Genomic DNA, 53,287 nt, shown 5'->3' with positions numbered 1-53,287 from the left:
TCACACCCGTTCCCATGCCGAACACGGAAGTTAAGCTCTCTAGCGCCGATGGTAGTTGGGACTTTGTCCCTGTGAGAGTAGGACGTTGCCGGGCAATAAGAAAACACTAGCGATATCGCTAGTGTTTTTGTTTTTTAAATAGAAAAAGTTTTATATATTTATAATTTCATAGAATAGATTTGTATAATTTCCACTTAAAAAGTTAATAACTATTAATGGAGGTGGAGAGGTATGGATTATTCAAAAGAAATTTGTTGTGTTTGTGAGGAGACAAAACCGATAACAGAAGGAATTCATATTTTTTCAGAATTTCTTTGTCGAGAATGTGAATCAGAAATCGTTAGTACTGAAACAAATACTCGAAGATACCGTTACTTTGTCCAAAAATTAAAAAGAGTAACAGCTTTCAAATCTTCTGTATAAACGAGATAAAGTTCATTGTAAATTCTGTTTTAGTCAGCAGAGCTTTATGATGAACTTTTTCCTTTTATTTTCACATATAGGTGAATATTCGTAGGTGGCTTAAACCTTAAATAGATTGATGTTTCATTAATTGATATAATAAGTATGCATAAAACCTTAAGAAAAAGTATTTAAAAAGGAAGATTTTTATGAATCTTGATCAAAGAAAAACACCTCTATATGATGCTCTTTTAAAGCATTCATCGGGTCAGCCAATTTCCTATCACGTTCCAGGACATAAAAGTGGAAGCGTGTTTCCTCTTCTTAACGATAATGTGTTTTCTTCCATATTGAAAATTGATATGACAGAATTAAATGGATTAGACGATTTACATGATCCTGAAGAAGTGATTGAAGATGCACAGAAGTTAGCTGCAGATGTATATGGAGTTGATTTCACTTATTTTTTAGTTAATGGGTCAACTGTGGGAAATTTAGCGTCTATTTTATCCGTTTGTGGCGAAGATGATAAGGTCCTTGTCCAAAGAGATTCACATAAATCGATTTTAAACGGTTTAAAGCTTTCTAAATCTAAACCTATTTACCTTTCTCCAACTGTTGATGAGAATGCAAATATAAGTACAGGATTATCGATTCAAACGATAGAGAAAGCGTTAAGAGACTACCCAGATGCTAAAGCATTAATCGTAACTAATCCAACTTATTATGGTGCCACCATTGATATTTGTAAAGTTGTACAATTAGCGCATTCCTATCAGATACCTGTTATTGTAGATGAAGCACATGGAGCACATTTTATAGTAGGAGATCTTTTTCCAACATCAGCTGTACAAGCAGGGGCAGATATTGTTATTCACTCTGCACATAAAACATTGCCTGCTATGACAATGGCTTCCTATCTACATGTACAAGGATCTCTTATTAATAGAGAAAAGCTGTCTTCGTATTTAAGTATTTTGCAGTCGAGTAGTCCATCTTATGTACTTATGGCTTCTTTAGATATAGCTAGATATTACTTAGCTCACTTTAGTCCTTTGCACGTAAAAAAGGTAATGAAAAGAATAGAAAGGCTTTGTGATGGGATTAATCGTATACCTGGTTTGCGGGTTGTACCACTTAAACAGAAAGACCCTTTAAAAGTAATGATTCGAGCTTCTTTTTGTACGGGATATGAATTGCAACACTTATTTGAACAAGAAGGAGTCTACTCAGAACTAGCTGATTCATTTCAAGTGCTGTTTGTTTTACCTTTAAGTGAAGAAATTGAAATAGAAGAAACCATAAAACGAATGACAAGAGCTGTACAATCTCCTTTGTATAAAGACAATGCAGTTAATCAAAGTGTAAAGTCGTCATTTACCTTTCCTGCTGTTTCGTCTGTATTAAGTTATAAGCAGATGACACAGCTTAAAAAATCAACAGTAGCTATTGAAGAGTCAAAAGGCCTTTTTGTTTCTAAGCCTGTTATTCCTTATCCACCTGGTATTCCTATTCTATTAGAAGGAGAACAGATTACCAGCGAACATATTCATTACATCTTACAATTGCAACGTTTAGGTGCTAAGATCCAAGGTGGTCACGCTATTTCCGATGGATATCTAGACGTATTTCTAACATAAAGGAGAATGAAAAACAATGTCAGGAATGTTTATTACGTTTGAAGGTCCTGAGGGGGCTGGAAAAACAACGATTATTCATATGATACATGATCAATTAAAAAAAGAAGGATATGACGTTATTCTTACAAGAGAACCAGGAGGTATTACAATTGCAGAGCAAATTAGAGAAATTATCTTAAATCCAGCTAATACTGCCATGGATGCGAGAACAGAAGCATTGCTTTATGCAGCTGCAAGAAGGCAGCACCTCGTTGAAAAAGTTGTTCCTGCTTTAGAACATGGAAAAATTGTTCTATGTGATCGGTTTGTTGATAGTTCTCTTGCTTATCAAGGTTTTGCAAGAAAGTTAGGGATTGAGGAAGTATATCAAATCAATCAGTTTGCAATAGAGGATATCATGCCACAAGCTACACTGTTTTTTGATATTAAGCCTGAATTGGGATTAGAAAGAATTAATAAAAATAAAGAGCGAGAGGTTAATCGTTTAGATTTAGAGAAGCTTGAATTTCATCATAATGTACGCAAGGGGTATTTAAAAGTGATTGAAAAATTCCCAAATCGTATTTATTCGATTGACGCTAGTAAAACAATTGAAGAAGTATATCAAGTAGCCTATGAAAAGCTAATCTCTATTTTAAATAAATAATTCCATCTTTATGGGTTATGGAATATTGTTATAATAGAGATAACAATAGTAAAAATTTATAAAGAAATCGAGGTGCAGACAAATGAAGTTAATTGTAGCTGTCATTCAAGATTCTGACGGTGCAAAATTATTGAATGCGTTAGTGGAAAAAGGCTTTCGATCTACAAAGCTAGCGAGTACAGGTGGATTTTTAAAGTCAGGGAATACAACGATTATGATTGGAACAGAAGATGAGAAAGTAGATACGGTTTTAGGGATTATTAAAAGTGAATGTGAAAACCGTCGTCAATTAATTTCTCCAGTTTCACCAATGGGGGGTAACGCAGATTCATATATTCCGTATCCAGTAGAAGTCGAAGTAGGAGGAGCTACTGTATTTGTTCTGCCTGTTGATCAGTTTCATCAGTTTTAATAAATAAAATGCGATGCATAAGTGAGTGATAAATGTATGACGAAAACGTGGGACGATCTTGAATTAATTCAACCAAATGCTTTAAAAATAATAAAAAACAGCCTTGTAAAACGTCGAGTAGCCCACGCCTATCTATTTGAAGGAAGTAAAGGTACGGGAAAGAGAGAAACCAGTCTTTTATTTGCAAAAGCATTATTTTGTCAGCAACCGAATGAGTACAAGCCTTGTAATAACTGCATTAACTGTCGAAGAATTGACTCTTCTAATCATCCAGATGTTCATTTTATTGAACCATCAGGGTTATCAATTAAAAAAGAGCAAGTACAATATTTGCAGGCAGAGTTTACGAAAACAGGAGTCGAGTCTAATCAAAAGTTATATATAGTGAATCACATTGATAAAATGACAACAAGTGCTGCGAATAGTCTATTAAAGTTTTTAGAGGAACCTGGCGATAACACATATGCGATTCTTCTAACGGAACAAATTCATAAATTATTAGATACGATTATCTCAAGGTGCCAAGTTATTTCTTTTCAAGCCTTAACACCAGAGAATTTAGAGCAAAAATTAATAGAACATCATGTTCCAGAATCAATGGCATCTATTCTTTCTTTCTTAACAAATAGTATAGATGAGGCCTTACATCTAAGTGAAGACGAATGGTTTGGACTTGCAAGAAAGTTAGTGATACAATTATATGAAGTATTAACAACTAGACCTCAACAAGCCCTTCTTTTTGTTCACGAACAGTGGATGTCTCATTTTGTAGAAAAAGAACAAGTGCAAGTTGGATTGAACTTATTAATGCTTCTTTATCGAGATGTATTGACGTTACAAATAGGACAGGAATCGAAGGTTGTGTATCGTCATAAGCTTGAAGAATTAAAAATGCAGGCTCTTCAAATGACTCAAAAAAAAGCTATTCATCAGCTTGAAGTAGTTATGAAGGCTAAAAATAAACTAAATTCTAATATGAATATACAGTTATTGATGGAACAGCTGGTGTTGGATTTGCAGGAGGGATAAAAGCTTGTATGATGTAGTAGGAGTACGCTTTAAAAAAGCGGGGAAGATTTATTACTTTGATCCTGGAGAGCTAAATATTCCTGATGGCGAATTTGTGATTGTTGAAACAGTTCGCGGTGTGGAATTCGGCAAAGTGGTCATTAATAAAAAGCAAGTAAGTGAAAATGATGTCGTTCTTCCTTTGAAAAAGGTGATTCGTATTGCTGAACAAAAAGATCGACTCATTGTAGATGAGAATAAAAACGCAGCTCAAGAAGCGTACGATGTATGTATGCAAAAAATTCAAGAGCATAGCTTAGATATGAAATTAGTAGATGTAGAATATACATTTGATCGTAATAAGGTCATCTTTTACTTTACCGCTGACGGACGCATCGATTTTCGAGAGTTAGTGAAAGATTTAGCTGCCATTTTCCGTACACGAATTGAATTACGACAAATTGGTGTTCGAGATGAAGCAAAGCTTTTAGGTGGTATTGGACCTTGTGGACGAATGCTTTGCTGTTCTACATTCTTAGGAGATTTTGAGCCTGTATCCATCAAAATGGCGAAAGATCAAAATTTATCTTTAAATCCAACAAAGATATCTGGATTATGTGGTCGCTTAATGTGTTGTTTAAAATACGAAAATGATGAATATGAAACAGCGAAAGAACAGTTACCTGATTTGGGTGCGGTGATTAAAACACCTAATGGCTCTGGGCGTGTTGTAGGTCTTAATATATTAGAAAGAATTATCCAAGTAGAGCTGTTAGAGCACGAACAAATCGTTGAATTTACATTAGATGAAATTGTAAAAGAAGGGGCTGTTTCATTTCAAGCCACAGAGTAACGAGGTGGGCAAAGGTGGATAAAAAAGAAATTTTTGATTCGGTTACTAATATGGAGGAGCAAATAGGGCATTTATACAAGCAATTAGGTGAGTTGAAAGAGCATCTTGGTGAAATCATTGAAGAAAATCATCATTTAAAGCTTGAAAATGACCATTTGCGCCGCCGCCTTGACCAAACAAATATTGAAGAAGTGCAACGAAAGCATCGGAATCAAAAAATGAATAAACAAACAAGAGAACAAAAACAAGTAGATATCGGAGAAGGGTATGATAACTTGGCTCGGCTTTATCAAGAAGGCTTTCATATTTGTAATATACACTATGGAAGCATTCGAAAAGATGGAGACTGTTTATTTTGTTTGTCATTCTTAAATAAGAAGTAAAAAAGCCTTTCCGTTTGGAGAGGCTATTTTTTATATAAGGTACTACTTAAAGGAGAATCACATAATGGTGCAATTATACGAAGATGAGCGTTTAGATTATTTACTAGCGGAAGAAAATTTGCGAATTATACAAAGTCCCTCTGTGTTCGCTTTTTCATTAGATGCCGTTTTATTAGCGAAATTTGCTTATGTTCCCATTCAAAAAGGTCATATCATTGATTTATGTACGGGAAATGCAGTTATCCCTTTACTACTATCTAAACGAACACATGCTTTGATTACAGGTGTTGAAATTCAAGAGAGACTACATAGCATGGCTGAAAGAAGCATTTCTTATAATCAGCTTGAAGATCAAATTCAAGTCATTCATGGTGATTTGAAAGATATGCCACAAAAATTAGGACATGGAAAGTTTGATATCGTAACATGTAACCCTCCTTATTTCCTTACACCTAAAAAAGACGAACAAAATATAAATGAACATTTTGCTATTGCTAGGCATGAAATTCATTGTACATTAGAAGATGTCATTCGAGTAAGCAGTCAGCTTGTCCGTCAAGGAGGAAAGATAGCGCTTGTGCATAGGCCGGGACGATTATTAGATATTGTGACGCTTATGAGGAAGTATAAAGTAGAGCCTAAGCGATTGCAATTTGTCTATCCAAAAGCGGGAAAAGAAGCAAATACAATTTTGATTGAAGGTATCAAGGGAGGAAATGCAGACTTAAAAGTGTTACCTCCATTGTTTGTTTATCAAGATAACAACGAGTATACAAAGGAGTTAGAGAGCATCTTATATGGAAAAGAATAGTCACTACTTTTATGTAGTGGAATGTAAAGATGGAAGCTTTTATGCCGGTTATACGATCGATATAGAGAAAAGATTACATGCACATAACGAAGGAAAAGGCGCAAAATATACTCGAGCAAGAAAGCCTGTTTTATTATTAATTGCAAAAGAGTATTCAACAAAGCGAGAAGCCATGCAGATGGAATATCAATTTAAGCAGTTAACACGTGTGCAAAAAGAAAAGTTCATCTTAAAGGAGCGAGAAAACAAGTATGCAGCAGCAAAAAAGCTATAGCCCTGAACAAAAAGGTGGAACCCTGTATCTCATACCAACACCTATTGGGAATTTAGAAGACATGACATTTCGTGCAATTCGTATTTTAAAAGAAGTAGATTACATTGCAGCCGAAGACACGAGACAAACGAAAAAGCTATGTAATCATTTTGATATCCCAACACCTATTAAAAGTTATCATGAGCACAATAAAGAGAGTAAAGGAAAACAAATCATTGAAGATTTACAGAGAGGGCAATCAATTGGCCTAGTGAGTGATGCGGGTATGCCTTGCATCTCTGATCCTGGTTATGAGTTGGTAGCACTAGCGGTAAAAGAAAATCAAACCGTTGTCCCTTTACCAGGTGCAAATGCAGCATTAACAGCATTAACCGCGTCAGGTTTATCAACAGATCACTTTTATTTTTATGGGTTTTTACATCGTCAAAAGAAGCAGAAAACAGAAGAATTACAAGAACTTAAATACAGAAAAGAAACCATTATCTTTTATGAAGCACCTCATCGATTAAAAGAGACGTTAAAACTGATGAATGATGTATGGGGGAACCGCCAAATTGTATTGTCTAGAGAGCTAACAAAGCGCTATGAGGAATTTTTACGTGGTTCTATCTCAGAGGCATTTAATTGGGCATCTACGGAGGAAGTAAGAGGCGAGTTTTGTTTAATCGTTGAAGGTAGTAAGGAAGAAGAGGAAACAGAAAAATGGTGGGAAAACAAAACTTTAATTGAGCACGTTGATTACTATATCAATGAAAAGGCATGTTCACCTAAAGAAGCAATTAAACAAGTAGCAGTAGAAAGAGATGTTCCAAAAAGAGACGTGTATAATGCTTATCATATAGAATAAAAAAAGCTGTCATGATGACAGCTTTTTATTTATTACTTAGCAGTTGCTAAAGAATCTTGAAGTTCTTTAATAATTTGTTCTGCACCTTCGCGGCTTAAAATTAATTTTCCGCCTGCAAGTTGAATATTTTCATCAGAAACTTCACCTGTAATTTGACAAGTCATGTTAGGTTTGTATTTCTTTAAGATAATACGCTCCTCATCAACATAAATTTCTAATGCATCCTTTTCAGCAATTCCTAATGTACGACGTAATTCAATTGGAATTACTACACGTCCTAATTCATCAACTTTACGTACAATACCTGTAGATTTCATAATAAAGTTCTCCTCTCACATTCTAGTATTTATTCTATATTTTTTTCGTCATTATTCGACAAATTTCAATGTAATTTAATAATAACAGTGTTTCCAAAACTAGTCAATATTTTTATATGTAAAAAACTGTAGTTGGAAAAATTTAAAATGAGGTTTGTTGATATATCAAGGTTTTCTGACCAACAGTCAGTGTAAAATAGGTATATTTTTGAAAAAAATAGCAACTGAAACTATTATACTCATAATATTTACATAAAATAAAACATGAATTGTTTGGCAATTTTGTCGGAAACTATGTCGACAATTCGACAAAATTCTAGTTCTGTAAACTTCTTATTCGACAAAGTTTACAGAACTTTTTTTCCTTTCACTTAACGAACGATACCTGACATGATAAAGTCATAACTAAATGTATATTTTTATAAGTAAATAGGAGATGATGATGGTATCTCTTTCTTTCTTATTAATATGACGTGACTTAGATAGTTAAAGGAGATTTTCATAATTTATTTTATACAAGAAATTATTCATAAGGGTTTTGCCGTTTTCGGAGTTTATCATGTAAAATAATAAGAAGAATGAGCCTACATAGGTATCATCTTAATCAAGTAGTTACATATCTAATGTGTGAACGGATTTACAAGTGAAAATGTTTGCCGTTACATTATATAGAAGAAGTAAACATACTGTTGCTCGTTACTGTTCTGAAAAAGAGTGGTAGGAAGAGTACATATTGTTGTTTAAATGAAAAAGTGGAGGGAACTTTTATGGTAGAAAGCAAGAATACCTATTATATTACAACGCCTATTTATTACCCAAGTGGTAATCTGCATATTGGTCATGCATATACAACTGTTGCTGGTGATGCGATGGCTAGATACAAGCGTTTAAAAGGCTTTGATGTTTATTATTTAACAGGTACAGATGAGCATGGGCAAAAGATTCAGCGTAAAGCGGAAGAAAAAGGAATTACGCCTCAACAATATGTGGATGAAATTGTAGCAGGTATCAAAGATCTCTGGGGGAAGATGGATATCTCTTATACTGACTTTATTCGCACAACAGAAAACCGTCATAAAGAAGTAGTGGAGAAAATATTTGCTAAATTAGTAGCGCAAGGCGATATCTATTTAGATGAATATGAAGGATGGTATTCTGTTCCAGATGAAACGTTCTACACAGAACATCAATTAGTAGATCCAATTATGAAAGATGGAAAGGTTGTTGGAGGGAAAAGCCCTGATAGTGGCCATCCAGTTGAGTTAGTAAGAGAAGAATCATACTTTTTCAAAATGAGTAAGTATGTTGATCAATTATTAGCCTTTTATGAAGAGAATCCAGGGTTTATTCAACCAGAGTCTCGTAAGAATGAAATGATTAACAACTTTATTAAGCCAGGATTAGAAGATTTAGCGGTATCTCGTACAACGTTTGATTGGGGAGTAAAGGTACCTGGAGATCCAAAGCATGTTATTTATGTATGGATTGATGCATTATCAAATTACATTACAGCGTTAGGGTATGGTACAGAAAATGATGAAAACTATCAAAAATACTGGCCAGCTGACGTCCATTTAGTTGGAAAAGAGATTGTTCGTTTCCATACGATCTATTGGCCAATTATGTTAATGGCGTTAGACTTACCGCTACCAAAGAAAGTATTTGCACACGGCTGGTTATTGATGAAAGATGGAAAAATGTCTAAATCAAAAGGGAATGTAGTAGATCCTGTAACATTAATTGACCGTTACGGACTTGATGCTCTTCGTTACTACTTGCTACGTGAAGTTCCATTTGGCTCTGATGGTGTTTTTACACCAGAAGGCTTTGTAGAGCGAGTAAACTTTGATTTAGCGAATGATCTAGGGAATTTAGTAAATCGCACAGTAGCCATGATTAATAAGTATTTCGATGGTGTGATTCCAAGCTACCAAGGGGCAGTAACAGAGTTTGATGATATGCTTGTTCAAGTTCAAAAAGAAGTTACTTCTAACTATGAGCATTCAATGGAAAAGATGGAGTTTTCCGTTGCTTTATCATCGGTATGGAAGCTAGTTAGCCGTACAAATAAATACATTGATGAAACACAACCATGGTCATTAGCGAAAGATGAAAATCGTCAAAAAGAACTTGCATCGGTTATGGCGCATTTAGCAGAATCAATTCGTCATATCGCTGTTCTGCTTCAACCTTTCTTAACGCGTACACCTGAAATGATTTTTGCACAAATTGGGGTAAAAGAAGAAGCACTTACATCATGGGATAGCACTACTTCATTTGGTCTCATTCCAGAAGGAACAAAAGTAGCACAGGGAGAACCTTTGTTCCCGCGTTTGGATGTAAAAGAAGAGGTAGAATATATTAAAGAACAAATGCAAGGTTCAGCTCCAAAAGAAGAAGAAAAAGTAGAAGCACCTGAAGTGGATGAAATTTCAATTGATGACTTTATGAAGGTCGATTTGCGCGTTGCACAAGTGACACAAGTAGAGCCTGTAAAGAAAGCTGATAAGCTATTAAAGCTTCAATTAGATTTAGGATACGAAAAGAGACAAGTTGTTTCTGGTATTGCTAAATTCTATAAGCCAGAAGAGTTAGTAGGTCGAAAAGTAATTTGTGTTACAAACTTAAAGCCAGTAAAGCTTCGTGGAGAATTATCTCAAGGGATGATTTTAGCAGGAGAAGATGAAAATGGTTTATCACTAGCAGCAGTTGACCAAAACTTAGCAAATGGAACGAAAATAAAATAATATTCTATAATATTATTCCTGTTTTTAATGATGAATAAGAAAGAGTGTTTCACGTGTAACATACGTGAAACCTTTTTCTTTTTGTTATAACAAAATAGTTTTTTAGGAATTATAACAGGAGAAACGTGAAAGGAAGAGGAGGATACTCATTATGTTATTTGATACACATGTACACTTAAATGCAGATCAATATGAAGAAGATATGGAAGAAGTTATCCAGCGTGCGCAAGACGCAGGCATAGAACATATGGTTGTCGTTGGATTTGACCGTAAAACCATCAATCGTGCAATGGAAATTGTGGAAAAATATGAATTTATTTATGCGGCTGTAGGTTGGCATCCAGTCGATGCAATTGATATGACGGATGAGGATTTAGAGTGGATTGAAGAGCTCGCTGCACATCCTAAAGTAGTAGCAATCGGAGAAATGGGTTTGGACTATCATTGGGATAAATCTCCAAAGGATGTACAAAAAGATGTGTTCCGCAGACAAATTCGCCTAGCTAGAAAAGTGAATTTACCAATTATCATTCATAATCGTGATGCGACAGAAGATGTTGTGCAGATTTTAAGAGAGGAAAAGGTAGAAGAAGTAGGTGGTATTATGCATTGTTTTACAGGTAGCTTAGAAGTTGCAAAACAATGTATAGATATGAATATGTATATCTCATTCGGAGGACCAGTCACGTTTAAAAACGCCAAAAAACCAAAAGAAGTGGCGACACAATTACCTCTTGATCGACTTTTAATCGAAACTGATTGTCCGTATTTAACTCCACATCCGTATCGTGGAAAGCGCAATGAACCTAGCTATGTTACATATATAGCTGAACAAATTGCCGATCTAAAAGGGATTACATATGAGGAATTAGCGCAAAAAACAACAGCAAATGCTAAAAAACTATTCGGCATAAATCGATAAAATAATTTAACGGTAAATGATGGATACTTGTCTAAATGATAAGGTTTTAAAAAGAGTTCTACTTTTCTTTTTTCACTCATAGGATGAACTTGTCGACAAGTCTCTCTTCCTTTTTTTTGATAATTTAGACATAATAGACTATAGTCAAAGCTAAAAAGGGGAGGGTTGACAAGTTGACAACTACTCTATATAATCCTTGTTCGAGAGAAGGAGGCGTTTTTCATCGTGTTAAAAAACGTGAAAAAGCTGTTATCCAAATCTATGAGTGGAAAAAGACTAGTAATCTTTGTAACTAGTTTTGTAGCGTTTTCTACCGTGATTGGATTTGTTGCTTATAAGAGCACACAAGCCTCGGTCTCATTAACAGTGGATGGACAAAAAGTTGATATAAACACCCATGCTAAAACTGTTGGAGACCTACTAAGGCGTGAAGATATTGAGGTAAGTAAGCGAGACTACTTATCACATTCTTTATCTGCTCAAGTAACAGAGAACATGAACGTTGTGTGGAAACCTGCAAAATCTGTTCAACTCGTAGTTGATCAACAAAAGAAAAATATTTGGACTACAGCCAATACAGTACAAGAAGTTCTAAAAGATCAAAAATTGGAACTATCGAAGCATGACCAAATTCAACCAAGTTTAGATACAGCAATTAAACAAGATTTAGCTATTGAAATAGACAAAGCATTCCAAGTGACACTCAATGAAGGCGAGAACCAGCAGCAAGTTTGGTCCACTTCGACTACGGTCGCTGACTTTTTAGAGCAACAGGAAATTAAACTAAATAATCCAGACCGTGTAGACCCTAGTTTATCTAGCCAAGTTACACCAGGTAGTGTTGTAAATGTTATCAGAATAAAAAAGGTCACCGATGTAGTGGAAGAACCAGTTGATTATGCGACTGTGACAAAAAATGATCCAAACCTTGAAAAAGGGAAGGAAAAAGTGATTCAAAAAGGTCAACAAGGTCGTGTAACCAAGCATTATGAAGTTACGCTTGAAAATGGGAAAGAAACCTCGCGTAAGTTAGTAAAAACGGAAGAACAACAAGAAAGTAAAGATAAGATTTTAGCGATCGGTTCAAAAATTGTAAAGCCGGTCACTCAAACAGCAGCAAAAGTAGATCGACAAGTATCTCGTAGTAATGGTAGTGTAGCAAAAGAATTTACAGTAAATTCAACGGCATATACTGCATATTGCAACGGCTGTTCTGGTAAAACAAGAACAGGCTTTGACTTGCGTGCAAATCCTAATGCAAAAGTCATTGCCGTAGATCCTAACGTCATTCCTTTAGGTAGTAAGGTCTATGTAGAAGGCTATGGCTATGCAGTTGCAGCAGATACAGGTGGAGCTATTAAAGGAAATAAAATCGACGTGTTTTTCCCTGATAAATCAAAAGCTTATAAATGGGGACGTCGTACTGTTAAAATTAAAGTATTAAATTAACTTTAAAGTGCAGAGGATAATTTTATCCTCTGCCTTTTTCAGTTACAATAAGAAAATATGAGCTTTTATGTATATAGACGTAAATGCAACATGAAAAGTTTCATGTTTTGGAGGTAAAAATGAAAATAAAAGAAATTATTGTGGTAGAAGGTAAAGATGATACAGTTGTAATCCAACGAGCAGTTCATGCAGATACAATCGAAACAAATGGTTCAGCTGTAAGTGAAGAGACGATTGAAAAAGTTCGCCTCGCTCAGGAGAAAAGGGGCGTTATCATTTTTACGGATCCTGACTATCCAGGGCAACGAATTCGAAATATAATAACAGAGCGAGTGCCAGGCTGTAAGCATGCTTTTTTATCAAAGGAAGAGGCAAGACCTAAACATGGTAAAGGTATAGGTGTTGAACACGCTTCTTTAGAGGCTATACGTGAAGCTTTGAAGGCCGTACAGCAAGAGTGGATCGATGTGAAAGAAGAAGTCTCTAAGCAAGATCTCCTCGATGCTGGTTTAATAGGAGGACCACAGGCGAAAGAAAGACGTGAAAAGCTTGGAATGATGTTAAAAATAGGATATGCCAATGGAAAACAGCTACATAAGCGAATGACGATGTTTCAGATTCCAAGGGCAACGTTTATAGAAGTAATGGAGCGTATAAATGAGGAGGAAAAAAACAATTGGTAAAAGATATTGCAACACCTAATCGTACAAAGGAAATTTTACAAAAGCATGGATTTACATTTAAGAAAAGCTTAGGTCAGAACTTTCTTATTGATACAAACATCTTAAATCGTATTGTTGATCATGCAGAATTAACACCAGAAACAGGTGCCATTGAGATTGGACCTGGAATTGGGGCTCTAACAGAGCAGATTGCCAAGCGCGCAAAGAAAGTGGTCGCATTTGAGATTGATCAGCGATTATTGCCAATTTTAAAAGAGACAATGGAACCTTATCCACACGTTAACGTTATCCATCAAGATGTATTAAAAGCTGACGTACATGATGTCATCTCAAAAGAGTTTGAGGGGATAAGTGACCTTATGGTGGTAGCTAACTTACCTTACTATGTGACAACACCTATCTTGATGAAATTATTAGAAGAGAAAATCCCAGTGCGTGGTATGGTTGTGATGCTTCAAAAAGAGGTAGCGGATCGAATTGCGGCTAAGCCTGGTACGAAAGAATACGGATCTCTGTCTATTGCTATTCAATATTATACAGAAGCAGAAACAGTCATGATTGTTCCGAAAACAGTATTTAACCCTCAACCAAATGTAGATTCTGCTGTTATTCGTCTAATTAGAAGAAGTGAGCCGGCCGTTCACGTTGTAGATGAGGATTTCTTCTTCAAAGTAGTACGTGCAAGCTTTGGACAACGCAGAAAGACCATCTTAAATAATTTAACGAATAATCTACCAAAGGGTAAAGAAAACAAACAGCAAATTGAACAAGCATTATCAGCAGCAAGCGTTGATCCAAAGCGCAGAGGAGAAACATTGTCAATTAAGGAATTTGGCTTATTAAGCGATGAGCTTTTAAAATCAATGCGCTAGAACGAATCACCTTTTCCTAACTCAGTCATAGGCTATGAAGAAAGAAATTATGAGTAGTTCCTTAAGTGGTTGAGACGGAGTGAATAGGATGAATATAAAAATAGGTGATTTAGTAACCCGCCCTTCATATCAGCGGGATTTGCTCTTTCGAGTTATATCAATCAATCAAGATGAAGCTGGGGCTATTTATGCTACTCTCTTTGGAGAAGATGTTCGGTTAATTGCAGATGCCCCTTTTTCAGATTTAGAAGTAGTCAGTGAACAAGAAAAGAAGAAACGCCAACATGAAGAAGACCAACGATTAGAACGATCATTAGCCCTTATTAAGCAAGACTATAATTTGAGTAGACAAAAAAGTGAATACGAAATGACAAATGGGTATAGCCATACTCATGATTTATTTCAGCTTCCAGGAAAAGTTCTTCATATTGATGGAGATCCAAATTATTTAAACAAATGCTTGCTACTTTATGAAAAGATTGGTATTCCTGTGTACGGGATACATTGTCTTGAAAAGGAGATGCCTGAGAAAGTACCTCAGTTAGTAAAAGAGGTTCGGCCTGATATCTTAGTGTTAACAGGTCATGATGCATATTCAAAATCAAAAGGAAGAAAAACAGATTTAATTGCATACAGACATTCTCGTTATTTTGTTAAAACTGTGCGTGAAATTAGAGCGCAAATGCCAAACTTAGATCAACTTGTTATTTTTGCAGGTGCTTGTCAATCTCATTTTGAATCGTTGATTCAAGCCGGAGCTAATTTTGCAAGTTCTCCTTCAAGAGTCAATATTCATGCGCTAGATCCCGTCTACATTGTCTCCAAAATTAGCTTTACGCCTTTTACAGACTACATCAATGTATGGGATGTTTTACGAAATACCCTCACTGGTGCAAAAGGATTAGGAGGAGTTGAAACAAAAGGTCTTCTTCGAACAGGAATGCCTTATCAACAACACGATGATGAGGAAGAACAGAGCCTATAAACAGCTTATGTTTGTAGGTTCTGTTTTTTTAATCCCACGTAAATAAAGAATCATTGTACATATTTTCTTTAATTTGGTAAAGAATATAAAATAAATGTAGGTTTCTGTTGAAAACTTTAAGTTGACATGAATGGATTAAGGTTGTTATAATTTTATATTTTTGACTAATTTTCATAGGTGTGCTATACTACATAGAGTGAGGTGGACAAATATGGCGAAAACATTATCTGACATTAAAGAAACGCTTGATTTGCATCTAGGACAGCGTCTTACATTAAAAGCAAACGGTGGTCGTAGAAAAACGATTGAGCGATCAGGTGTATTAGCAGAAACGTATCCATCAGTTTTCATTGTTGAATTAGATCAAGCAGAAAATTCGTTAGAGCGTGTTTCATACAGTTATGCAGACGTTTTAACTGAAACCGTGCAATTACAGTTTTTTGATGAAAGTGCAGGCAGCATGATATAGAACTTGGTAGCAAGCAGTGGACCTTTGTTTACTGCTTTTTTTATGCGCTTTTACAGAAAGTAGTAAACATACTATGTTTGTTCTGTTACATACTATAACTGTCGTGATTTCATAAAAAGGAGTTGTGGCAGTTGGGAAGACGTAAAGGTGTCATGTCAAACCAGTTAAAAGAAGAGTTAGCAAAAGAGTTAGGGTTTTATGATGTAGTGAAAAAAAGTGGTTGGGGAGCAATCCGCTCTAAAGATGCGGGAAACATGGTCAAACGTGCCATTGAAATGGCTCAACAACAACTCTCAAAATAATGTCTTCTTTTTGAAATTGATAAAGCAAGCTGTTTTAATCAATCACTCAAACTGTTCATATAAAGGATAAGGAATAGTGCATATGGCTTTTTCATTCTTAAAAACAGCTTAATTGAAACAACGGCCGAAGTATCCTTACTTCGGCTGTTTTACGATTTGTCATAATCGTCGTTCATATGATTGTGTAAAGATGTCAAATAGAAAGGATGTATCTGGCCTATTTTATGATAAAATAACGTTAAACTTTATTAGGCGAAGTAGGTGGAGTAAGTTGAAGTTAATGGTAAAGGCACCCGCTAAAATAAATTTATCATTAGATGTTTTACATAAGCGTCTTGATGGATATCATGAAGTGAAAATGGTTATGACAACAATTGATTTAGCGGATCGAATTGAGCTTTCTGACCGCGAGGACGGAAAAATCGTCATTCATTCACAAAATCGTTTTGTCCCAGATGATCAACGTAATCTTGCATATCAAGCTGCTCAGTTATTGCAGAAGCGATATGGTGTCAAAAAAGGAGTCACGATTTCAATTGATAAGATGATTCCTGTTGCGGCAGGGTTAGCGGGTGGTAGTAGCGATGCAGCTGCTACGTTAAGAGGTCTTAATCAGCTTTGGAATCTGAATCTATCCATGGATACATTAGCGGAAATTGGAGCAGAAATTGGCTCAGATGTGTCATTCTGTGTCTATGGTGGAACGGCCTTAGCGACTGGCAGAGGAGAGGTTGTGAAGCATATTGAAGCACCACCTAATTGCTGGGTCATTTTAGCCAAACCAGAAATTGGAGTCTCAACGGCTGATGTGTATAAAAATTTACAGTTAGGCAGTGTGAAGCACCCAGATGTTGATGAGATGGTTCGGGCAATCGAAGAAAAAGATTATCATCACATGTGTCAGCTCGTAGGGAATGTCTTAGAAAGTGTAACACTAAAGATGCATCCGGAAGTGGCACTTATTAAAGAACAAATGGGACGCTTTGGCGCAGATGCAGTATTGATGAGTGGAAGTGGTCCTACAGTATTCGGATTAGTACAATACGATTCAAGAATGCATCGTATTTATAACGGTTTAAGAGGTTTTTGTGACAAGGTTTACGCAGTAAGATTGTTAGGGGAACGAATACCTCTTGATTAAATCCGTATATTAATGTTATATTCAATTTAAAATATTCGGATTTTAGGAGGGTATTATGAAATTCCGACGTAGTGGAAGATTAATTGATATGACAAACTACTTTATTCAAAACCCTCAACGTCTGATTCCTTTAACGCATTTTGCAGATAAGTATGATTCAGCAAAATCGTCTATTAGTGAAGATATGGCTATTATTAAGCAGACGTTTGAACAACAAGGGATTGGTACGCTTGTGACACTTCCAGGCGCAGCAGGTGGCGTCAAGTTTATCCCGAGGGTACCAACAGAAGAAGCAAAGAAGTTTGTAGCAGAATTATGTGAAATGGTGGCAAAGCCAGAGCGCCTTTTACCTGGTGGTTATTTATATTTAACAGATATTTTAGGGAATCCTCGTGTTGTAAATAAAATTGGGCGTTTGTTTGCATCGTTTTTTGCTGAACGCAAAATTGATGTGGTGATGACGGTTGCGACAAAAGGGATTCCGTTGGCGTATGCTGTTGCTCAATTTTTGAATGTACCTGTTGTCATTGTAAGACGTGATAGTAAAGTAACAGAAGGTTCAACAGTTAGTATCAACTACGTTTCGGGTTCTTCTAAACGCATTCAAACCATGTTATTGGCAAAACGAAGTCTTGCGGTTGGATCTAACGTCCTGATTATCGATGACTTCATGAAAGCTGGTGGCACGGTTAACGGTATGATTAGCTTATTAGAAGAGTTTGAAGCACATGTAGCGGGTATAGGGGTATTAGTAGAGTCAGAAGATATTGAGGAGCGCTTAGTAGACGAGTATATTTCACTGGTACAATTAAAAGATGTCGATGTGAAAGAAAAGCAAATCCGCGTCCAAGAAGGAAATTATTTAAATTACCTTTAAAAAAGGTTGTTTATCGTTATTAAACGTTTTATGTGTGAGAATGCAAACATAAAGCAGACATAGAGTAGTTAAAGGAGAGGGAGAAGCATGCTAAAAGTTCAAACAAACGAAGCGCCACAAGCAATTGGGCCATATTCGCAGGGGATTGTTGTTAATAATATGTTTTATAGTTCAGGTCAGATTCCGCTAACTCCAGCTGGAGATATGATAAACGGAGGAATTGTTGAACAAACAGAGCAAGTGTTTCAAAATTTAGATGCAGTATTAAAGGCAGCTGGAGCATCCTTTGAAACGGTTGTAAAGGCAACAGTCTTTATTAAAGACATGAATGACTTTGGCCAAATTAACGAAGTTTATGCCAAGTATTTTAATAATCATAAGCCAGCGAGATCATGTGTTGAAGTAGCGCGACTTCCGAAAGACGCGTTAATTGAAATTGAAGTGGTAGCTCTTGTTAAAAACCGTTAAAATTTAACGGTTTTTTTGCATTCTTCTAGGTCACAGAATAAAAATTCCATTTGTTCACTTATTTTACGATTTTTCACTAAAAAATTTTTTAGAATTGCAGGAAAAGTTAAAAATTTGTGGAATTACTAATTAAAGCTTCATTTAGAAAAAAGGTGGTGAACAGAATGGAAGTAACTGACGTGAGATTACGCCGCGTAAACACAGAAGGACGTATGAGAGCAATCGCTTCAATTACACTTGATAACGAGTTTGTTGTTCATGATATTCGTGTAATTGATGGGAATAATGGTTTGTTTGTGGCAATGCCAAGCAAGCGTACGCCAGATGGTGAGTTCCGTGATATTGCACATCCGATTAACTCTGGTACTCGCGGAAAAATTCAAGATGCTGTTTTAGCAGAATATCATCGCTTAGGTGAATTAGAAGTTGAATTTGAAGAAGCGGGTGCTTCATAAAATATGATTGATTAAAGAGTCTATTGATAAATAGGCTCTTTTTTGTATAAATCTCCCTTTTGTTCCTCAATCTAATCTTCAAGTTGTTCTATTTATTTCAAATCTATGTTAATTCACTGACAAATCTATGTACTTTTTCATCATTTCTTGAAATAGACGAGCTTTTAGGATAATATTTTTAATGGATAAAAAGGTAAAATTGGAGGCCTGTTATGTCAAAAAGATATGCAGTCATATTGGCAGCTGGGCAGGGTACACGTATGAAGTCATCTTTATATAAAGTGCTACATCCTGTTTGTGGGAAGCCGATGGTACAACATGTTATCGATCAGCTTTCTTCTTTAGAGTTGGCTAAACTCATTACTGTTGTTGGTCATGGTGCTGAAAAAGTGAAGGCACACATTGGGGATAAAAGTTCTTTTGTATTGCAAGAAAAGCAACTAGGAACGGCTCATGCTGTCATGCAAGCAGAAGAGTTATTAGCAAATGAAGAAGGTACAACAATTGTCATTTGTGGAGATACACCACTGATTACTTCAGAGACAATTGAAGCTTTACTAAATCAACATGAGCAAACAGGTGCAAAAGCAACGATTCTAACTGCATATGCAGAAGATCCAACAGGTTACGGTCGCATCATCCGTAACGAAGAAGGGTTAGTTGAAAAGATTGTTGAGCATAAAGATGCATCTGAACAAGAAAGAGCTGTAAAAGAAATCAATACGGGTACGTACTGTTTTGATAATCAATATTTGTTTGAAACACTTTCTAAAGTATCAAATGACAATGTACAAGGTGAATACTACTTACCGGATGTTGTTGAGATTCTAAAGAATCAAGGTGAAATTGTTTCAGCGTATCAAACAAGTGATTTCTCAGAAACGCTTGGTGTTAATGATCGATATGCATTGTCTCAAGCAGAAGAAACAATGAAAAAACGCATTAACAAACAGCATATGTTAAATGGGGTCACAATTATTGATCCTTCTAACACGTATATCTCTCCAGATACAGTAATTGGTCGTGATACCATCATTCATCCAGGTACACTACTTATGGGTGAAGTCGTGATTGGTGAAAATTGTGAAGTTGGTCCAAATACTGAAATTAAAGATTGCAAAGTTGGAAATGAAACATCCATTCGTCACTCTGTTGCTCATGACAGCGAAATCGGTGCAAAAGTGACAATTGGCCCATTTGCACACATTCGCCCTCAATCCGCAATTGGTGATGAGGTACGTGTAGGGAACTTTGTAGAAATTAAAAAGTCTACATTTGGAAAAGGTAGCAAAGCGTCTCATCTGAGCTACATTGGTGATGCTGAAGTAGGAGCAGATGTGAATCTAGGTTGCGGTTCTATTACGGTCAACTATGATGGCAAAAACAAGTACTTAACAAAAATTGAAGATGGCGTTTTTGTTGGGTGTAATTCAAACTTAGTTGCACCGGTTACCATTGGTGAAGGAGCATATGTAGCTGCAGGTTCAACAGTTACAGAAGATGTTCCATCAAAAGCATTATCGATTGCACGAGCTCGACAAGTTAACAAAGAAAACTATGTTGAGAACCTAAATATCAATAAAAAATCCTAACGGAGGTTTCACAATATAATGTCAAAAGTATATGCTGATGAAAATCTAAAGGTTTTTACATTAAATTCTAACCCTGCTCTAGCAGAAGAGATTGCAAAGGTAATTGGGGTTGAGCTTGGAAAATGTTCAGTGGCTCGCTTCAGTGATGGTGAAGTTCAAATCAATATCGAAGAAAGTATCCGTGGGTGCGATGTATTCATTATCCAATCAACAAGTGCACCGGTAAATGAGCATATCATGGAATTATTAATTATGATTGATGCATTAAAGAGAGCATCAGCAAAAACAATTAATATTGTTATGCCTTATTATGGTTATGCTCGTCAAGACCGTAAAGCACGAGCTCGTGAGCCAATTACATCAAAGCTAGTAGCAAACCTATTGGAAACAGCAGGTGCTACTCGTATTATCACGCTTGATTTACATGCACCACAAATTCAAGGTTTCTTTGATATCCCAATCGATCACCTAGTGGGTGTACCAATTTTAGGTGAATACTTTAAGAGTAAAAGCTTAGAAGACGTTGTCATTGTTTCTCCAGACCATGGTGGTGTGACTCGTGCGCGTAAGCTAGCAGAGCGCCTAAAAGCACCAATTGCTATTATTGACAAGCGTCGTCCACGCCCTAATGTGGCAGAAGTAATGAACATTGTTGGTCAAGTAGATGGCAAAACAGCTATTCTAATTGACGATATGATTGATACAGCAGGTACGATTACATTAGCAGCGAATGCTCTAATTGAAAGTGGAGCAAAAGAGGTATACGCTTGTTGTACACACCCTGTTCTATCAGGTCCAGCGATTGAGCGTATCCAAAACTCTAACATCAAAGAATTAGTTGTAACAAACTCAATTGAGTTACCAGAAGAGAAGAAAATTGATAAAGTAACTGAGTTATCAGTTGCACCTCTAATGGGTGAAGCCATTATCCGTGTACATGAAGAACAATCTGTAAGTACATTATTTGATTAATAGATAGGTTCTCAGACAACTTTTCTTGTTAAGGAAAAGAAAGTCTTATTTAAAACCTCGTCGTTCCATTCTTGATAGTTAATGAATGGAATAGGCGAGGTTTTTTACATAACTCAATCACTTTTGGATTTCATGTTTAACTCTGTTTCATTTAGGGAAGATTTATAGTATGACGCAGAGAAAAAACATGGAAGGTGATATAAATGAGTACACTTTTACAAGCAAATGAGCGAAATGAGTTTAAAAATTCAGCGAGACGAAAAATTCGTGAGGAAGGAAACTTTCCAGCGGTTGTATACGGAAATAAAGTGGATTCTAAATCGATCTATCTAAATAGCGCAGAATTCATTAAAACAATTCGTGAGAGTGGACGCAATGGCGTTTTAACATTGCAAGTGAACAGTGAAAAGTATTCAGTTATGTTACATGATATTCAAACAGATCCATTAAAAAATGAGATTGTGCACGCAGACTTCCAAGTTATAGATATGTCAAAAGACATTGAAGCAACAGTTAATGTCGTGTTGGTTGGAGAAGCGGCAGGAACAAAAGAAGGTGGCGTTCTGCAACAGTCGTTACATGAAGTAACGGTTAAAGGGTTGCCGAAAGACATTCCATCGGAAATTCAAATTGATGTTACAAACTTAGGCGTGAACGATACCATTACATTAGAGGAAGCGACGGTAGCTAAAAATATTGAAATCACTCATAACTTAACCGACACAGTTGCTTCTATTTTACCACCACGTCAAGAAGAAGATATTAATAGCGGTGAGCAACAAGATAGCGCAGATGAAGATGACGTTTCGGAAAAAAATAAAGAAGAATGATAAAAAGACGTAACCAAAAGGTTACGTCTTTTCGAATGATTTGATTATAATAGGAAGTATAGATTGTTTTTATGAAAGGAGAACATCCCTTGAAAGTAATTGTAGGATTAGGGAATCCTGGTCGAGAATATGACCGCACAAGACATAATATTGGATTTATGATTATTGATGAATTAGCAGAGCATCTTATGATTTCGTTAGATAAGACAAAGTTTAATGGTATCTACGGTGTCGGTACAGTGAAAGGTGAAAAAGTCATATTATTAAAACCTTTAACATATATGAATTTATCAGGTGAAAGTTTGAAACCGCTCATGAGCTACTATGACGTTTCTCCTGAAGACATCCTTGTGATCTATGATGATTTAGACTTACCTTCAGGAAAAGTTCGCTTACGCACCAAAGGAAGCGCTGGTGGACATAACGGTATTAAGTCCATTGTTCAACATTTAAAAACACAAGAGTTTAACCGTATCCGTGTTGGAATTGATCGACCAACCAATGGAATGAAAATAAGCGATTACGTACTAGGTAAGTTTACAAATGAAGAAATGGTAGATATGAAAGAAGCCATTGATAAGTCTATCAAAGCAAGTGAAGATTGGATTCATACACCATTTTTAGAAGTGATGAACCGCTATAATTGAATGAATAACATACCTCGTAAGTGTCGATACTAGCAGTAAAAACACTTGCTAGGAGGATTTTTATGTCTATCCGTTATGTTTGCAGACATTGTGGGACGAGTGTTGGTATAATTGATGTAGTCACTATCAATAGTAAGGAGCTCGGACTAGACCATTTAACCGCAACCGAACGTAAACAATTCATTCATTATAACAGCAATGGGGAGATGTCGATTCAAACCATTTGCGAAGATTGTCAGGAAGCGTTAGAACGTAACCCTGATTATCACCAATATGAGACTTTTATACAGTAAAGAGCTTTGGTACTTAGAGCCAAAGCATTTTTCTGTTTATAGTTGTGCAACATGTGCATGAGAGGAGGGAATCCTTTGCTAGGGATTAAAAAACATTTTCGCGAAAACGTAGAGATTAAAACCATTATTCAAAGTGTCGAAGAAGGATTAAAAGAACAACTTGTAGCAGGGATATCCGGATCCGCGCGTTCCGTTTTAATGGCAGCGCTACATGAAAAACAAGGTCGACCATTATTAGTCGTGACCCACAATTTATATCAAGCTCAAAAGATTTATGATGATTTAACCAACTTACTACCAAACAGTGGTGTATTTTTATATCCTGTAAACGATTTGATTGCGACAGAGGTAGGGATTGCGAGCCCGGAACTAAAGGCTCAGAGAATTGAAGCGTTGAATTATTGGAGCCATGAAGGCAAAGGGATTGTGATTACACCTATTTCCGGTTTGCGTAAGCTATTACCTCCAAAGCAACGCTGGAAACAAAGTCAACTGTCATTTAAGGTAGGAGAAGATATTGATGTTGAATCTTATTTGCATCAATTAGTGTCACTCGGTTATGAGCGTGCTTCAATGGTTGATTCACCAGGGGAGTTCAGTGTTAGGGGTGGCATTATTGATATCTATCCATTGACCGAGGAATACCCTGTTCGTATCGAACTATTTGACACAGAAGTGGACTCCATTCGTACGTTTACGATTGAAGATCAACGTTCACATAAGCAATTAAAGGAAATCAAAATAAGCCCTGCAGGCGAAATGATTTTTACAGACAAGGAAATAGAGCAAGGGATTGTTACGCTTGAAAAGCATCTTGCTTCTACGTTGAAGAGTGTCAAAGATGAAGCAGTAAAAGAATTGTTAGTAGAGAAAATTCAAGGTGAAATTGAACAGTTAAAACAAGGGCACCTATTAGATAACATGTTCAAATATTTATCTCTGTTTTATGAAATGCCTACTAGTTTAATAGACTATCTACCTGAAAACGGCGTTATTTTATTTGATGAAATGACACGTATTCAAGAGACATCAGAACAACTAGATCAAGAAGAGGCTGAATGGATTACAGATTTATTAGCAAATGGTGAAATTGTAAGAGATGTAGTGCCTTCTCATAAAGTTTCGTCATTAATTGCAAAAGCTGGTCATCCTATTATTTATTTGTCTTTATTCTTAAAGCATGTTTCCTATACAAACCCACAAAATATTGTCAACATCTCTTATAAACAAATGCAGCAATTTTATGGTCAGATGAATTTGTTGAAAAATGAGATTGACCGTTGGGTGAAGAGTCAATATGCCATTGTTGTACTAGGTGCAAACGAAGAGCGAGTAAGTAAATTAGAGAAAGTACTAGCTGATTACGATATTGAATCTTCAATGCTGTCATCCGATAGTGAGCTCATTCCTGGTAAAGTGCAAATCATTGAAGGAGACCTTCATGTTGGGTTTGAATTGCCGATGCAAAAAATAGCGGTATTAACAGAGGAAGAGCTTTTTAGAAAGAGGATTAAGAAGACAAAGCGTCGTCAGAAATTATCCAATGCAGAGCGAATTAAAAGCTATTCTGAGCTAAATGTTGGTGATTATGTTGTTCATATCAACCATGGTATCGGTCGTTATCTAGGAATTGAGACATTAGAGATTAATGGAAATCATAAAGATTATATTCATATCAAGTATGAGGGAACTGACAAACTGTATGTCCCTGTTGAACAAATTGATCAAGTTCAAAAGTATGTAGGCTCGGAAGGAAAAGAACCAAAAGTTTATAAATTAGGTGGAAGTGATTGGAAGAAGGTTAAGAGGAAAGTAGAATCTTCTGTTCAGGATATCGCAGATGACTTAATAAAATTATATGCAGAGCGTGAAGCGAGTAAAGGATACGCATTTTCTCCAGATGGAGATATGCAGCGTCAGTTTGAAACATCATTTCCTTATCAAGAAACAGAGGATCAACTTCGCTCCATCCATGAAATTAAAAAAGATATGGAAAAAGAGCGTCCAATGGATCGACTGTTGTGTGGAGATGTTGGTTATGGAAAGACAGAAGTAGCCATTCGAGCTGCATTCAAAGCCATTGCGGATGGAAAACAGGTTGCTTTTCTTGTTCCAACGACAATCTTAGCTCAGCAACACTTTGAAACGATTCGTGAGCGCTTTCAAGATTATCCAATCAACATTGGGCTACTAAGTCGTTTCCGAACGAGAAAACAGCAACAGGAAACAATCAAGGGGCTGAAAAACGGTACCGTCGACATTGTAATCGGTACACATCGTCTTCTTTCAAAAGATATTGTTTATAAAGAGCTCGGTCTGTTAATTATTGATGAAGAGCAACGATTTGGTGTTACTCATAAAGAGAAAATTAAGCAGTTTAAAGCAAACATTGATGTATTGACATTAACGGCTACACCAATTCCTCGAACATTACATATGTCGATGCTTGGTGTGCGAGATTTATCTGTTATTGAAACGCCTCCAGAGAATCGTTTCCCTGTTCAAACGTATGTCGTTGAATATAATGGTGTGCTTGTTCGAGAAGCGATTGAACGAGAACTAGCAAGAGATGGACAAATCTATTTCTTATATAACCGTGTTGAAGATATTGAACGAAAAGCAGAAGAGATTTCAATGCTAGTGCCTGATGCGCGCGTAACGTATGCGCATGGTAAGATGAATGAAACAGAGCTTGAGGCAGTTATTTTAAGCTTTTTAGAAGGCGAATACGATGTGTTGGTTAGTACGACCATTATTGAAACAGGGGTTGATATCCCTAATGTAAATACACTCATTGTTCACGATGCAGATAAAATGGGCTTATCTCAGTTGTATCAATTACGTGGTCGTGTAGGTCGCTCTAACCGAGTGGCTTATGCATATTTTTCGTATAGAAAAGATAAGGTGTTAACTGAGGTAGCGGAAAGACGATTACAGGCAATTAAAGAATTCACAGAACTAGGATCTGGATTTAAGATTGCGATGCGTGACTTATCCATTCGTGGAGCAGGAAACCTTCTTGGTGCACAGCAACATGGCTTTATTGACTCTGTTGGGTTTGATTTATATTCTCAAATGTTAAAAGAAGCCATTGAAGAACGAAGAGGAACCGATGATACGAAGGAATTGAGCGATGTAGAAGTGAACCTCGATCTTGATGCATATATTCCAGACCAATATGTCTCAGATGGTCGCTTAAAAATTGAGCTGTATAAACGCTTTAGAGGAATTGAAACATTGGAAGATGTTCAAGACTTACAAGATGAAATCATTGATCGATTCGGTGAGTATCCACAAGAGGTAGATTACCTGTTCCGAGTTGCAAGAACAAAGGTACATGCGAAGGAGCAACGAGTTGAATCAATCGTACAAGCAAAGCAACAAGTAACAATTCTTTTATCTGAGCAAGCTAGTTCAAATGTCGATGGACAAAAATTATTCCAGCTAGGTAATCAATTTGGACGGATGGTAAGCTTAGGGATGGAAGGAAAGAAAGTGAAAGTTGTTTTAAATATTAAAGGCGTTTCGCAAAACGAGTGGTTAAACGTTGTGTATGAAATGATAAAAGGGTTATCTACTATTAAAAGAGAAGAAGTAAAAAGTTAACAAACAATCATCACATAGAACGTGGATGTTTACTTATCAACTAGCGCATGTTTAGTTGTATAGGAGAAAGCATCTGCGTTTTTATGTTTAAAAAGAAGTTTTAGTTATGACAAGTAAAAATGTTTATAAAAGAAAAGTGGAGGGTAAATGAGAAACAAATAACCAAAATTAACCACAACGTAGATAAGTTTACTTTTAAAATAAGAAGAACAATATGATATTGGGTACTTTTTAACAAAAAATGATATGGTTGGTGTATAGAAGTTATTTTGTGACGGATACTAATTGCAACAATGGTGATAGCTTCAAAAACAGGATAAAAATCCTGAGTCACCAAATACATTTAATCATCAGATGAAAGAGAGGCTTCAATGAATGAAAGCAACAGGTATTGTTCGTCGAATTGATGATTTAGGGCGGGTTGTAATTCCGAAAGAAATCCGCAGAACTTTAAGGATTCGTGAAGGAGACCCACTAGAAATCTTCGTAGATCGAGATGGAGAAGTTATCTTAAAAAAATATTCTCCAATTAGTGAGCTTAGTGACTTTGCGAAAGAATATGCAGAAGCTTTATATGACAGCTTAGGGCACCCTGTTTTAATCTGTGATCGAGATGTCTATATCTCTGTAGCAGGAAGCTCTAAAAAAGAGTATTTGAATAAAAACATTAGCCAACTTGTTGAAACAACGATGGAAAGTCGTAGTTCTGTTTTAGTGAAAGATGAAAAGAAAATTGAGTTTATTGATGGACAAGAAGAGACTGTCGCATCTTACACCATTGGTCCAATTGTAGCAAATGGTGATCCAATTGGCGCTGTTGTGATCTTCTCAAAAGATAAGTCTGTCACAGAGGTAGAACATAAGGCTGTGGAAACAGCTGCTGGCTTTTTATCTCGTCAAATGGAGCAATAATACAACCATTATATGTAGGAACAAAAAAGGTAGCAAACTTGCTACCTTTTTTACTTGTTATCTTTAATTGTCAAAAGACTCGTATAGAGTCGTGATATAATACATGTAGCAATTTATAGAAAAGTGCAGTGTTGTAGGAGAACATAAACAGCCAAAGACTCTTCTCTATAAATGTGCAGATTAGATGAATGATAACTAGAAGGTGTCTTTAATTTTGAAAGGTGTTCATCATGAATAAAGAGGTCAAGAACAGTCATGTTCAATCAATATTAAATGGAGCGCTCATTCTAACACTTGCTGGATTATTTACAAAAGTTCTGAGTGCAAGCTATCGAATTCCTTATCACTATATTGCCGGTGATGTAGGGTTTTATATTTACCAACAAGTTTATCCTCTTTATGGGATTTCTTTATTGTTAGGTACATATGGTTTTCCGGTTATCATTTCTAAGTTAATAGCGGAAAATAGGCACAATAAGCGAGTCATTTCCTTAATTTTACGTACATCATTTATGCTGTTATCTTTAATGAATGGCCTCTTCTTTGCTCTTCAATATCTATTTGCTGAGCAAATTGCAAGTTGGATGGGTGATGATAAATTAACACCCCTCATTCAAATCATTTCTCTCTCCTTTTTATTTATCCCATTTCTAGCAGTCATTCGTGGTTATTATCAAGGGATTAATAATATGGTGCCTACTGCACTTTCACAAGTTGCAGAACAAATGGTTCGAGTGGGGACCATTTTACTGCTCTCTTTTTTATTGCTTCATCAAGGCTATGATCTTTATGTAGCAGGGGCAGGGGCTATTTTTGGTTCTATTACGGGTGCAATCACATCCTTATTTGTATTAGGTGCCTTTTTACTAAAGCATAAAAAAAGATTACCGATACGAGGTCAATATCAGATAACAGACGAAGTAAGCGCGGTTTTAAAAAAAGTAGCATTGCAAGGAAGTCTTATTTGTTTAAGTGGTATGGGTCTTTTATTTATTCAGCTTGTAGACTCCTTTACTCTTTTTTCTCAATTAGTCTTAGAAGGAACGGGTGAATTAAAAGCGAAAATAATGAAAGGTACATATGATCGAGGATTACCACTGATTCAGCTTGGTACGGTAGTCGGTACGGCCTTCTCGTTAGCTTTAGTTCCTGTTATTTCATCTGCAGTTTCAAACAGAGATCAAAAACTCATGAGGGAAAAGAGCCGCTTGTCTTTAAAGCTTTCACTTGTAGTCGGAATAGGGGCTGCAATGGGATTAGTAGGAATCATGCAATCGACAAACGCTATGCTGTATGGAGATATCAAAGGCACAGATACATTACAAATCTTAAGCTTGCTCATTGTATTCACTACCTTATCTGCTACAACGGCAGCCATTTTACATGGTATGGGATATATGTATGTGCCTGCTTTGGCGGTATTAGGAGGTCTTGTATTAAAATATGTTTTGAATATAGCATTGATTGCTGTTTATGAAACAGAAGGAGCAGCAATTGCATCTGTTTTAAGTTTTGCATTTATTGCTGGTGTAAACACGCTTTATTTACGCTTGAAAATTAGAATGAGCATGATCGGTGGAAAAAGTATAGGTAGTATTCTCATGGCTGCGTGTGTCATGTTAGTGGTTCTTAAATTGTATGAACTAGGCGCATACTCCTTAGTAGAGGCTAATAATCGTCACACTACCTTTTATAGTAGTCAAGCATTAAGCGCAGTGTGTTTAGGTGGTGTACTTTACATTTATCTTATTTTAAGAAATGGTGTCTTTACGCTAAACGAATTATTAGATATTCCGCTTGGAGATAAAGTAGCTAAGTATATAGAAAAAAATAAAAACAAAGGTGATAAAAAATGAGCAAAACAATTACAGTCATTGGATTAGGAGCAGGAGATTTAGAACAGCTTCCATTGGGTATATTTCGAATATTAAAAGGTGCAAAAAATCTCTTTTTACGAACAGAAGAGCATCCAGTGGTGTCTCATTTCGAAGAGGAAGGTATTTTATTTACATCATTTGATACTATTTATGAACAACATGATTCATTTGAAGAGGTTTATCAGCATATTGTCGAAAACTTGTGCAGCCAGGATGACGATATTGTGTATGCAGTACCTGGACACCCGCTTGTAGCCGAAAGAACGATACAACTATTGCTAGAAAAAGCACAAGAAGCTGATATACGTGTAGAGATAAAAGGTGGACAAAGCTTTTTAGATCCTATTTTTTCTGCGCTTAAAATAGATCCAATTGAAGGATTTCAACTTCTCGATGGTACTTCTATGAACAGAGCGGAGCTACAGCTAACACAGCATGTGCTTATTTCACAGGTATACGATCAATTTGTTGCATCAGATGTTAAGTTAACGTTAATGGAACACTTACCAGATGAGTACCCAGTTTATATTGTAACAGCGGCTGGAAGTGCGCTAGAAGTCATTAAAAAGGTAAAGCTTTATGAGTTGGATCGCGAGGTTACCTTGAGCAACTTAACGACCGTTTATGTTCCGCCTGTTGTAGAGAGTGAACCGCTTTACCATCAGTTTGAGTCGTTGCGACACATTATTGCAACATTGAGAGGACCGAATGGCTGTCCGTGGGATAAAAAGCAAACCCATACTTCTCTCAAAAAGTATTTACTTGAGGAAGCATATGAACTTTTAGAGGCAATTGATAACGAAGATGACGATCATATTGTAGAAGAGCTCGGAGATGTGTTACTTCAAGTTATGCTTCATGCACAAATAGGAGAAGATGATGGAATGTTCTCCATCGACGATGTGATTAGAGAGTTATCAAGTAAAATGGTGAGAAGGCATCCTCATGTGTTTAGTGATGTGAATGTAGAAAATGCTGAAGAAGTTGTTCAAAATTGGAACGAAATTAAGCAAGAAGAAAAAGGAGAACGTACGGAATCGATATTAGATCGTGTGCCTAACTCAGCAACAAGCTTGATGAAGGCTCATCAATATCAAAAAGAAGCGGCAAAAGTAGGCTTTGACTGGGATCATGTTGAACCGATGTGGGACAAAGTGTTTGAAGAAATAAGAGAATTTAAAGATGAGGTTCAAGTATCAAATAATGAGAATAAGCTAAGTGATGAATTTGGTGACATTTTATTTGCACTTGTGAATGTTGCTCGCTATTATAAGGTGGATTCAGAGTCAGCTCTTGCTCAAACGAACCACAAGTTTTCAAGGCGTTTTCAATACATTGAAAATCAAGTAAATGAAACGGGTAAACCATTTTCAGCTTTTACGTTAGAACAGTTAGATACATTTTGGAACGATGCAAAAAAACAAGGTTTATAATTAAAAAAGGGGGAAAAAGAAGTGAGGCTAGATAAGTTTTTAAAAGTATCTCGTTTAATCAAACGTCGTACATTAGCAAAGGAAGTGGCAGACCAAGGTCGAATCACCATTAATGGAACAGTCGCTAAAGCAAGCTCTATCTTGAAAGAAGGAGATGAACTTGCTATCCAATTCGGAACGAAAGTGGTAACAGTGAAAGTGGAATCGTTAAAAGAAACAGCTAAAAAAGAAGAAGCAAACAACCTGTATTCTGTTGTAAAAGAGGAAAGAGTGACGGCAGAATAGTTATTACTTTCTAGAAAGTAGGCTTGTTCTAAAATAATTTTCTCCCTCATATGTTTAAACAAGATAATATGAGAGCTATATGAACGTTCTCGATTGATGAGATGGGGGATGAAAATGAGTCAATATTATGAGATGGGAACAGCCAATAAAGACCAAACGCCAAATCATGATTTGGTGATGAAGGGTCGTCGTTTGTTAGATATTACAGGAGTTAAGCAAGTAGAGAGCTTTGATAACGAAGAATTTTTGTTAGAGACGGTTATGGGCTTTTTATCGGTAAGAGGTCAAAACCTTCAAATGAAAAATTTGGATGTTGAAAAGGGAATTGTATCGATTAAAGGCAAAATTTTTGATATAGTTTATTTAGATGAACAACAATCGGAGAAAGCTAAAGGATTCTTTAGCAAGTTGTTCCGATGAGTTTAAATATCCAATTTTATACAATGATTGCAATGATTTCAATGGGCAGCTATTTAGGAGCTGCCCTCGATACGTATCGTTACTTTTTTAATCGCTCTAAAATTGCTCATTGGTTAACGTTTATCAATGATTTTTTATTTTGGATTTTGCAATCATTATGTATTTTTTATGTGTTGTTTCAAGTGAACGAAGGAGAGCTACGCTTTTATGCATTTTTAGCACTATTATGTGGATTTGCTGCGTATCAAAGTCTATTCAAACAACTATATTTGAAGGTCCTTCAATTACTAGTATCAATCTTTGTAAGGTTGTATCGTTTTATTTTATCTCTATTTAATGTATTTTTGGTCAAGCCTATTCGGTGGCTCCTTCATGTGATTATTCTTTGTGTAATTGCCTTGTATAAATTACTTATTTCGACGTTAAAGGTCATGATGAAAGTAGTATTTACTCCTTTTAAGTGGGTAAGCTTGTTAATTTGGAGAATGATGCCTGGTCGTGTCAAAAAATTCTTTCGTCATATCTGGAAGTATATAGAAGGTTTTCAGAAGAAAATAAAGAATACGAAACAGAGAGTTGTCGCATGGATAAAATCTTTTAAGAATAAGGGGGATGAGTAAAAGGTGAGTGCCATGCAAGATGAGAAAGTGACGAAACTGAACTCGGACTATATGACTGAACAAGAGCTGAAAAAAAAGAATGTGCATAAAAGACGTGTCGGTCTCGTAAGACGTCTCACTGTCTTTGGTATTGTAGCATTTATCATTTCAATTGCGATGGTTTCAACAATTATTACACAAGCATCGACGATTGAAGATAAGCAGTTAGAAAAAGAAAAGCTGGAGCAACAGTTAACAAAGCTAGAGTCAAAGCAAAAGCAGTTAGAAGATGAAATTGTGAAATTGAATGATGAAGAATACATCAAAAAAATTGCAAGAAGAGATTATTTTCTTTCAGAAGAAGGAGAAATTATCTTCAATATAAAAAGTGACTAACAACATGGCGCGTTGACAGTGCATTTTTGCTTTTTGTATAATATAATAAATTGATTTCTTTTATCATTTTAAGGAGGAGCATTTTTTTTATGTCAATTGAAGTAGGCAGCAAGTTACAGGGAAAGGTAACAGGTATTACTAATTTTGGAGCATTTGTGGAGCTGCCAGAAGGCTCAACAGGCTTAGTTCACATTAGCGAAGTTGCTGATAATTACGTGAAAGATATTAACGATCATCTTAAGGTTGGAGATGAAGTAGAAGTTAAAGTTATTAATGTGGAAAAAGATGGTAAGATTGGACTTTCAATTAAGAAAGCGAAAGATCGTCCAGAACGCACGGAACGTCCAGAACGTTCAGATCGTCCAGAACGTTCAGAACGTTCAGATCGTCCAGCGCGTCAAGGTGGGCGTCCAGACCGCTCACGTGATTCAAGACCACCGCGTAACAGAAGCAACGAATATCGCCCGAAAGAAACATTTGAACAAAAAATGAGTCGTTTTCTGAAAGATAGCGAAGATCGCTTATCTTCCCTGAAGCGTCATACTGAATCTAAACGAGGTGGACGCGGAGCGAAAAGAGGCTAACTTGTTGCTTATATTTAAATAAATAGCAAGTCCTAAATATATAGTTAAAAAACGTGGGTTTTTTAACTTAACTCCATAAAACGGACCGTCGTATAAATCTAGCTTTTATAAGATTTAAAACGACGGTCCGTTTTGTATAGAAGAAAATAACATACAAAAAAGACACATGTAAAACATGCGTCTTCAAAAGATGACCCGTACGGGATTCGAACCCGTGTTACCGCCGTGAAAGGGCGGTGTCTTAACCGCTTGACCAACGGGCCATAATATAATTATAAAGTAGCGGCGGAGGGGATCGAACCCCCGACCTCACGGGTATGAACCGTACGCTCTAGCCAGCTGAGCTACACCGCCATGATAGAAACTAGAAAAGACATTTATTATCATACATAAATTTATTCTATGTGTCAATGATTTTTGGGGAATATTCTTTGAATCATGTCATTCAATTCTAAGAGCGTCATATTTATTCTACAAGCAGTGATTTATACCGTAAAACGTTTTTTATTTTTCTTTTTTTTTATTGAAATTATCCCATATTTCTCACGCATATTCGCAAAATGCTCGGTATATTTGTATATTTATTGATTTATATCTAGAAAATAGTCGAACGATTCTTTAATCAGGATGCTTGTTTTGACAAAAAATGAGAGACAAGCTAGCTATAATAAATAATAAGTATAATTAGCGGGTGGTGTAAATATGCAAAAAACAGAGGGAAACTATGCAAGTCCGGCAACGGAGGCAATATTTAATCGAACGCGGTTAGAGTTCTCACGTTACATTACACAATTTGGGTTAAAAACAGAAAAGGTGTTGTTTCATTGGGGTGCATTATTACTTATCGTAGGGTTTCTATTAGGACGAGCTCTTATCTTAATGAAAATTATGCCCTTTGCTTTACCATTTTTCGCGGCTGTTTATGTGATGAAAAGAGAAAAATCAGCGTTAGCAGGGCTAGCAGTTTTAGCTGGGGCATTTAGCTTATCCATTCAAAATGGCCTGCTCTTAATTTGCGCATTCTTTTTATTCTTAGTGGTGTATCGACTTAGTGGAATGATAAGTTTAGAGCCGGCCAAAAAGTTACCTTTTCTAGTGTTTTTCACCATGCTACTCACAAAAATAGGTATGTTCTATGTGCTCACTCAACAAATCACATTATATGATTTTACATTCGTAACGATTGAAGCGGGTCTTAGCTTTATTTTAACAATGATTTTTTTACAGAGTATTCCACTGATTTCACAAAGGCAGAGAAAACAATCATTAAAAACGGAAGAAGTTATTTGTTTAATTATCTTGTTAGCTTCTGTTATGACAGGAACGATAGGGTGGAGTATCTATGGATTGTCAGTGGAACATATTCTATCAAGGTATCTTGTTTTAGTATTTGCATTTGTAGCTGGAGCAACGATGGGTTCTACAGTAGGGGTTGTGACGGGTTTAATTTTAAGTTTTGCTAATATAGGAAGTTTATATGAAATGAGCCTGCTTGCGTTTTCGGGCTTACTTGGAGGCCTCTTAAAAGAAGGTAAAAAAATTGGGACCTCTATAGGATTACTTGTTGGAACGCTATTGATAGGTCTTTATGGGCAAAATAATCAATTACTCTCTATGAATTTATATGAATCTTTGGTTTCCGTGACGTTATTTCTCTTTACACCAAAGCTGATTACAAAGAATATAAGTAAGTTAATACCAGGGACAACCGAACATACTTTAGAACAACAACAGTACGTGAGGAAAATACGAGATGTGACGGCTAATCGTGTCGAGCAATTCTCGAATGTATTTCAAGCACTATCAAAAAGTTTTTCTCAAAATGGATTTTATGAAGACGATCGCGATGAACATAAAGAAATGGACTATTTTTTAAGTAATGTCACTGAACGGACTTGTCAATTCTGCTTTAAAAAAGATCAATGCTGGGCTCAGCAATTTGATACAACCTATCATTATATGAAAGAAGTGATGCATGAAATTGATCAGGATACATTGCAGTATAATACAAGATTAACGAGAGAGCTGGACAAGCACTGCATTAAGTCGAAGAAAGTAATTGATGTGATTGAACAAGAGTTAACAAATTTTCGTGTTAACCAAAAGTTAAAGCATCAAATTCAAGAAAGTAGAAGAATTGTAGCCGAACAATTATTAGGCGTATCACAAGTCATGAATAACTTTGCAAAAGAAATTAAACGTGAGCGAGAAAATTTACATGTTCAAGAAGAGCAAATTCTTGATGCACTAAGAAACTTTGGGATGGAAATTAACCAAATTGAGCTTTATAGTCTAGAACCTGGAAATGTAGACATTGAAATGTGGGTTCCATACTGTCATGGAAGAGGCGAGTGTGAAAAAATTATTGCGCCAATGTTGACAGATATTCTAGGAGAATCGATTGTCGTCAAACATGAAGACTGTGCTACTTATCCTCAAGGGTATTGTCATGTATCATTTGGCTCTACCAAGGCGTATGTAGTAGATACAGGTATTGCTCATGCTGCTAAAGGTGGTGGATTTGTATCTGGAGATAGTTATTCTACAATTGAACTTAATGCAGGTAAGTATGCCATTGCCATTAGCGATGGAATGGGGAATGGTGAGAGAGCGCACTATGAAAGCAGTGAAACGCTACAGCTTCTTAAACAAATCTTACAAACAGGAATCGAAGAGAAGATTGCTATCAAATCTGTTAATTCTATTCTTTCTTTACGAACCAATGATGAAATCTTTTCGACATTAGATTTAGCAATGATTGATTTACAAGATGCTAACGTTAAATTTCTGAAAATTGGATCTACTCCAAGCTTTATTAAAAGAGCGAATCAAGTTATTAAAGTTCAAGCGAGCAATTTACCAATGGGAATTATTGAAGACTTTGATGTTGATGTAGTAAGTGAACAAATGAAAGCAGGAGACCTTCTCATTATGATGAGCGACGGCGTGTTTGAAGGACCGAAGCATGTTGAGAACTATGAGATGTGGATGAAGCGCAAGGTGAGTGAGCTTGAAACAACAGACCCACAAGAAATAGCCGATCTTATCATGGAGGAAGTGATTCGTACACGATCAGGCATCATTGAAGATGATATGACCATTGTAGTCGCAAAAGTACAACATAATACACCAAAGTGGTCATCAATCCCTGCATACGGACAGCGTAAAAAAGCGCTATAAGCGCTTCTTCCTACGTATATTTTCAATCATCCTCGTCTAAGCTGTTAATAACGATACGTAGGAGGGGATTTAATTGAAAAAAGGTACGCTTAAGCAAATGCTAGTAATTACAGACGGAGGATCGAATACGGGCGAAGATCCTGTTGCAATGGCTGCCCTAGCGAAAGAGCAAGGCATTACGGTAAATGTTATTGGTGTGATGGAAGAAGACATTATAGATGAACAAAGTATGAAAGAAATTGATGGTATTGCAATGTCTGGTGGCGGTGTGAGTCAGGTTGTTTATGTGAAGCAGCTTTCTCAAACTGTTCAAATGGTGACAAGACAAGCGATGACTCAAACACTTCAAGGGGTCATTAATAAAGAATTACAACAAATTTTAGGCTCAGAAGTGAAAATGGATGATTTATCGCCAGAAAAACGTGGAGAGATCATGGAAGTGGTGGATGAGCTTGGTGAAACTGTTGATTTAGAGATTCTTATTTTAGTTGATATGAGTGGAAGTATGAAGACAAAGCTACCAACAGTTAAAGAAGCATTGCTTGATCTATCTTTAAGCTTAAATGCTAGATTAGGTAATAACCTGTTTTCTATCTTTTTATTTCCAGGGAAAAAGAAAGATGTTGAAAAGCTAATGGATTGGAATCCTAAACTAGAATCTTTATCTACTGTTTTTCCAAAGCTTACAGCAGGAGGTATTACACCAACAGGTCCAGCTATTAAAGAAGCTGTCTACCATTTTAATAAAAAGCGCTCTTTAAGGAGTTTGTTGAGACAAGGTGAATACATTGAAGAATCAGGTATGTAACCTTCGGGTCGGTACAACGATTACAGGGAAGTGGCATCAACATTCGTATCGAGTGTTGAAAATGCTTGGTATGGGCGCAACAGGAGTTGTGTATTTAGTTGAAAAACAAGACCAATCTCTTGCTGCACTAAAGTTTAGCTTCCAAAGCATGTCTGTTAGTGCAGAAGTAAATGTTCTAAAACACCTTTCAAAGGTCCATGGAAAAGTCCTTGGACCTTCTTTATTAGATGTCGATGATTGGAAAATCTCTACTCATCAGGTTTCGTTTTATGTCATGGAATATATAAAAGGTGAGCCCTTTTTATCTTTTATTAAAAATAGAGGGGTAGAATGGATTGGTGTTTTTGCTATTCAGTTACTCAGCAATTTAAATGAGCTACATCAAGCTGGGTGGACATTTGGTGATTTAAAGCCTGAGAACCTAGTGGTAACAGCTAACCCTGTTAGTGTTCGTTGGCTTGACGTAGGTGGCACAACATTGCATGGACGTTCCATAAAAGAGTTCACAGACTTTTACGATCGAGCACATTGGGGACTTGGAACTAGAAAAGCAGAGCCTTCGTATGACTTATTTGCGGTTGCGATGATTATGTTGCATGCTGCTCATGGTAAACGATTTGAAAAACAAGACCTGGTGAGAGAGCAACTAAAGAAAGCTCTTTTATCAAAGTCATCCCTTGCTCCTTACCGTATAGCTATTCAAAAAGCCATAGAGGGTAAATATAGCTCAGCTGAAGAGATGAAAAATGACATCGTTCTTGGATTGAAAGGGGCGCATTCACAAAGTCAACACTCATCGTCTAGCATGAAAGCTACAAATCGAACTCAGCGGTCTGCAACACGAAAAAAAGTAAAAGTAAAACGAAAAAGAATACATGTATTAGAAACGTGTCTGTTGTTTGTATCAGTCATGTTTATGTATCTTTTGTATTTGTTCTTTCAAGTGCTATAGTGTAGGGATGAATAAATAAAGCGAATTTGTGAAACTTGTTAAAGTTTTATTCGTATATACAAAATTAATGGTACATTTAATATATCTCCCTACGTAAGGAATGGTTAACATTGAAAGAACGGGTAAACTCCTTTATTCGTAAGCATAAGCTGATACCAAGTCATTCAAGGATTGTCATAGGTGTTTCGGGTGGACCTGATTCTTTAGCGTTGCTTCATTTCCTGTGGAGCAAAAGAGAAGAAATGAACCTTGAACTTGTTGTTGCTCATGTCGATCATATGTTTAGAGGAAAAGGCTCTGAGGAAGATATGGAATATGTGAAGCAATATTGTCAATCCATCGGTGTATGCTTTGAAGGGAAAAAAATTCATGTCGAGGCTTACCAGAAAGAACATCAGCTATCAGCTCAACTAGCTGCTCGCGAGTGTCGCTATGCTTTTTTTCAAGAGATAATGGAAAAGTATAATAGTCATTTGCTTGCGTTAGCGCATCATGGAGATGATCAAATTGAAACCATTTTAATGCGATTAGCTAGAGGAAGCACCATGGAAGGATATGTTGGAATAAAACCAAGGCGTCCTTTTGCAACTGGTCATATTATTCGTCCGTTTTTATCTGTAACTAAAGAGGAAATTCTTCAATATTGCAAAGAGTTTTATTTACAACCAAGAATCGACCCTAGTAATGCTAAAAAGGATTATACGCGCAACCGATTTCGTCATGAAGTCTTACCATTTTTTAAAATGGAAAACCCTGTCGTACACGAGAAGATTCAGCGTTTTAGTGAGGATTTAGACGATGATCAGCGATACTTAGAGGAATTAACAGCGAAGGCCATGAATAAAGTAATGGAAAAGCAAGGAGAAAATCAGGTAATTCTTCAAAGGAATGGATTTCTCACAATGCGGAAACCTTTACAAAGAAGAGGGATTCAACTAATATTAAGATATCTTTATAAAAAAATTCCTCAAAATCTTTCCTCAACTCATATTGATAGCCTTGTGTTATTGCTTGAAAGTGAGCAACCATCAGGGACACTACATTTTCCAAATGGTTTAAAAGTGATTCGTTCCTATAATGATTGTCTGTTCACATTTGAAGAGGAAAAAGTAAAACCTTACCGATATGTGTTAAACGTACCAGGCTATGTCCATCTTCCGAATAACAAAAAAATCATTTGTGAAATACATAATGTACGGCCATACATAAAAGGAAACGATGTTTTTGTTTTAGGGTTTAGTCAACTCGGTGATTCTTTAATTGTAAGGACACGCCACCAAGGTGATAAAATGACAATTAAAGGCATGAATGGGCGCAAAAAGGTAAAGGATATTTTTATTGATAATAAAGTTCCTTTATCTGCGCGAGACATATGGCCGGTTGTGGAAGATGGTTCTGGTGAGATCATTTGGTTACCTGGCTTAAAAAAGTCGATTTATGAGAAGGAGGACCATTTTGATCAAAGATATGTTATTTTATACTATAAGTAGCTAAAACTTCTAGGAGGCAAGTAATCATATGAATCAAGACATTAAAGAAATTTTAATTTCTGAAGAAGAAATTCAAGAAAAAATTAAGGATCTGGGTAAAATACTAACGGAAGAGTACAAAGAAAGCTTTCCATTAGTGATTGGCGTATTAAAGGGTGCAATGCCTTTTATGTCTGATTTGTTAAAACGCGTTGATACATATTTAGAAATGGACTTCATGGATGTTTCAAGTTATGGAAATGCAATGGTTTCATCGGGTGAGGTCAAAATCTTAAAAGATTTAGATACATCAGTAGAAGGTAGAGATATCCTTATTATTGAAGATATTATCGACAGTGGCTTAACACTTAGCTATTTAGTTGAACTATTCAAGTATCGTAAAGCGAAATCAATCAAAATTGTAACGCTTTTAGATAAACCATCAGGTCGTAAAGCAGCCATTAAAGCAGATTATGTTGGGTTTAATGTACCAGATGCATTTGTCGTTGGGTATGGTTTAGATTATCAAGAAAAATACCGTAACCTACCTTATATTGGGGTGCTAAAGCCTGAAGTTTACAGTAATTAAAATCATTAAAAGAGCAATTTGTTGTATAGGATAATTTTTCTATGATACTATTGGAAATAATGTTCTCTATCATGGGAGGAGGTAAGGAATGAATCGGATCTTCCGTAATACCATCTTTTATTTACTTATATTTTTAGTAATTATTGGCGTAGTGAGTTTCTTTAGCGGTTCTAATCAACAAACTGAGCCAATGAGTTACGATACATTCGTTGAAAACCTTGATAAAGGTGAAGTAACGGAATTAAAACTAAAACCAGAACGACAAGTATATGAAGTTCGTGGTAAATTACAAACGTATGATAAAGATCAGGAATTTGTTACTTATATCGCAGATGGTGATCGAGCATTAGAACGCATCGATACAGCTGCTGAAAGTGGTGCACTGAAAGTAGATATTCAACCTGCTGAAGAAACAAGTGGGTGGGTAACATTTTTCACATCTATTATTCCATTTGTCATCATCTTTATCTTATTCTTCTTCTTACTTAACCAAGCTCAAGGTGGCGGTAGCCGTGTTATGAACTTTGGTAAGAGTAAAGCGAAGCTTTACAATGAAGAGAAGAAAAAAGTGAAATTCAAGGATGTAGCAGGTGCTGATGAAGAAAAGCAAGAGCTCGTTGAAGTAGTAGAGTTCTTAAAAGACCCTCGAAAATTTGCAGAGTTAGGTGCTCGTATTCCAAAAGGGGTACTACTTGTAGGACCTCCGGGTACTGGTAAAACGCTATTAGCGAGAGCGGTAGCTGGTGAAGCTGGCGTACCATTCTTCTCTATTAGTGGATCTGACTTTGTAGAGATGTTCGTTGGGGTAGGGGCATCACGTGTTCGTGATTTATTTGAAAATGCGAAAAAGAATGCGCCTTGTATCATCTTTATTGATGAAATTGATGCTGTAGGTCGTCAACGTGGAGCGGGCCTTGGTGGTGGTCACGATGAGCGTGAGCAAACGCTAAACCAGTTACTCGTTGAAATGGATGGATTTGGTGCAAACGAAGGAATTATTATCGTAGCTGCAACAAACAGACCAGATATTTTAGACCCTGCATTATTACGTCCAGGACGTTTTGATCGTCAAATTACGGTTGATCGCCCTGATGTGAATGGCCGTGAAGCAGTATTAAAAGTACATGCTCGCAATAAGCCGTTAGATGAATCTGTGAACTTAAATACAATTGCCTTACGTACACCGGGCTTCTCAGGTGCAGACCTTGAAAACTTATTGAATGAAGCAGCTCTTGTAGCCGCTCGTCAAAATAAGAAAAAGGTAGATATGTCAGATATCGATGAAGCAACAGACCGAGTGATTGCAGGTCCTGCAAAGAAAAGTCGCGTTATCTCTCAAAAAGAGCGTAATATCGTGGCGTATCACGAAGCGGGTCATACAATTATCGGAGTAGTATTAGATGAGGCTGATATGGTTCATAAAGTAACAATCGTTCCACGTGGTCAAGCTGGTGGTTATGCAGTTATGTTACCAAAAGAGGATCGTTACTTCATGACAAAGCCAGAGCTACTTGATAAGATTGTTGGTTTACTTGGTGGTCGTGTTGCTGAGGAAATTATCTTTGGTGAAGTGAGTACAGGTGCTCACAATGACTTCCAGCGTGCAACAAGTATTGCTCGTCGCATGGTAACTGAATATGGTATGAGCGATAAGCTTGGACCAATGCAGTTTGGGCAGGCTCAACAAGGTCAAGTATTCTTGGGTCGCGATATTAATAGTGAGCAAAACTACAGTGATGCAATTGCACACGAGATTGATCTTGAAATTCAACGTATTATTAAAGAATCTTATGCGCGTGCGACTAAGATTCTAACAGAAAACCGTGATAAATTAGAGCTTATCGCTCAAACACTTCTTAAAGTGGAAACACTTGATGCAGAACAAATTAAGCATTTAGTGGACCATGGTAAACTTCCTGAACGTACACGTAAGAGTGAAGAGGATGTAAAGGTAAACATCTTAACAAAAAAGGAAGAAACACCAAAAGAGGAAACGAGCGAAGAAACGAAAGATAAAGAGTAATCAAAAGGTGCCCTTCATGGGGCACCTTTTTTATTGTTAATGAGCATAAGCAAGGATAAAGCTGCACGAAAACTTACTAGTTGTGGTATGATTGTGGCAGTATAATTATCGAAATTAAATAGAGTGGTGATTAAGTTGATCTTTGTATTGGATGTTGGGAATACGAATACAGTGTTAGGTGTGTATGATGGAGATGAATTGAAGTACCATTGGAGAATTGAAACAAGTCGTAATAAAACAGAAGATGAATATGGAATGACTGTTAAAGCACTTCTTGAGCATGTGGGACTAACGTTTAGTGATATTCATGGTATTATTATTTCTTCAGTTGTTCCTCCAATTATGTTTTCTCTTGAGCGTATGTGTCAAAAATACTTTCACTTAAAGCCGTTAATTGTTGGACCAGGTATTAAAACAGGGTTGAACATTAAATATGAGAACCCTCGAGAAGTAGGAGCAGACCGTATTGTCAATGCTGTAGCCGGTATTCATCTATATGGAAGCCCTCTTATTATCGTAGACTTTGGTACAGCCACAACCTATTGTTACATTAACGAAGAAAAGCAGTATATGGGTGGTGCTATTGCCCCTGGTATTAACATTTCAACTGAGGCGTTATATTCAAGAGCGGCAAAGCTACCTAGAATCGAAATTGCTCGTCCAAGTAGTATTGTAGGTAAAAATACAGTGACAGCTATGCAGGCAGGTATTTTATACGGCTACGTAGGACAAGTAGAAGGTATTGTTTCGAGAATGAAAGCACAGTCAGATGTAAAACCTAAAGTTATTGCAACAGGTGGACTAGCAACTCTTATTGCAAAGGAATCTGATGTAATTGATATAGTAGATCCATTTCTTACGTTAAAAGGACTACAGCTCATTTATACAAAGAACATGGAGCAAGAATAACTACATAATATGAGAAGTAGGAAAGGTGTGTATATTCAGTGAGCGATTATCTTATAAAAGCGTTAGCTTATGACAATCAGGTTCGAGCGTATGCGGTTCGAACAACAGATACAGTCGGAGAAGCACAGCGCCGTCACTATACGTGGCCGACGGCATCAGCGGCACTTGGCCGTGCGATGACCGCTGGTGTGATGATGGGTGCGATGCTAAAAGGTGAGAATAAGCTAACCATTAAAATCGAAGGCGGTGGCCCAATCGGTCCCATTTTAGTGGATAGTGATGCTAAGGGACATGTAAGAGGGTATGTGACAAATCCACAGACTCACTTCGATTTAAATCAGCAAGGAAAACTAGATGTAGCTAGAGCGGTTGGTACAACGGGTATGTTAACCGTTGTAAAAGATATTGGTATGAGGGAAAACTTCACAGGGCAAGTCCCAATTGTATCTGGTGAGCTAGGAGAGGATTTTACTTATTACTTCGTATCCTCTGAACAAGTTCCATCTTCAGTTGGTGTAGGTGTGCTGGTTAATCCAGATAACACAATCCTAGCAGCTGGTGGCTTTATTATTCAATTAATGCCTGGGACAAGTGAAGAAACCATTTCTATCATTGAACAGCGATTGAGCACAATTGAGCCTATCTCTAAATTGATTCAAAAGGGATTAACACCAGAAGAGATTCTTTTTGAAGTATTAGGTGAAGAGCACGTAAAGGTATTAGAGAAAATGCCAGTAGAATTTCGTTGTCACTGTTCACGTGAGCGTATCTCGAATGCACTTATTAGTTTAGGTAAAGAAGAGATTCAATCAATTATTGAAGAAGATGAGCAAGCGGAAGCACAATGCCATTTCTGTAATGAAAAATACCAATTCTCAAAAGAAGAGCTTGAAGAACTAAAAGAGAATGCAATGTAAAATAAGGGTGCGTATTGACGCACTCTTATTTATTTTTTTAGATGTTCTGTCATATAGTAAAAGAGAACTAAGAATAACAAGTCAAAATGATTGACAATTTAGAAAATAATTGATAAATTTGATACAAATTCAATAAAAATAGTCGGAATTAGGAGTGATATCATGGCTCGTGTAGCAAATTCTATTACAGAACTTATTGGTCAAACCCCAATTGTTAAGCTAAATCGCGTGGTAGAAGAAGATTCAGCTGAGGTTTATTTGAAGCTGGAGTTTATGAATCCAGGAAGCAGTGTAAAAGATCGTATTGCATTAGCAATGATTGAAGATGCAGAAGCAACAGGATCGTTAAAGCCAGGAGATACAATTATTGAGCCAACAAGTGGAAATACAGGTATTGGCTTAGCGATGGTAGCGGCAGCGAAAGGATATCGTGCCATTTTAGTTATGCCTGAGACAATGAGTTTAGAGCGTCGTAACTTGTTAAGAGCTTATGGAGCTGAGTTAGTGTTAACCCCAGGTCCAGAAGGAATGAAAGGTGCTGTAAATAAAGCGACGGAACTTTCAAAAGAGCATGGTTATTTTATGCCACAACAATTCCAAAACGAATCGAATCCAAAAGTTCACCGCAATACAACAGGTAAAGAAATTGTCGAGCAAATGGGTGACCAATTAGATGCATTCATTGCAGGGGTAGGAACAGGAGGAACAATCACAGGAGCTGGTGAAGTTCTAAAAGAAGCGTATCCTACCATTAAGTTGTATGCGGTTGAACCAGCAGACTCCCCAATTTTAAGTGGAGGCCAACCAGGACCTCATAAAATCCAGGGAATTGGTGCAAACTTTGTACCTGATATTTTAAATACGCAAATTTACGATGGTGTTATTGCGATTAAAAATGAAGAAGCATTTGAATATGCAAGAGAAGTAGCTAAGACAGAAGGACTACTAGGTGGAATCTCATCGGGTGCCGCCATTGCAGCAGCATTGAAGGTAGCGAAGCAGCTAGGTAAAGGTAAAAAAGTTCTAGCTATTATCCCTAGTAATGGTGAGCGTTACTTAAGTACGCCGCTTTATCAATTCGAAGAGCAGCAAACACAGAAATAATAAAGTTATGCTATAAGCCTTTAACATCCATAAATGTTTAAATAAAATCCCTTTCTCTTCTATCCTTTGAATGCAACGGATTGAATGAGCGAGGGATTTTATGGTCTGTCTGAAGTTGAGATTTTTTCTTCATTTTGAGGCAAACCCGTTTTTTTCTTACTTTAGTGAATAAAGACCTTAAATCATGTAAAATAACTAGTAGGTGATTTGTTTTTAGGAGAGTGACGAGATGCAGCAAAGAATGACTTGGGGAGAGCCCATTTATATTCCTAAAGATAAGTGGTTTCAAAAATATCAACAGTTATCAGAAAGAGAAACAAACCATATCCTTCTTGAAAGTGGACGTGGAGGAATGTTTCACATTATAGGTTTAACGCCAATTGCGACTTTAAAAGGTGAAAGCGGAGAATTACGTATTGTAGAGAACAATAAAGTGTCTACGGTAAAAGGTAATCCTCTTCATTCTATGAGAGAATGGATGAAAAAGTATGAGACCGTACACAATGATGAGCTGCCTCCATTTCAAGGGGGAGCAATAGGCTACGTTAGCTATGATTACATCCGATATGTGGAGCATTTGCCAGAGTGTGCAGAAAATGACCTTGAATTACCAGACATCTATTTTCTTGTTTTTCAAGATGTATTTGTTTATGATCACGTTAATGAAAAACTATGGATCATGACAAATGATCTTGTTAATCAGAAAGAAGAAGCACAAAGTCGTATTCAACGTTATAAAAAGGTATGGATGAGCAGTGAATCGTATGAGCCACAGTATGAACCTGCATCTAAAGAAAACGATTCTGCGAATGTGTTTATGTCAGAGTCCTATTTTTCAGATGCTGTCACGAAAATTCATGATTACATTGCCCAAGGTGATGTATTTCAAGTGAACTTATCAGTTAGACAGTCTCAGGCTTTACGTACACATCCTATGCATATCTATGAAAAGTTAAGAGAGATTAATCCATCTCCATATATGTCCTATATGCAAACAGATGAATTTCATATTGTTAGTTGTTCTCCAGAGCTATTGATTAAAAAGGCTGGAGACGAAATTAGCACACGACCAATTGCAGGGACAAGATCTCGTGGAAAAACAGAAGAAGAAGACCTCGCATTAGCTAATGAGCTCATTCAAAGCGAAAAAGAACGAGCTGAGCATGTGATGTTAGTAGATCTAGAGCGCAATGATATTGGACGGGTTTGTGAATATGGAAGCGTACATGTTGATGAATTTATGGTTATTGAAAAATACTCGCATGTGATGCATATTGTGTCCAATGTCAAAGGTAAATTGGCTAAGGATAAAGACTTTGTTGATATTGTAGATGCTGTTTTTCCTGGCGGTACCATCACAGGTGCTCCAAAGGTTAGAACAATGGAAATCATTGAGGAGTTAGAACCAGTAAGAAGAGGTATTTATACCGGGTCCATTGGTTGGATTGGTTTTAACGGAGATTTAGAATTGAACATTGCCATTCGAACGATGTTAGTAAAGAATGGACAAGCGTATGTTCAAGCAGGAGCAGGAGTTGTGATTGACTCTAATCCAAAGTATGAATATAAAGAGTCATTAAAGAAAGCTGCTGCTTTATGGAAAGCAAAAGAGTTGAGCGAAAATGAGTTGAGTGAGGGTGAGAAGAGATGATTTTAATGATTGATAATTATGATTCATTTACTTTTAATTTAGTACAATATTTAGGTGAGCTAGGCCAGGAGTTAGTCGTAAAGCGAAATGATGAAATTACGCTTGCAGAAATTGAAGAGTTGAACCCAGACTTCTTAATGATTTCTCCGGGTCCTTGTAGTCCAAATGAAGCGGGCATTAGCTTAGAAGCGATTGCGCACTTTGCAGGAAAGATTCCAATTTTCGGTGTTTGCTTAGGTCATCAGTCAATTGGGCAAGTGTTTGGAGGTAAGGTGATTCGTGCAGAACGATTAATGCATGGAAAAACATCCGAGATTCATCATGATAACCAAACGGTGTTCAAAGGATTAGAGAATCCGCTAGTTGCAACACGATATCATTCGTTAATTGTAGAGAAAGAATCGCTACCGGATTGTCTTGAAATATCAGCATGGACACAAGAAGGAGAGATTATGGCTCTTCGTCATAAAACATTACCGATTGAAGGAGTACAATTTCATCCAGAATCCATTATGACGTCATTTGGAAAAGAAATGCTACAGAACTTCATCGAAACTTATCAAAAGAAAGAAGTGTAACAATGTATATATATATCAATGGTGAAATTGTTCAGCAGTCAAAAGCCGTTATTTCACCTTTTGATCATGGATACATGTACGGACTAGGGTTGTTTGAAACATTTCGTATATACGACGGTCACCCGTTTTTATTAGATGACCATCTATCTAGACTACGTAAAGGCTTAGAGGATTTACAGATTGACTGGTTTTACTCCAGAGAAGATATTATAGCAATCATAAGAGAGCTATTAGAAAAAAATGAGATAAAAAATGCTTATGTACGTTTAAATGTTTCTGCAGGTATCGGAGAAATCGGTTTGCAGGTAGAAAACTATGAACAACCATCTACCATTTTTTATTTAAAGTCTATTCCTTCTACATCCCCCCTCCTTATGAAAGAGGGGGTTCTTCTTGAGACTCGACGAAATTCCCCTGAAGGTAAAGAAAGATTAAAATCTCATCACTACCTTAACAATGTCATTGCCAAGCGAGAAGTTGGTAGTGATATGAGTAAAGAGGGAATTTTTTTGACAAAAGAAGGATACCTGGCAGAAGGAGTTGTATCCAATCTGTTCTTCGTAAAAGGAAGTATAGTCTATACTCCTTCAATTGACACTGGTATTTTAAATGGAGTTACCCGTCAATTTATTTTACGTATGTTGCAAAAACAACACATTAAAGTAGAAGAAGGTCTATTTCGGTTAGATGACTTGTTAAGAAGCGATGAAGTATTTATGACAAATTCCATTCAAGAAATTTTTGCTATTAAAAATATCGGTGAAACATCGTTTAAAACGGGAGAAGGAACGCTAACCTATACATTACAACAACTCTATAAGAGAGGTACCGTTTCTTTGTGGAGTCGAGAACAGTTATAGAAGGGGAATAGCATACATGATTGTAAAACCTTTAGTAGATGAACAAATCATTACATGTGGCGATTACACGTTAAATTATAAAAATCAAACGTTAATTATGGGTATCTTAAACGCTACTCCTGACTCGTTTTCCGATGGTGGAAAGTACAATGAAATTGATCAAGCCATTGCTCATGCAAAACAGATGGTGGAGCAAGGGGCTCATATTATTGATGTAGGTGGAGAATCAACAAGACCAGGAGCTGAAACAGTTTCTGAAGAAGAGGAATTAGAAAGAGTGATTCCTGTTGTTCGAGCGTTATCTCAGCATATTAATGTGCCAATCTCGGTGGATACATATAAAGCTGAGGTTGCGAAACAGGCTATTGAAGCAGGGGCTCATATTATTAATGATGTATGGGGAGCAAAAGCAGATCCTAAAATGGCTGAAGTTGCTGCTTTTTATGGGGTTCCTATCATTCTTATGCACAATAGAGAAAGTCGAGATTATACGGACCTTATCCCAGATATGATTAGTGATTTATATGAGAGCATTACGATTGTAAAAAAAGCAGGTGTTCAAGACCATCAAATTATTCTAGATCCTGGCATCGGTTTTGCAAAGGGAATGAATGAAAACTTAGAGGTGATGAGAAACTTAGATCAATTCTCGACACTCGGTTATCCTATTTTGCTAGGAACATCTCGTAAATCGATGATTGGAAAAGTACTAGACCTCCCTCCCCATGAGCGGATGGAAGGAACCGCTGCTACGGTTGGAATGGGAATCTCAAAAGGTATCCATATTACACGCGTTCATGATGTATTAGAAATTTCTCGGTTTGCTAAAATGATGGATGTACTTGTTGGAAAAGGAGAGGTTTAACATCGATAAAATCTTTGTTCACAATATGAAATTTTATGGCTATCATGGAGTATTTGCGGAAGAAAATAAGCTAGGTCAACGTTTTAATGTGGATTTAACGGTCGAATTGGATTTACAAAAAGCTGGTGAAACAGATGACCTTGCACAAACAGTAAGTTATGCAGACTTATATAACACGTGTCAATCAATTGTCGAAGGAAAGACGTTTAAATTAGTCGAATCCATTGCAGAGACAATTGCCCAAGAAATACTTTCTGGTTACCTGCTCATACAGTCTTGTACGGTGAAAGTATACAAGCCAGACCCTCCGATTCGCGGACACTATGACTCAGTTGCAGTTGAAATTAAAAGGAGTCGCTAAATGGAAAATATCTCATATATAGCGTTGGGTTCAAATATTGAAGATCGTCTTTACTACCTAAAACATGGGGTTCTATCACTAGCGAGACATTCCGCTATTAAAGTAATAAATGGCTCGTCTATTTATGAAACAGAGCCAGTTGGCTATACAGATCAGAATCGGTTTTTAAATATGGTTATTGAGTTAAACACTTCTTTATCTCCTAATGAATTGCTTTCTGTTTTGCAACAAATCGAATTAGATTCTGGGAGAAAGAGGGAAATGAAATGGGGTCCTCGAACTCTAGACCTTGACATTTTACTTTACAACCAAGAAAATATTGAAACAGAAAGGCTAAAAGTTCCACATCCTAGAATGTTAGAGAGAGCTTTTGTGATGGTTCCGTTACTTGAATTAAACCCGCTGCTCTCGATTCCTAACCATGCTCAAGAAATACGGACTTTAATAGATAAACTAGAAGATCGAGAAGGAGTAACTGTATGGAAGCGGAAAAATGGGGAAGACGTATTCGGGCTTTTCGAAAGTTAAAAGGATTTACTCAAGAAAGCTTCGCGAAAGTGTTAGGGGTGTCTGTATCTGTATTAGGAGAAATTGAACGTGGAAATCGAATTCCTGAAGAAAAGCTCCTTTACCAGATCTCGGATGTGTTAAATGTAAGTGTCCAAGAATTAACACCAGAAGAACTTCAAAATAGATAACAACACAAACAAAGGAGAATTTTACATTGTTGAAAATTGGAGATATCACAATGAAAAACCCCGTTGTATTAGCACCAATGGCAGGTGTATGTAACTCTGCCTTTCGTTTGACGGTAAAAGAGTTTGGTGCTGGTTTAGTATGTGCTGAAATGGTTAGCGATAAAGCTATTTTATATAATAATGCTAAAACAATGGGTATGCTCTATATTGATGAACGTGAAAAACCATTGAGTTTACAAATCTTTGGTGGTGAAAAAGACACGCTTGTAGAAGCAGCTAAATTTGTAGATAAAAACACGACAGCAGATATTATTGATATTAATATGGGCTGTCCGGTACCGAAAATCACAAAATGTGATGCAGGTGCAAAATGGTTATTAGACCCTAATAAGATTTATGAGATGGTCTCTGCTGTAGTAGATGTAGTCGATAAGCCTGTAACAGTAAAAATGCGCACCGGTTGGGATGAGGATCATATCTTTGCCATTGAAAATGCTCAAGCTGTTGAACGTGCAGGTGGAAAGGCTGTGGCACTGCATGGTCGAACACGTGTACAAATGTACGAAGGTCGTGCAGATTGGGATATCATTAAACAAGTAAAAGAGTCTGTCTCTATTCCTGTTATTGGTAATGGTGATGTGGAAACTCCACAAGATGCTAAGCGTATGCTTGAACAAACAGGTGTAGATGGCGTGATGATTGGTCGAGCTGCATTAGGTAATCCATGGATGATTTATCGAACAGTAAAATACCTTGAAACAGGTGAATTGATGGGAGAGCCTTCTGTTCGAGAGAAAATGGATGTATGTAAGCTACACTTAGATCGCTTAATTGACTTAAAAGGTGAACACGTAGCGGTACGTGAGATGCGAAAGCATGCAGCGTGGTATTTAAAAAATGTACGTGGAAATGCGAAAGTGCGTAACGCTGTTAATGAATGCAATACACGTGAAGAATTAGCTGTTTTACTTGATAATCTTGTAGAAGAAGTAGAAACGAGAGAAGCGAATAACATTCAAGCTATTTGACATAAAGAAACGACTAATTTTATAATACCTCTAAAGAAGAGGATGCATTGCCAGTGATAAACTGGCATTTTTTCTGTTTGGAAAAACCCCTTATTATAAATCATGGAGATGAGTAGATGATGAATCACGAAGAATTAAATGACCAACTTCTTGTGCGTCGAGACAAAATGAACAATCTTCGAGAAAATGGTATTGATCCTTTTGGTGCAAGATTTGAACGTACACACACATCACAAGAGTTATTTGATCAATACAATGAGATTGAAAAAGAAGAGTTAGATGAAAAAGAGATTCCTGTATCTTTAGCTGGTCGTATTATGACAAAGCGTGGTAAAGGTAAAGCAGGTTTTGCGCATGTCCAAGACTTAACAGGCCAAATTCAGTTATATGTAAGAAAAGATGCAATTGGTGAAGAAGCCTATGATATCTTTAATACGGCTGATATTGGAGATCTTGTAGGTGTCCAAGGTGTGTTGTTTAAAACAAAGGTAGGAGAGTTATCAATTAAAGTAAAAGAATTTACTTTACTTACAAAAGCTCTTCGACCATTACCAGATAAGTATCATGGGTTAAAAGATGTTGAGCAACGTTACCGTCAGCGTTATTTAGATTTGATTACAAATCCAGAAAGCAAGCAAACTTTTATTTTAAGAAGTAAAATCATTCAATCGATGCGTCGTTACCTAGATAATCATGGTTACCTAGAAGTAGAAACACCAATGATGCATTCAATTGCGGGTGGTGCATCTGCTCGTCCGTTTGTTACTCATCACAATGCGTTAGATATGACATTATATATGCGTATTGCAATTGAGTTACATTTGAAGCGCCTGATTGTAGGTGGATTAGAAAAAGTATATGAAATCGGTCGTGTATTCCGTAATGAGGGTGTTTCAACGCGTCATAACCCAGAGTTTACGATGATCGAACTTTATGAAGCCTATGCTGATTATAAAGATATTATGAGCTTAACAGAAAACTTAATTGCTCATATCGCCCAAGAAGTCTTAGGTACAACAAGCGTTCAATACGGTGACCAAGAAATCGACTTATCTCCACAGTGGACAAGACTTCACATGGTTGATGCGATTAAAGAACATACGGGTGTAGACTTCTGGAAAGAAACATCTGTAGAAGAAGCACGAGCATTGGCTAAAGAACATAATGTAGAGATTAATGATCATATGCAATATGGTCATATTGTGAATGAATTTTTTGAACAAAAGGTTGAGGAAAAGTTAATTCAACCTACATTCATCTACGGACATCCGGTAGAAATTTCACCTTTAGCTAAAAAGAATGCAGAAGATCCTCGTTTCACAGATCGTTTTGAATTATTCATTGTAGCTCGTGAGCATGCAAATGCATTTACAGAACTAAATGATCCAATTGATCAACGTGAGCGTTTTGAAGCACAATTAAAAGAAAAAGAGCAAGGTAACGATGAAGCGCATGAAATGGATGATGACTTTATCGAGGCGCTTGAATATGGTATGCCTCCAACAGGTGGTTTAGGTATCGGTATTGATCGATTAGTTATGCTATTAACAAACTCACCATCTATTCGAGATGTATTATTATTCCCTCAAATGCGTCACCGTTAAAAAAGAAGAGCTGTTTATCAGCTCTTCTTTTTTATATAGAGGAAAGCTTTCGACGGAAAAGTCGTTATGTTGACCGCTTTGAAATTAGAATATTACAACATTTTTTATTTCTCTTGTGTTTCAAAAAAACATTTGTTATATTAATATTCGTTGTCGGGAAAACAAAACGATGACGAAAAATAAAATCAAAAAAGTTGTTGACATACAGTAGACAACTTGATATGATAGTAAAGTCGCTTCTGAGCGACGGTTGAACTTTGAAAACTGAACAAAGCGACAAAC

The 53,287-nt window shown here is 36.6% G+C and carries 55 protein-coding genes, 2 tRNA genes and 1 rRNA gene; 55 read left to right on the top strand and 3 right to left on the bottom strand.

The genetic code is table 11. The features are described from left to right. From rrf to rsmI, 11 genes are all read left to right on the top strand, one after another. Positions 1-94 (top strand): 5S ribosomal RNA (gene rrf / locus JOC83_RS18860); the annotation flags it as partial. Between the two features lie 137 nt (positions 95-231). Beyond that, complete coding sequence (locus JOC83_RS18855; protein ID WP_205188929.1) at positions 232-423, top strand: sigma factor G inhibitor Gin; 192 nt, start codon at positions 232-234, stop codon at positions 421-423. A 188-nt stretch (positions 424-611) separates the two neighbouring features. Next, entirely contained in the window at positions 612-2,042 is a 1,431-nt protein-coding gene (locus JOC83_RS18850) for an aminotransferase class I/II-fold pyridoxal phosphate-dependent enzyme (RefSeq protein ID WP_205188928.1), read from the top strand. A gap of 16 nt (positions 2,043-2,058) precedes the next feature. Continuing rightward, positions 2,059-2,688 (top strand): dTMP kinase, encoded by a 630-nt coding sequence (gene tmk / locus JOC83_RS18845; protein ID WP_205188927.1) that lies wholly within the window; start codon positions 2,059-2,061, stop codon positions 2,686-2,688. Between the two features lie 82 nt (positions 2,689-2,770). After that, a complete protein-coding gene (locus JOC83_RS18840) occupies positions 2,771-3,100 on the top strand; it encodes a cyclic-di-AMP receptor (RefSeq protein ID WP_205188926.1) in 330 nt (109 codons plus the stop codon). Between the two features lie 36 nt (positions 3,101-3,136). Next, positions 3,137-4,129 carry a DNA polymerase III subunit delta' gene (holB, locus tag JOC83_RS18835; protein ID WP_205188925.1) on the top strand — a complete coding sequence of 331 codons (993 nt, stop codon included), beginning with the start codon at positions 3,137-3,139 and terminating at the stop codon, positions 4,127-4,129. Positions 4,130-4,133: 4 nt separating this feature from the next. Beyond that, entirely contained in the window at positions 4,134-4,961 is an 828-nt protein-coding gene (locus tag JOC83_RS18830) for a PSP1 domain-containing protein (protein WP_205188924.1), read from the top strand. 14 nt (positions 4,962-4,975) lie between these two features. Further along, entirely contained in the window at positions 4,976-5,344 is a 369-nt protein-coding gene (gene yabA, locus JOC83_RS18825; protein WP_205188923.1) for a DNA replication initiation control protein YabA, read from the top strand. A 67-nt stretch (positions 5,345-5,411) separates the two neighbouring features. Beyond that, entirely contained in the window at positions 5,412-6,155 is a 744-nt protein-coding gene (locus JOC83_RS18820; protein ID WP_205188934.1) for a methyltransferase, read from the top strand. Continuing rightward, positions 6,142-6,429, top strand: a complete 288-nt coding sequence (locus tag JOC83_RS18815; protein WP_205188922.1) for a GIY-YIG nuclease family protein — start codon at positions 6,142-6,144, stop codon at positions 6,427-6,429. Before JOC83_RS18820 ends, JOC83_RS18815 begins: the two co-directional genes overlap by 14 nt. Then, positions 6,407-7,276 (top strand): 16S rRNA (cytidine(1402)-2'-O)-methyltransferase, encoded by an 870-nt coding sequence (gene rsmI, locus JOC83_RS18810; RefSeq protein ID WP_205188921.1) that lies wholly within the window; start codon positions 6,407-6,409, stop codon positions 7,274-7,276. The genes JOC83_RS18815 and rsmI overlap by 23 nt, the downstream gene beginning before the upstream one ends. 32 nt (positions 7,277-7,308) lie before the next feature. Here rsmI and JOC83_RS18805 read toward each other — a convergent pair whose 3' ends face one another. Continuing rightward, the gene (locus JOC83_RS18805) at positions 7,309-7,593 is read right to left on the bottom strand and encodes an AbrB/MazE/SpoVT family DNA-binding domain-containing protein (RefSeq protein ID WP_110114660.1); all 285 of its coding nucleotides are present in this window, start codon (positions 7,591-7,593) and stop codon (positions 7,309-7,311) included. A 767-nt stretch (positions 7,594-8,360) separates the two neighbouring features. Between JOC83_RS18805 and metG the strand changes: the two genes are divergently transcribed. From metG to JOC83_RS18675, 26 genes are all read left to right on the top strand, one after another. Beyond that, positions 8,361-10,340, top strand: coding sequence for a methionine--tRNA ligase (gene metG, locus JOC83_RS18800; RefSeq protein ID WP_205188920.1), 1,980 nt, complete (start codon positions 8,361-8,363; stop codon positions 10,338-10,340). Between the two features lie 151 nt (positions 10,341-10,491). Further along, positions 10,492-11,262 carry a TatD family hydrolase gene (locus JOC83_RS18795; RefSeq protein WP_205188919.1) on the top strand — a complete coding sequence of 257 codons (771 nt, stop codon included), beginning with the start codon at positions 10,492-10,494 and terminating at the stop codon, positions 11,260-11,262. A gap of 225 nt (positions 11,263-11,487) precedes the next feature. Further along, positions 11,488-12,711 carry a ubiquitin-like domain-containing protein gene (locus JOC83_RS18790; protein ID WP_338038948.1) on the top strand — a complete coding sequence of 408 codons (1,224 nt, stop codon included), beginning with the start codon at positions 11,488-11,490 and terminating at the stop codon, positions 12,709-12,711. Positions 12,712-12,830: 119 nt separating this feature from the next. Continuing rightward, positions 12,831-13,394 (top strand): ribonuclease M5, encoded by a 564-nt coding sequence (gene rnmV, locus JOC83_RS18785; RefSeq protein ID WP_205188918.1) that lies wholly within the window; start codon positions 12,831-12,833, stop codon positions 13,392-13,394. After that, positions 13,388-14,266: a 16S rRNA (adenine(1518)-N(6)/adenine(1519)-N(6))-dimethyltransferase RsmA gene (rsmA, locus tag JOC83_RS18780; protein WP_205188917.1), complete on the top strand. Its 879-nt coding sequence runs from the start codon at positions 13,388-13,390 to the stop codon at positions 14,264-14,266. Before rnmV ends, rsmA begins: the two co-directional genes overlap by 7 nt. An 88-nt stretch (positions 14,267-14,354) precedes the next feature. Then, complete coding sequence (gene yabG, locus JOC83_RS18775; RefSeq protein WP_205188916.1) at positions 14,355-15,251, top strand: sporulation peptidase YabG; 897 nt, start codon at positions 14,355-14,357, stop codon at positions 15,249-15,251. Positions 15,252-15,462: 211 nt separating this feature from the next. Further along, complete coding sequence (gene veg / locus JOC83_RS18770) at positions 15,463-15,720, top strand: biofilm formation stimulator Veg (RefSeq protein ID WP_110114667.1); 258 nt, start codon at positions 15,463-15,465, stop codon at positions 15,718-15,720. Positions 15,721-15,851: 131 nt separating this feature from the next. Then, the gene (locus JOC83_RS18765) at positions 15,852-16,022 is read left to right on the top strand and encodes a small, acid-soluble spore protein, alpha/beta type (protein WP_205188915.1); all 171 of its coding nucleotides are present in this window, start codon (positions 15,852-15,854) and stop codon (positions 16,020-16,022) included. Between the two features lie 271 nt (positions 16,023-16,293). After that, on the top strand, positions 16,294-17,163 hold the full coding sequence (gene ispE, locus JOC83_RS18760) for a 4-(cytidine 5'-diphospho)-2-C-methyl-D-erythritol kinase (RefSeq protein WP_205188914.1): 870 nt from the start codon (positions 16,294-16,296) through the stop codon (positions 17,161-17,163). A gap of 55 nt (positions 17,164-17,218) precedes the next feature. Continuing rightward, complete coding sequence (purR, locus tag JOC83_RS18755; RefSeq protein ID WP_205188913.1) at positions 17,219-18,040, top strand: pur operon repressor; 822 nt, start codon at positions 17,219-17,221, stop codon at positions 18,038-18,040. 87 nt (positions 18,041-18,127) lie between these two features. Then, positions 18,128-18,508, top strand: coding sequence for a RidA family protein (locus JOC83_RS18750; RefSeq protein WP_205188912.1), 381 nt, complete (start codon positions 18,128-18,130; stop codon positions 18,506-18,508). Between the two features lie 164 nt (positions 18,509-18,672). Further along, entirely contained in the window at positions 18,673-18,963 is a 291-nt protein-coding gene (gene spoVG, locus JOC83_RS18745; RefSeq protein WP_110114672.1) for a septation regulator SpoVG, read from the top strand. A gap of 212 nt (positions 18,964-19,175) precedes the next feature. Further along, positions 19,176-20,555, top strand: a complete 1,380-nt coding sequence (glmU, locus tag JOC83_RS18740) for a bifunctional UDP-N-acetylglucosamine diphosphorylase/glucosamine-1-phosphate N-acetyltransferase GlmU (protein WP_205188911.1) — start codon at positions 19,176-19,178, stop codon at positions 20,553-20,555. Positions 20,556-20,573: 18 nt separating this feature from the next. Then, positions 20,574-21,527, top strand: coding sequence for a ribose-phosphate diphosphokinase (locus JOC83_RS18735; RefSeq protein ID WP_205188910.1), 954 nt, complete (start codon positions 20,574-20,576; stop codon positions 21,525-21,527). A 203-nt stretch (positions 21,528-21,730) separates the two neighbouring features. Continuing rightward, positions 21,731-22,357, top strand: coding sequence for a 50S ribosomal protein L25/general stress protein Ctc (locus tag JOC83_RS18730; protein ID WP_205188909.1), 627 nt, complete (start codon positions 21,731-21,733; stop codon positions 22,355-22,357). A gap of 89 nt (positions 22,358-22,446) precedes the next feature. Further along, entirely contained in the window at positions 22,447-23,004 is a 558-nt protein-coding gene (gene pth, locus JOC83_RS18725) for an aminoacyl-tRNA hydrolase (protein WP_205188908.1), read from the top strand. 62 nt (positions 23,005-23,066) lie between these two features. Continuing rightward, positions 23,067-23,297: an anti-sigma-F factor Fin gene (locus JOC83_RS18720; RefSeq protein WP_205188907.1), complete on the top strand. Its 231-nt coding sequence runs from the start codon at positions 23,067-23,069 to the stop codon at positions 23,295-23,297. A gap of 57 nt (positions 23,298-23,354) precedes the next feature. Then, the gene (gene mfd, locus JOC83_RS18715; protein WP_378913406.1) at positions 23,355-26,903 is read left to right on the top strand and encodes a transcription-repair coupling factor; all 3,549 of its coding nucleotides are present in this window, start codon (positions 23,355-23,357) and stop codon (positions 26,901-26,903) included. A 375-nt stretch (positions 26,904-27,278) separates the two neighbouring features. Then, positions 27,279-27,815, top strand: coding sequence for a stage V sporulation protein T (spoVT, locus tag JOC83_RS18710; protein WP_205188905.1), 537 nt, complete (start codon positions 27,279-27,281; stop codon positions 27,813-27,815). A gap of 230 nt (positions 27,816-28,045) precedes the next feature. After that, positions 28,046-29,671, top strand: coding sequence for a putative polysaccharide biosynthesis protein (locus JOC83_RS18705; RefSeq protein WP_205188904.1), 1,626 nt, complete (start codon positions 28,046-28,048; stop codon positions 29,669-29,671). Beyond that, a complete protein-coding gene (gene yabN, locus JOC83_RS18700) occupies positions 29,668-31,125 on the top strand; it encodes a bifunctional methyltransferase/pyrophosphohydrolase YabN (protein WP_205188903.1) in 1,458 nt (485 codons plus the stop codon). Before JOC83_RS18705 ends, yabN begins: the two co-directional genes overlap by 4 nt. Positions 31,126-31,146: 21 nt before the next feature. Continuing rightward, positions 31,147-31,410, top strand: a complete 264-nt coding sequence (locus JOC83_RS18695; RefSeq protein ID WP_205188902.1) for a S4 domain-containing protein — start codon at positions 31,147-31,149, stop codon at positions 31,408-31,410. A gap of 114 nt (positions 31,411-31,524) precedes the next feature. Continuing rightward, on the top strand, positions 31,525-31,830 hold the full coding sequence (gene yabP, locus JOC83_RS18690; protein WP_205188901.1) for a sporulation protein YabP: 306 nt from the start codon (positions 31,525-31,527) through the stop codon (positions 31,828-31,830). After that, positions 31,827-32,450, top strand: coding sequence for a spore cortex biosynthesis protein YabQ (yabQ, locus tag JOC83_RS18685; RefSeq protein WP_205188900.1), 624 nt, complete (start codon positions 31,827-31,829; stop codon positions 32,448-32,450). Before yabP ends, yabQ begins: the two co-directional genes overlap by 4 nt. Before the next feature lie 12 nt (positions 32,451-32,462). Continuing rightward, the gene (locus JOC83_RS18680; protein WP_239583637.1) at positions 32,463-32,825 is read left to right on the top strand and encodes an FtsB family cell division protein; all 363 of its coding nucleotides are present in this window, start codon (positions 32,463-32,465) and stop codon (positions 32,823-32,825) included. Positions 32,826-32,914: 89 nt separating this feature from the next. Next, positions 32,915-33,409, top strand: a complete 495-nt coding sequence (locus JOC83_RS18675) for a S1 domain-containing RNA-binding protein (RefSeq protein ID WP_205188898.1) — start codon at positions 32,915-32,917, stop codon at positions 33,407-33,409. A gap of 191 nt (positions 33,410-33,600) precedes the next feature. Here the strand turns inward: JOC83_RS18675 and JOC83_RS18670 are convergent. Both JOC83_RS18670 and JOC83_RS18665 read right to left on the bottom strand, forming a co-directional pair. Then, positions 33,601-33,672, bottom strand: a tRNA-Glu gene (locus tag JOC83_RS18670). A 17-nt stretch (positions 33,673-33,689) separates the two neighbouring features. Beyond that, positions 33,690-33,763 (bottom strand) — tRNA-Met (locus JOC83_RS18665). A 348-nt stretch (positions 33,764-34,111) separates the two neighbouring features. Between JOC83_RS18665 and spoIIE the strand changes: the two genes are divergently transcribed. The 18 genes from spoIIE to lysS all read left to right on the top strand — a co-directional run bounded on the left by spoIIE (position 34,112) and on the right by lysS (position 53,005). Further along, positions 34,112-36,589, top strand: a complete 2,478-nt coding sequence (gene spoIIE / locus JOC83_RS18660) for a stage II sporulation protein E (RefSeq protein WP_205188897.1) — start codon at positions 34,112-34,114, stop codon at positions 36,587-36,589. A 73-nt stretch (positions 36,590-36,662) separates the two neighbouring features. After that, entirely contained in the window at positions 36,663-37,397 is a 735-nt protein-coding gene (locus JOC83_RS18655; protein WP_205188896.1) for a vWA domain-containing protein, read from the top strand. Continuing rightward, positions 37,378-38,349, top strand: a complete 972-nt coding sequence (locus JOC83_RS18650; protein ID WP_275580457.1) for a protein kinase domain-containing protein — start codon at positions 37,378-37,380, stop codon at positions 38,347-38,349. Before JOC83_RS18655 ends, JOC83_RS18650 begins: the two co-directional genes overlap by 20 nt. A gap of 110 nt (positions 38,350-38,459) precedes the next feature. Beyond that, complete coding sequence (gene tilS / locus JOC83_RS18645) at positions 38,460-39,839, top strand: tRNA lysidine(34) synthetase TilS (RefSeq protein ID WP_205188895.1); 1,380 nt, start codon at positions 38,460-38,462, stop codon at positions 39,837-39,839. Positions 39,840-39,867: 28 nt separating this feature from the next. After that, a complete protein-coding gene (hpt, locus tag JOC83_RS18640; RefSeq protein ID WP_205188894.1) occupies positions 39,868-40,407 on the top strand; it encodes a hypoxanthine phosphoribosyltransferase in 540 nt (179 codons plus the stop codon). A gap of 88 nt (positions 40,408-40,495) precedes the next feature. Next, on the top strand, positions 40,496-42,430 hold the full coding sequence (ftsH, locus tag JOC83_RS18635) for an ATP-dependent zinc metalloprotease FtsH (RefSeq protein WP_205188893.1): 1,935 nt from the start codon (positions 40,496-40,498) through the stop codon (positions 42,428-42,430). A 135-nt stretch (positions 42,431-42,565) separates the two neighbouring features. Beyond that, entirely contained in the window at positions 42,566-43,339 is a 774-nt protein-coding gene (locus JOC83_RS18630; RefSeq protein WP_205188892.1) for a type III pantothenate kinase, read from the top strand. 38 nt (positions 43,340-43,377) lie between these two features. Further along, complete coding sequence (gene hslO / locus JOC83_RS18625) at positions 43,378-44,256, top strand: Hsp33 family molecular chaperone HslO (protein WP_205188891.1); 879 nt, start codon at positions 43,378-43,380, stop codon at positions 44,254-44,256. A 162-nt stretch (positions 44,257-44,418) separates the two neighbouring features. Further along, the gene (gene cysK, locus JOC83_RS18620) at positions 44,419-45,360 is read left to right on the top strand and encodes a cysteine synthase A (RefSeq protein ID WP_205188890.1); all 942 of its coding nucleotides are present in this window, start codon (positions 44,419-44,421) and stop codon (positions 45,358-45,360) included. A gap of 229 nt (positions 45,361-45,589) precedes the next feature. Next, the gene (gene pabB / locus JOC83_RS18615) at positions 45,590-47,011 is read left to right on the top strand and encodes an aminodeoxychorismate synthase component I (protein WP_205188889.1); all 1,422 of its coding nucleotides are present in this window, start codon (positions 45,590-45,592) and stop codon (positions 47,009-47,011) included. Next, a complete protein-coding gene (pabA, locus tag JOC83_RS18610; RefSeq protein ID WP_205188888.1) occupies positions 47,008-47,589 on the top strand; it encodes an aminodeoxychorismate/anthranilate synthase component II in 582 nt (193 codons plus the stop codon). Before pabB ends, pabA begins: the two co-directional genes overlap by 4 nt. 2 nt (positions 47,590-47,591) lie before the next feature. After that, positions 47,592-48,449: an aminodeoxychorismate lyase gene (pabC, locus tag JOC83_RS18605; protein ID WP_205188887.1), complete on the top strand. Its 858-nt coding sequence runs from the start codon at positions 47,592-47,594 to the stop codon at positions 48,447-48,449. A 16-nt stretch (positions 48,450-48,465) separates the two neighbouring features. Further along, positions 48,466-49,314: a dihydropteroate synthase gene (gene folP, locus JOC83_RS18600; RefSeq protein WP_205188886.1), complete on the top strand. Its 849-nt coding sequence runs from the start codon at positions 48,466-48,468 to the stop codon at positions 49,312-49,314. A 1-nt stretch (position 49,315) separates the two neighbouring features. Then, positions 49,316-49,675 carry a dihydroneopterin aldolase gene (gene folB, locus JOC83_RS18595; RefSeq protein WP_205188931.1) on the top strand — a complete coding sequence of 120 codons (360 nt, stop codon included), beginning with the start codon at positions 49,316-49,318 and terminating at the stop codon, positions 49,673-49,675. Further along, positions 49,676-50,203: a 2-amino-4-hydroxy-6-hydroxymethyldihydropteridine diphosphokinase gene (gene folK / locus JOC83_RS18590; RefSeq protein ID WP_205188885.1), complete on the top strand. Its 528-nt coding sequence runs from the start codon at positions 49,676-49,678 to the stop codon at positions 50,201-50,203. Further along, positions 50,155-50,373 (top strand): helix-turn-helix domain-containing protein, encoded by a 219-nt coding sequence (locus JOC83_RS18585; protein WP_205188884.1) that lies wholly within the window; start codon positions 50,155-50,157, stop codon positions 50,371-50,373. Before folK ends, JOC83_RS18585 begins: the two co-directional genes overlap by 49 nt. 26 nt (positions 50,374-50,399) lie before the next feature. Next, entirely contained in the window at positions 50,400-51,401 is a 1,002-nt protein-coding gene (dusB, locus tag JOC83_RS18580; RefSeq protein ID WP_205188883.1) for a tRNA dihydrouridine synthase DusB, read from the top strand. A 119-nt stretch (positions 51,402-51,520) separates the two neighbouring features. Continuing rightward, positions 51,521-53,005 carry a lysine--tRNA ligase gene (gene lysS / locus JOC83_RS18575; RefSeq protein ID WP_205188930.1) on the top strand — a complete coding sequence of 495 codons (1,485 nt, stop codon included), beginning with the start codon at positions 51,521-51,523 and terminating at the stop codon, positions 53,003-53,005. Positions 53,006-53,287 lie beyond the last annotated feature (282 nt).

This window comes from Priestia iocasae (assembly GCF_016909075.1).
GTDB classification, from domain to species: Bacteria; Bacillota; Bacilli; order Bacillales; family Bacillaceae_H; genus Priestia; species Priestia iocasae.
The sequence above is the reverse complement of the archived record's forward strand: the minus strand, read 5'-3'. Positions and strand labels throughout refer to the sequence as shown.

What these genes read in the sequence shown, in the direction of transcription:
- pabC (WP_205188887.1), top strand. Translation starts at nt 47,592, where the DNA reads ATGTATATATATATCAATGGTGAAATTGTTCAGCAGTCAAAAGCCGTT.
- JOC83_RS18585 (WP_205188884.1), top strand. Translation starts at nt 50,155, where the DNA reads ATGGAAGCGGAAAAATGGGGAAGACGTATTCGGGCTTTTCGAAAGTTA.
- JOC83_RS18795 (WP_205188919.1), top strand. Translation starts at nt 10,492, where the DNA reads ATGTTATTTGATACACATGTACACTTAAATGCAGATCAATATGAAGAA.
- metG (WP_205188920.1), top strand. Translation starts at nt 8,361, where the DNA reads ATGGTAGAAAGCAAGAATACCTATTATATTACAACGCCTATTTATTAC.
- JOC83_RS18730 (WP_205188909.1), top strand. Translation starts at nt 21,731, where the DNA reads ATGAGTACACTTTTACAAGCAAATGAGCGAAATGAGTTTAAAAATTCA.
- pabB (WP_205188889.1), top strand. Translation starts at nt 45,590, where the DNA reads ATGCAGCAAAGAATGACTTGGGGAGAGCCCATTTATATTCCTAAAGAT.
- JOC83_RS18840 (WP_205188926.1), top strand. Translation starts at nt 2,771, where the DNA reads ATGAAGTTAATTGTAGCTGTCATTCAAGATTCTGACGGTGCAAAATTA.
- spoIIE (WP_205188897.1), top strand. Translation starts at nt 34,112, where the DNA reads ATGCAAAAAACAGAGGGAAACTATGCAAGTCCGGCAACGGAGGCAATA.
- JOC83_RS18750 (WP_205188912.1), top strand. Translation starts at nt 18,128, where the DNA reads ATGCTAAAAGTTCAAACAAACGAAGCGCCACAAGCAATTGGGCCATAT.
- lysS (WP_205188930.1), top strand. Translation starts at nt 51,521, where the DNA reads ATGAATCACGAAGAATTAAATGACCAACTTCTTGTGCGTCGAGACAAA.
- folK (WP_205188885.1), top strand. Translation starts at nt 49,676, where the DNA reads ATGGAAAATATCTCATATATAGCGTTGGGTTCAAATATTGAAGATCGT.
- JOC83_RS18855 (WP_205188929.1), top strand. Translation starts at nt 232, where the DNA reads ATGGATTATTCAAAAGAAATTTGTTGTGTTTGTGAGGAGACAAAACCG.
- ftsH (WP_205188893.1), top strand. Translation starts at nt 40,496, where the DNA reads ATGAATCGGATCTTCCGTAATACCATCTTTTATTTACTTATATTTTTA.
- cysK (WP_205188890.1), top strand. Translation starts at nt 44,419, where the DNA reads ATGGCTCGTGTAGCAAATTCTATTACAGAACTTATTGGTCAAACCCCA.
- yabP (WP_205188901.1), top strand. Translation starts at nt 31,525, where the DNA reads ATGAGTCAATATTATGAGATGGGAACAGCCAATAAAGACCAAACGCCA.
- spoVG (WP_110114672.1), top strand. Translation starts at nt 18,673, where the DNA reads ATGGAAGTAACTGACGTGAGATTACGCCGCGTAAACACAGAAGGACGT.
- yabN (WP_205188903.1), top strand. Translation starts at nt 29,668, where the DNA reads ATGAGCAAAACAATTACAGTCATTGGATTAGGAGCAGGAGATTTAGAA.
- purR (WP_205188913.1), top strand. Translation starts at nt 17,219, where the DNA reads ATGAAATTCCGACGTAGTGGAAGATTAATTGATATGACAAACTACTTT.
- JOC83_RS18735 (WP_205188910.1), top strand. Translation starts at nt 20,574, where the DNA reads ATGTCAAAAGTATATGCTGATGAAAATCTAAAGGTTTTTACATTAAAT.
- spoVT (WP_205188905.1), top strand. Translation starts at nt 27,279, where the DNA reads ATGAAAGCAACAGGTATTGTTCGTCGAATTGATGATTTAGGGCGGGTT.
- pabA (WP_205188888.1), top strand. Translation starts at nt 47,008, where the DNA reads ATGATTTTAATGATTGATAATTATGATTCATTTACTTTTAATTTAGTA.
- yabG (WP_205188916.1), top strand. Translation starts at nt 14,355, where the DNA reads ATGAATATAAAAATAGGTGATTTAGTAACCCGCCCTTCATATCAGCGG.
- JOC83_RS18680 (WP_239583637.1), top strand. Translation starts at nt 32,463, where the DNA reads ATGCAAGATGAGAAAGTGACGAAACTGAACTCGGACTATATGACTGAA.
- JOC83_RS18805 (WP_110114660.1), bottom strand. Translation starts at nt 7,593, where the DNA reads ATGAAATCTACAGGTATTGTACGTAAAGTTGATGAATTAGGACGTGTA.
- JOC83_RS18720 (WP_205188907.1), top strand. Translation starts at nt 23,067, where the DNA reads ATGTCTATCCGTTATGTTTGCAGACATTGTGGGACGAGTGTTGGTATA.
- JOC83_RS18815 (WP_205188922.1), top strand. Translation starts at nt 6,142, where the DNA reads ATGGAAAAGAATAGTCACTACTTTTATGTAGTGGAATGTAAAGATGGA.
- JOC83_RS18850 (WP_205188928.1), top strand. Translation starts at nt 612, where the DNA reads ATGAATCTTGATCAAAGAAAAACACCTCTATATGATGCTCTTTTAAAG.
- rsmI (WP_205188921.1), top strand. Translation starts at nt 6,407, where the DNA reads ATGCAGCAGCAAAAAAGCTATAGCCCTGAACAAAAAGGTGGAACCCTG.
- mfd (WP_378913406.1), top strand. Translation starts at nt 23,355, where the DNA reads ATGAGAGGAGGGAATCCTTTGCTAGGGATTAAAAAACATTTTCGCGAA.
- folP (WP_205188886.1), top strand. Translation starts at nt 48,466, where the DNA reads ATGATTGTAAAACCTTTAGTAGATGAACAAATCATTACATGTGGCGAT.
- glmU (WP_205188911.1), top strand. Translation starts at nt 19,176, where the DNA reads ATGTCAAAAAGATATGCAGTCATATTGGCAGCTGGGCAGGGTACACGT.
- JOC83_RS18705 (WP_205188904.1), top strand. Translation starts at nt 28,046, where the DNA reads ATGAATAAAGAGGTCAAGAACAGTCATGTTCAATCAATATTAAATGGA.
- yabQ (WP_205188900.1), top strand. Translation starts at nt 31,827, where the DNA reads ATGAGTTTAAATATCCAATTTTATACAATGATTGCAATGATTTCAATG.
- rnmV (WP_205188918.1), top strand. Translation starts at nt 12,831, where the DNA reads ATGAAAATAAAAGAAATTATTGTGGTAGAAGGTAAAGATGATACAGTT.
- hpt (WP_205188894.1), top strand. Translation starts at nt 39,868, where the DNA reads ATGAATCAAGACATTAAAGAAATTTTAATTTCTGAAGAAGAAATTCAA.
- JOC83_RS18675 (WP_205188898.1), top strand. Translation starts at nt 32,915, where the DNA reads ATGTCAATTGAAGTAGGCAGCAAGTTACAGGGAAAGGTAACAGGTATT.
- veg (WP_110114667.1), top strand. Translation starts at nt 15,463, where the DNA reads ATGGCGAAAACATTATCTGACATTAAAGAAACGCTTGATTTGCATCTA.
- tmk (WP_205188927.1), top strand. Translation starts at nt 2,059, where the DNA reads ATGTCAGGAATGTTTATTACGTTTGAAGGTCCTGAGGGGGCTGGAAAA.
- holB (WP_205188925.1), top strand. Translation starts at nt 3,137, where the DNA reads ATGACGAAAACGTGGGACGATCTTGAATTAATTCAACCAAATGCTTTA.